Source organism: Embleya hyalina (assembly GCF_003967355.1).
GTDB classification, from domain to species: domain Bacteria; phylum Actinomycetota; class Actinomycetes; order Streptomycetales; family Streptomycetaceae; genus Embleya; species Embleya hyalina.
Genome location: NZ_BIFH01000014.1, coordinates 228,361 through 286,031 on the forward strand (window position 1 = coordinate 228,361; position 57,671 = coordinate 286,031).

The following is a 57,671-nucleotide window of genomic DNA, read 5'->3' on the forward strand; positions in this document are numbered from 1 at the left end:
TGCCCCTACTCGGGACCGAAGTTGTACTTCCCGGCGCTGCGCGAGACCGGCGACGCCTGGCCGATCAACCACGTCACCGACGCCGCGCACGGGCCGGACGATCAGGCCGAGTTGGTCCGGGCGCTGCGCGAAGGCCCGTACGGGCGCTGCGTCTACCACTGCGACAACGACGTGGTGGACCACCAGGTGGTGGCCATGCAGTTGTCCGGCGGGATCACCGCGACCTTCACGATGACCGCGTTCACCGAGCAGACGCACCGTCAGGTACGGATCTTCGGCAGCCACGGCTGGCTGCGCGGCGACGGCGAGAAGGTCACCGTGCACACCTTCGCCGACGACCGGGTGGTCACGCACGACGCGGGCGCGTCCGGGTCGAACGCGGCGGACGGACACGGCGGTGGGGACACCGCGCTGATCGACGCGTTCGTCACGGCGCTCGCCACCGGCGATCCCGCGCACATCCGCTCCAACGGCACCGACTCGCTCGGCAGCCACCTCGCCGCCTTCGCCGTCGAACGCTCCCGACTCGGCGGCAACACCGAGACCGTGCCGCGAAGTTGAGCGCCCGGTCGGGGCGACCGACCCCGCCGCCTCGGCCCCGCGGCCTCGGCTCCCCAGAACTGACACCCCGTCAAATCTCGCTGTCAGGAGACGCGATCCCCATGAGAAGAACCATCCGCCCGCGCACCGCCCGCCTGATCGCCCTCCCGGTGCTCGCCACCGCCCTCACCGTGAGCCTGGCCGCCTGCGGCGGCTCGTCCGGCCCGGGCTCGGGCGGCAAGACCGTCACCACCTGGATGTACCCGGTGATCGCCGACGAGGCGAAGAACAAGGAGTACTGGGCGGGTCTGAGCGACGCGTTCAGCAAGGCCAACCCGGGCTACAAGGTCAAGGTCGAGACCTACCCGTGGGCCAACCGGGACACCGCGCTCGCCACCGCCATCGCGGCCAACAAGGGCCCCGACGTGGTCTATCTGGTGCCGGACCAGCTGCCCAAGTACGCGCGCAGCCTGGTGCCCGCCGACGACTACATGCCGGCCGCCGACAAGGCCGACTTCCGCAAGGCCGCGCTCGACTCGGTGAGCGTGGACGGCAAGCCGATGGCCACCCCGCTGCTGATGAGCGCCAACCCGCTGATCTGCGACAAGCGGGTGTTCGCCGCGATCGGCGAGACGAACTACCCGAGCACGTGGGACGACCTGCTCAACCTGGCGCCGAAGCTGAAGGAGAAGGGCTACCAGGCGACCAGCTACAGCGGCGACACCCAGCAGACGCTGAACCTGACCTGGTACCCGATGCTCTGGCAGGCGGGCGGGGACGTGTTCGCCGCCGACGGCAAGTCGGTCGCGTTCAACTCCGAGGCCGGGGTCAAGGCGCTGACCTACCTCAAGACCCTGGTGGAGAAGGGCTACACGGACAAGGACCAGGTCACCACCACGCCCAAGCTGGAGCAGACCCCGGTGGCCAAGGGCAAGGTCGCCTGCACCTGGCAGAACACCCCGGCCGACGTGGAGAAGTTCTGGGGCAAGGACAACATCGTGGTCAAGCCCCCGCTCAAGGACGCCAAGTCGGCGGGCTACGGCACGGTCGGCTCGTTCGCGATGCTCAAGGGCGCCAACAAGGACGCCGCGGGCAAGTGGATCTCGTTCGTGTCCAAGCCGGAGAACAGCCTGGCCCTGGTCAAGTCCAACGGCTACTTCCCGGCCCGCACCTCGGCCGCCGACCCGTACCCGGGCGACGCGCTCCAGGCGGACGTGGCCAAGACGCTCGACGTGATGAGCTCCGGCCCGCTCAAGGAGAAGTCGCGCGACGTGATGGGCGTGCTCGCGCCGGAGATCCAGGCCGCGCTGATCGGCAACAAGAGCCCCAAGGACGCGCTGAACGACGCGGCCAAGGCGGCGAACGCGCTGCTCGCGCGCTGACCCCGACCGGGCGGCCCGACTCCCGTGCGGGCCGCCCACCCTTCGTTGTTCCATCCGCCTTCCCAGCCCCAGGAGGTCCCCGTGGCCGCAGTCGCGGAACAACCCCGCAGGCTCCGCCGACGCGGGCCGCACGCCCGCCGCGAGGCCCGGATCGGGCTGCTGTTCGTCCTGCCCGCCTTCGTGCTGTTCGTGCTGTTCCGCTTCGGACCCAGCATCGCCGGCGTGCTGCTCGGTTTCACCGACTACTCGCTGATGGACTCGCCGACGTTCACCGGCCTCGACAACTTCACCCGGCTGTGGGACGACCCGGTCTTCTGGTCCTCGCTCAAGGTCACCGTGCTCTACACGGTGATCACCGTGCCCGGCACGATCGTCGCCGCGATGGGTCTGGCCCTGCTGACCCGGCGCGCGTTCCGCGGATCCAAGCTGTTCCGCTCGATCTTCTTCCTGCCGGTGGTCACCAGCCTGGTGCTCGCCTCCACGGTGTTCATCTGGATCTTCTCCACCGACGGCCCGTGGTCGACGGTGATGGGCTGGGTCGGCGGACACACCGGATCCTGGCTGGCCGACGACGTGTTCGTGGTGCCGGCGCTGGCCATCGTGGGCATCTGGTCGCGGTTCGGCTACGGCATGCTGATCCTGCTGGCCAGCCTGCAGAACGTGCCGCGCGAGTTGGAGGAGGCCGCGCTCACCGACGGCGCGGGCCCCTGGCAGCGCTTCCGGTACATCATCCTGCCGAGCCTGAAGCCCGCGCTGTTCTTCCTGGCCGTGATCGAGACCACGGCCAGCTTCCAGGTGTTCGACGCGGTCTACGTGATGACCGGCGGCGGTCCGGCGAACGCCAGTTACACGCTGGTCTTCCAGCTCTACGACGCCGGCTTCAAGTACTTCGATCTCGGCTACGCCAGTGCGATCGGCCTGGCCCTGTTCGTGCTGACGCTCATCGTCGCGGTCATCCAGCGCCTGGTGATCGGGAAGGAGAAGTGACCATGTCCCTGGATACACACGGCACGCACGAGGCCCGCGAGGCCCGCGAGGTGACCGTGACCGAGTCGCCGTCGGTGGTGGCGGTGAAGGGCCGGCCTCCGCGCTCTCGGCTCCGGTCGCGTGGGCGCGACCGCTTCGGCGCGGGACGCGAACAGGACACCGTGCCGTACGCGCTGCGCGGCACCCGACGCGGCAAGGTGCTGCGCGGCGTGCTGCTCGGCGTGGTGGCGCTGGCCACGATCTTCCCGTTCTACGCGATGGTCGTGTTGTCGCTGAAGCCGTCCGGCGCGGTCGAGTTCCCGGGCAGCCTGCTGCCGTGGAACCTGACCACGAGCGCGTACAGCGACGTGCTCGGCTCGCAGGACGTGCCCCAGTGGTTGATCAACACGCTCATCTACTCGATCGTCGGCGTGCTCGGCACGCTGCTGCTCTCCGCGCTGGCCGGCTACGCGTTCGCCAAGAAGCGTTTCCCCGGCCGCGAGGCGATGTTCTGGTCGTTCCTGTCGATGGTCATGGTCCCGTACCACGTGACGATGATCCCGACATTCGTCCTGATCGCGAAGATGAACGGCGTCGACACCTACTGGGGTCTGATCCTGCCGTCCCTGGCCAACGCGCAGGCGGTGTTCCTGATGCGGCAGTTCATCCAGGGCCTGCCGGACGAGCTGTTCGAGGCGGCGAAGATCGACGGCGCCTCCGAGTTCCAGATCTTCGTCCGGATCGTGCTGCCGCTGATCAAGCCGATCATGGCCACGCTCGGCACGTTCGTCTTCCTGTGGCACTGGAACGACTTCCTGTGGCCGCTGATCGTCGGGCAGAGCACGGACATGCGCACGCTGACCGTCGGCATCGCCTCGCTGCAACAGCAGAACGTGCCGCTCAACGTGGTCCTCGCGGGCTCGGTGGTCGCGTTCGTCCCCATCTTCATGGCCTACCTGGTGGGCCAGCGCTACGTCACCGAGGGCGTGGCGGCAACCGGAATCAAGGGCTGAGAGCTGATCACGCGTCATGAATGTTGCAGGGGTAGCGGAATCGGCGCCGGTCGGACCGACCGGATCGGTGTTCCCGGACGGTGAGGCCGAGTTGGAGGAACTGCTCGCGACGCCGTCGGCCGGGCTGATCGCGGACCTGGCCGGGATCGAGGGCGACCTGGTCGTGCTCGGCGCCGGCGGCAAGATGGGTCCGAGCCTGTGCCGACTGGCCCGGCGGGCGCTGGACGCGGGCGGTCGCGGCGACGTGAGCGTGTACGCGGTCTCGCGCTGGTCGGACCCGGCGGCGGCCCGGTCGTTGGCGGCGGACGGGGTACGCACCGTCGCGTTCGACCTGATGGACGGCGACCCGGCCGAACTCCCGGACGCGGGCAACGTGGTGTTCATGGTCGGTGCCAAGTTCGGCTCGGCCGGCGCGCCGGAGCACGCGTGGGCGGTGAACGCGGCGCTGCCGGACCGGATCGCGCGCCGCTACCCGGCCGCGCGGATCGCCGCGTTCTCGACCGGCAATGTGTATCCGCTGGTCGCGGTCGGCTCCGGAGGCAGTGTGGAGACCGATCCGGTGGGGCCGGTCGGCGAGTACGCGATGTCGTGCCTGGGTCGGGAACGGGTGTTCGCACACGCGGCGAGTACGCGGGGCACCCGGGTGGCGCTGATCCGGCTGAACTACGCGGTGGATCTGCGGTACGGGGTGCTCGCCGACATCGCGGCGGCGGTGTACGCGGGCGAGCCGGTGGATGTCACGACGGGTCAGGCCAACGTGGTGTGGCAGGGATACGCGAACGAGGTGGCGCTGCGCTCCCTCGGGCACGCGGCGGCGGTACCGTTCACGATCAACCTCACCGGTCCGGAGACCGCGTCGGTGCGACGCCTCGCGGCCCTGTTCGGTGGGGAGTTCGGGCGGGAAGCGGTGATGGTGGGCGTCGAGTCGGGCAGTGCGCTGCTGTCCGACGCGAGCCGCTGCCACGAGCTGTTCGGCTATCCCGACGTTCCCCTGCGCACGCTCGTGGCCTGGCAGGCGGAATGGATCCGGCGCGGTCACCCGCTGTCCGGGAAGGCCACCAAGTTCCAGGTCCGCGACGGAAAGTTCTGAGGCACAACGTGATCAACTCCGATACGGGTTCGGTGGGTTCGGTGGGTTCGGGTGGTGCGGCGGGGGCCGCGGGGTCGATCGGGTCGGTGGGCCTGGTGGATCCCGTGGATCCGGCCGACCCGGCCGCGTCGGATGCTCCCGACTCGCCGATCGACCTGCTGCTCTCGGGCACGGTGATTCCCGCGCATCCGCTCGCCTTGGACGCCGAGCGGCGGTTCGACGAGCGGCGGCAGCGGGCGCTGACCCGCTACTACCTCGCGTCCGGCGCGGGCGGCATCGCGGTCGGCGTGCACACCACGCAGTTCGAGATCCGCAAACCCGAGGTCGGCCTGCTGCGGCCGGTGCTCGAACTGGCCGCCGAGACCGTCGCGCGCGAGGCGGGGCGGCCGGTGGTGCGGGTGGCCGGCGCGTGCGGCTATACCGCGCAGGCGGTGGCCGAGGCCGAACTCGCCGCGTCGCTCGGCTATGACGCGGTGCTGCTGAGCCCGGCGGTGCCGGGCGCCGACGAGCAGGGGCTGCTGGATCGGGCCCGTGCGGTCGGCGAGGTGTTGCCGGTGATCGGCTTCTACCTCCAGGACGCGGTGGGCGGGCGGTTCCTGACCCCGGAGTTCTGGCGCGCGTTCGCCGACATCCCGTCGGTGGCGGCGATCAAGATAGCGCCGTTCGACCGCTACCGGACCGCGGACGTGCTCGGCGCGATCGCCTCGGCGGACCGGGCGGGCGAGGTCGCGCTGTACACCGGCAACGACGACGCCATCATCACCGACCTGCTGACCCCGTATCGGGCCGGCGACCGGCCCCGCTGGTTCGCGGGCGGACTGCTCGGCCAGTGGGCGGTGTGGACGTCGACGGCGGTCACCCTGCTCGAACGGGTCCGCCGGGCACGGGCGGGCGATTACTCGACCATGGTCGAACTGCTCCGGCAGGCTCCGGAGTTGACCGACGCGAACTCGGCCGTCTTCGACGTGCGGGGCGGGTTCCGGGGCTGCATCGCCGGTGTGCACGAAGTGCTCCGGCGACAGGGGTTGTTGGCGGGGACCTGGTGCCTGGACCCGGCCGAGACGATGTCACCGGGGCAGGCCGAGGAGATCGACCGGGTGGCCTCGGCGTATCCGTGGCTGACCGACGACACGTTCGTCCGGGAGCACCTCGATGCCTGGCTCGGGTGAGGCGCGATTCGACCCGCCCGAGGCGGACGGGCGCCCGGCCGTGGTGGCGGTCGCCGTGCCGCCGGGACTGCGGGCGGAGTTCTTCGGCGAGCCGGCGGGCGCGGGCGCGGACGGGCCCGATGTCGGCGCGCTGAGCGAGCGGCTGCGAGGTGTCGGGCGGATCGTGGTCGTGGACGATCCTCGGGATCTCCCGGCCCTGCGGGCGGCGTTCGCGCGGGCGGACGTGGTGGTGTCCTCCTGGGGCATGCCGCGACTGACCGGCGAACTGCTCGCGGCGGCGCCCCGGGTGGGACTGCTCGCGCACACCGGGGCCGCGATCGCCCCGTACGTCGGCGCGGACGCCTTCGCGCGCGGCGTGCGGGTCACCCAGGCCGGCCAGGGGATGGCGCGATCGGTGGCCGAGGTCGCGCTGGCCTTCACGCTCGCGCTGCTGCACCGGACCCATCGCTACGACCACGCGCTGCGCGGCGGACACGAATGGGCCGCGGCCTCGGTGGCACCGCCGCGACACGAGGTGTTCGGCGCCCGGATCGGTGTGGTCGGCGCGTCCCGCACCGGTCGGGCGTACATCGAGGTGGTGCGCGCCCTCGGTGCTCGGGTGCAGGTCGCCGACCCCACCCTGAGCGCGCCGGAAGCGGCCCGCATGGGGGTCGAACTCGTCTCGCTGGACCAATTGTTGGCCACGAGCCGCATCGTCGCGCTGCACGCGCCGTCGCTGCCGGAGACGCGGCGTCTGATCGGCGCCCGGGAGTTGGCGCTGATGGCGGACGGCGCCGGCCTGGTGAACACGGCACGTTCGTGGCTGGTCGACGAGGACGCGTTGCTGGCCGCGTTGCGCACCGGGCGGATCGATGCCGCGCTGGATGTGTACGACGCCGAGCCGTTGCCCGTCGGGCATGGGTTTCGGGCCTTGCCCAACGTGCTGCTGACTCCGCATCAGGCCGCCGGTACGGTCGAGTGTCGCCGACGACAGGGCGACATCGTCGTCGACGAGGTGGAGCGCTATCTGACGGGTCGTTCACTCAACCACGAGGTCGGCCCGGAGGCGCTGATCCGCGTCGGCTGAAGCAGACCGTTCGTTGCCGGGCGCCATCCGCCGTGTGCGGGGTGCGGTCTGCTTCCGGTCATCATCCCCATACCCCCTGTACCCATACGTATCTGGAGAGTTCACTGTGCGCCTGATGCGCGTAGGCGAGCCCGGCAACGAACGCCCCGTGTTGTTCGCCGCCGACGGCCGCCACTTCGACCTGAGCCGGCTCACCGCCGACATCGACGGCGCGTTCCTCGCCTCCGACGGCGTCGAGCGGGTCCGCGAGGCCGCGACGGCGGGCACGCTGCCGGAGCTGGACGTCGCGGGCCTGCGCGTCGGCGCCCCGGTGGCCCGACCCGGCGCGGTCCTGTGCATCGGCCAGAACTACGCGGCGCACGCGGCCGAATCCGGCGCCGAACCGCCGACCACGCCGATCCTGTTCTACAAGACGCCGCACACCGTGGTCGGCCCGTACGACGACGTGTCGATCCCGCGCGGCGCGGTCAAGACCGACTGGGAAGTCGAACTCGCCGTCGTCATCGGCCGCCGGGCCCGCTACCTCGCCTCGCCGAAGGAGGCCCTGGCACACGTCGCGGGGTACACGATCAGCAACGACGTATCCGAGCGCGCCTTCCAGCTGGAGCAGTCGGGCGGACAGTGGTCCAAGGGCAAGAACTGCGAGACGTTCAACCCGCTCGGCCCGTGGCTGGTGACCGCCGACGAGATCCCCGATCCGCAGACGCTCGGGCTGCGTTCGTGGGTCGGCGGGGATGCCCGACAGGACTCGAACACGGCCGACATGATCTTCGGCGTGGCGTACCTGATCCACCACCTGTCGCAGTATCTGGTGCTGGAGCCGGGTGACATCGTCAACACCGGCACGCCGCAGGGTGTCGCGCTGTCCGGCCGGTTCCCGTATCTGGCCGAGGGCGACGTGATGGAACTGGAGATCGACCGACTGGGTCGGCAGCGGTCTCATCTGGTCCAGGCCTGACGAACGTCGCACGCCGCGTGGGCGCCGGTCGGGGGAGGCCCCGACCGGCGCCTCGTGCGTGGACGGGGTGGTCGCGGGGGCGGCCCGCGCCGCCCCTCAGGGGCGGACGGATCCCGCCCCGGCCTGGGCGGCGAGCGCCGCGCCGAGGGCGCCGGCGGCCTCGTCCGACAGGGGGCGGTGGGCCAGCAGGAAGCGGTACCAGAACAGTCCGTACAGCTGATCCACGATCAGGTCGAGGTCGGCATCGGGCGCGAGTTCGTCGGGATGCCCGGCCAACAGCGCGCGCAGCGCGTCCCGGCGGGACTCGGTGAAGGTGCGGACCAGGTCGGCGGCATGCGGATCGCGTGCCGCCTCGCGGACCAGCGAGCGCAGTACGGCGGCCGTCGACTCGGCCCGGGCGCCGCGGAACGTGGCGGTGACGAAGGACGTCAGATCGGCGCGCAGCGTCTCGCCCCGGGGTGGTGACACGACGTCACCCGCCAGGCCGGTCAGCGCCTCCAACAGGACCGCGCCCTTGGAGGGCCACCAGCGGTAGATGGTCTGCTTCCCGACGCCGGCCGCGCGCGCGATGGTGTCGATCGTGACGGGCGCGCCGCCCGACTCGGCGAGCAGGACGAGTACGGCGTCCAGGATCGCGCGGCGGGCGTCCTCGTTGCGGCGCCGACCGGTGTGCGCGCGGCGAGGGGTGTCGTCGTCGGGGTTCGTCATGGGATCAGCATAGCCGCTTGACGAGACCGTCGGTCTCGGTAATGCTTTGTCGAGACGGAAGGTCTCGGTAAAGCGGGGGCTCTCCCGTCACCTGCATCGGGTCGTACGAAAGGCAAGGCACCGTCATGGCTCTGTCCCGTTCCCTGCATGGCCGGCGCGTCGTCGTCATGGGCGGTACCTCCGGAATCGGCGAGGCCACCGCCGCCCTGCTGGCCGCCGACGGCGCGGAGGTCGTGGTCACCGGCCGCGACCGGGCGCGGCTCGACGCCGCCGTCGAGCGCATCGGCGAAAAGACCACCGGATACCGGCTCGACGGCGCGAATCAGGCCGAAGTGGCCGAGTTCTTCGCGGCGTCGGCCGAGCCGATCGACCACCTGGTCCTGGCGCTGAGCGGCGCCGCCGGCAGCGGCCCGATCGCCGGCCTGGACCTGGAACGGTTGGCGGCCGGCTTCGCGGGCAAGTTCTGGCCGTTCGTCCGGATCGTGCAGGCGGCGCTGCCCAGGCTCGCCGCGCACGCCTCGGTGACGTTCGTGACCGCGGCCTCCGCGCGGGCGGCCTTCCCCGGTACCGCCGGACTCGCCGCGATCAACGGCGCGTTGGAGGCGATGGTGCCGCCGCTGGCGGTCGAACTCGCGCCGATCCGGGTCAACGCGGTCTCACCGGGCGTGATCGACACGCCGTGGTGGGACGCGATCCCGAGCGAGGCCCGCACCGAACTCTTCACCGGGATCAGCGCCGCGACCCCGGTCGGCCGGGTCGGCCGCGCCGACGAAGTGGCCGATGTGATCCGCATGTTCGTGGGCAACGGCTTCGTGACGGGGACGGTGATCGACTGCACCGGGGGCGCGAACCTGGCCACCGGCCGGTGAGCAACCGGCATGCGGTGACCGGTCGCCGCACCGTCACCGCGGCCCACCGCCCGGGCCCACCGCCCGCCCCCGGCGCCGACCGGGCGGCGTGTCTACGATCACGACCGTGACTACCGCGCTGATTCTCATCGATCTCATGCCCCGCATCGTCGCGTTGCCGGTGGCGCCGCACTCCGGCGAGGACGTACTCGCCCGCTGTCGCCGGTTGGCCGACGTCTTCCGGGCCGACGGAAACCCGGTGGTCCTGGTGCGGGTGGACCGTCCCGGCGTCGCGGAGCAGCCACCCGGAAGCGACTTCGCGGAGGGGCTGGTCCGGCCCGGCGACGTGACGATCGTGAAGCACACCGTCGGCGCGTTCCACGGGACCGATCTGGACGCGCGGTTGCGGGCGCGGGGCGTGGAACGGCTGGTGCTGGCGGGCCTGGTCACCACCATGGGTGTGGAGTCCACGGCCCGGGCGGCCGACGACCACGGCTACGAGGTCGAGTTCGTCGCCGACGCGATGTCCGGATTCGCGGCGGACGAGCACGACTTCACCGTCGAGCGCATCTTTCCGCGCTTCGGAACGGTGCGAACCGCCGCCTCCTATGGCTGATTTCGAATGCTTCCGCGCGGCGCGATTCAGGAAATGAATCGTGCTGTCGACAAATAGGGATCGCATTCGAGGCGGTGCGGAAAAGGAGTTCGTACGACGACGAAGGCCCCGCCGGTACACCCGGCGGGGCCTTCGTCGTCGGAACGGGTCACTTCCTGGCGGGACCCGGTTCAACCGCCTTGCGTGGTGGTGCGATCACGTCGGTGGACGGTCACGCCTCGTGCCGGCCGCGGCGGCGGTTCAGGTAGATCGCGCCGCCACCGGCGAGCAGCAGGCCGGCGGCCACGCCGGTGATCAGGACGACGTTGGAGTCGTCACCACCGGTGTTGGCCAGGTCCTTGCGGCTGCCCGCCGGGGCGACCGGGAGCCAGGGCACCTCGATCGGCGGGTTGTCCGTGCCGGGCTCCACGATCGGCTTGGTGGGCGCCTGGCTGCCGCTCGGGCTCGCGCTGCCCGCCGGGGCGGAGGAGGAGGTCGCGGGCGCGCCCGTGGTGGCCGGCGCGCCCGTGGTGGCCGGTGCCGACGTGCTCGGCGGGATGGTCGGCGTGACCGGGGGAGCCGAAGTGGTCGCCGGGGCGGAAGTGGTCGCCGGAGCCGAGGTGTTCGACGTCGGCGGGGCCGTCGTGGTGGGCGGCTTCGAGGTGGCGGGCGGCGTGGTCACCACCGGCGGCGGCGTGCTCGCGGGAGCCGTCGGCGGCGTGGTGGTCGGCGGGACCGTCGGGGTCTCGACGCAGTCGAGCCAGCCCGTGTAGGTCTGCGAGTAGCCGCCCGGACCGGTCACGGTGATGGTGTAGTTCGTGTCCTCGGCGACCTTGACGAACTGCGTCCTGGTCGAGTTGGGCGGGACGGTCACCTTCTCGCCGTTGAGCTTGAAGTCGGCGGGGCCGTCGCCGGTGTTCTTCAGCGTGACGGTGACCCCGCCCTGGACGCAGTCCTCCTTGTACGCCGACGAGGGGACCGGAACCGGCTGGTGGCTCCACTTGACCTGGGCGGCGGCGCTGACCGAGAACGGCTGCGAACCGGCCGCGATCAGGGTCTGCGAGTGCTTGCGGTCCTTGGCCAGGAAGACCCGGCCGATGTTGACGCCGGCCTTGGTCGAGGCCGAGATCCGGGCCTCGCCCGGGTTCTGGCTCTTCGGCACCTTGACGTAGAGCTCGGTGCCGTTGGCGGCGGTGCCCAGCGGGTTGCCGTCCTTGCCGACCAGCGAGACGCCGGTCGGGACGGTGCCGTCGAGCTTGACCGCGACCGGCTCGGTCGAGGTGGTCTTGACGGTGACCGGACCCACGCCGGGCGTGTCGCCGTCCTTGCCGCTGGTCGTGGTCGGCGCGAGTTCGAGGGAGGCCCCGGGCTCGGCCGCCTCGCCCTTGTTGGCCTCGCCCGTCAGGTACTTGTACAGCGTCACGACGTCTTGGCCGTTGCCCGAATCGGACAGGTTCACGCCGTTGCTGTAGTGCCAGATCGCGGCCTGGGTCGCCTCGACGGCTTCCTGCGCGTCGAGCTTGCGGCCCTTCTTGTCCGGCAGGCCGGCGGTCTTGGCGAGCGCGTCGAGGTCGTTGATCTTGGGGTACGAGTGGTTCAGCACCCAGTTGATCTTCGCGACCTTGGCGGTGTCCTTGAGCCAGGAGTCGGCCCACGCCCCCTCGCGGTAGTCGACACCCTCTCGGACGGTCGTCTCCAGGTCGATGCAGTACACGAGGACCTGAGGAGCGTTGCGCCCCTCGGCGCTCAGCACCATCAACTCGGTCTGCTGCTTCCACCAGAAGCCGGACAGGGCGACCTCGCCCTCCGTGCGGTCGACGTGCCCACGGAATTGCAGCGCGGCCGTGTCCGCCCGCGCGACGGGCGCGAACCCGACGAGCGCGACGGCGGCCAGACCGGCAGCGGCACACGCCGACGCCGCGCGGGATATACCCCGCTGTGCCAGGAACATGAAAAGACGACTCCCTCACGAAAAAGCGGCCCCGCAGCCCGGGCCTGTTCACCGGGCTCCCCACCCCTGGGCCACCGCACGCAAGAATCGTGGCGACGGCATGTTTAGTCAATTCGGGAAGGGGGAAATTCGGCGCCGAATTACGGCCGGTTCGACGGGCGAACGAGACCGCACCGGCACGGTGTTGGGCTTTTTCCGGATATTTGCCCGAGTGGGTGTGCGGAGGGTGATCGTGGCGTCGCTCGAGTGCTTCGCGGAAGTCGCGAGGAGTGCGCATACCGACCGTGTGCGGTCCGTATACCATCCGTGAACCATCCGGATCGGACCGACCGTCGATCGATCCGGACCGGATGGCCGGTCGGTCCCGATCGAGGTCGGGGCCGGTCCACCCCAACACCCGGACGTCGGCTCGGAGTCGCGGTCCGGACTTTCTATGCTTGCCGCGTGACCGACCCCAATGACCTCGATGTCCCACCGGCTTTCTCGCCGTCCGCAGCCGCCTCCGCCCGGGGGGTGATGGCGCTAACCTGCGAGCGTGTGGCCGCGACATTGGCTTCGTACGAGCTGCGGGTGATGCCGTCGACCGTGGCCCAGTGGGAAGCCGGTACGGAACGCCCGAGCGAAGCCGAACTACTCGCCCTCGCCAAGTCCTTGGTCGTACCCGTGAGCCGACTGATGGGCGGCCGGCCGACCAACCTCCAGGACCACCGGATCGCGGCCGGCCTCACCCGAGCCGAACTCGCCAAACGGGTACGGATGCGGGAGGTGGGCTACACCCGGCTCGAACGGGCGAACAAGTGGCGGGCCGACGAGGAGCGCACCGGATTCCTCGTCCGCACGCTCGGCCTGTCCATGCAGGACCTGGCCGAAGTATCGGGCGTGGGCCCGGAGTTGGAGAACCTGCTGGCCGAGGCCGTGGTCGGCCGGTGGAAGACGCAACTGCCCGACATCACCCGGCTGACCGGGATGCGCCGCAAGCGCATCGGCGAGGTGCTCGAGGTGCTGAGTTCGGTGTTCCCCGAGGGCATGGACGTGGCCGACGTGCCGCGGGCCGCCGTGGTCGAGCGATTCTGGGGCCTGCTCGGCGACCCGGTCGCCGACCCGGGCGCGCCCGGGGTCTGGCTGCTCCAGGGCCGCTTCGCCTAGAACCCGTCCGGTGTGCCGGCGCTTCGGGACGTGTGTCCCGAGGCGCCGGCACCGGTACCGCTCGCCGCTATGCCGGCACGCTGACCAGCGTGCCCCCGTCCGACGTGCGTACATCGAAGCGGGCCAGATCGTCCTTCGCGGTCCAGGTGCCGGTCTGCAGCACCAGCGGGGCCTCCGAGCCCGGGACGCCGTAGCCCTTCGGCGGCACCATCCAGGAGGAGATCTGCTGCTCCTTCCCCGCCTTGTCGACCGCGACCAGCGAACACTTCAGCGGGCCGCGGACGTTGCGCAGTTCGAGCGCCAGGTTGGTGCCCCACGCCTTGCTCTCCAGGGCGATCCGCGCGGCGGCGCCGCCGTTGGGCCCGGTCGCGCCCACCACCCGCCCGTTCGCGGCGATCACCGCCATCGGGTCGCCCGGCACCGCCCGGGTCGACGTGGACGAGTCGTCCTCGAACCAGGTCCGCCCGGTCAGTACGCCGGCGCCCAGGCCGATCACCAGCGCCGCGCACGCGGCCACCAGCAACGAGCGCCGCGGCGCGCGGCGGGCCGCCCGGCGCGCCGCGAGTTCGTCCACGGGAGCCGAGGGAGCCGAGGGAGCCGAGGGAGCCGCCGGAGCCGAGCCGGTCGAGGGGGCCGGCGGAGTCGGCGGAGCGACCCGCAGCGCCGGCGGTTCCGGAGCCGCCGCCTGCGGGGGTACGGCCCGCCCGGCCGGCTCGGGTTCACCCCTCGCCTCCGGCAGCTCGTACACCCCCTCGTCGCGAAGCTCGGTCAGCAGCGTGGCCATGCCGGAGAAGTCCGCCAGCTCGTCCAGGCAGCGGTCACACGTGGTCAGGTGCTCCTCGAACGCCTCCCGGTCGGCGGGTTCCAGCAGTCCGAGGGCATACGCGCCGACATCCGCGTGTTCGGGTTGGACGCTCATGACGACACCCCCCTCTCCTCCAGGACGACCCGCAGGGCGCGCAGCGCGTAGTACACGCGCGACTTCGCCGTACCGGCGGGGATGCCGAGTACGTCGGCCGCCTGATTGACAGTACGGTCGCGGAAGAAGGTTTCGATCAAAATTTCCCGGTGCGATGTGGAAAGCGCGTCCAGCGCGTCGCCGACCACGACCGAACGCAGCAGGCGGTCGACCTCGTCGCCGGTGGGCAGCGTGGCCAGCGGCTCGTCGCCGACCTCCGGAGGGCGGGCCGATCGGGCCCGCTGTTCGTCGATGACCAGGCGGCGGGCGACGGTGACCAGCCACGGCAGCAGCGGGGCGGCGGGATCCAGCTTCTCCCGGTTGCGCCAGGCGCGGACGAGCACCTCCTGCACACTGTCCTCGGCCCGCTGGCGGTCGCCGCCGTTCAACCGCGAGACGACCGCCAGCAGCGGCCGGGAATACTCGCGGTAGAGCATCGCGACGAACCTGGTCTCCTCGTCGCCACCCGGCGGGTCGTCGGCACCCGGCGGGCCCGACCCCGGTGTGTCCACATCGGACATCCGCGACGGCCTCCTCACCCCGTAGTCGGGATCCGAGTCCCCGGAACCGCACACACCGTCCCCGGAACTGGCAATACCCTAGGGGAACCGGACCCGCGCCTCGGCCGGATCGGCCCGACGCCATCGATGGCGCCGGGGTGGCGCCGCGGTGTCGATGGCGGCTGCGACGGTGCCGGCGCGTGGCCGGAAGGCCGTCCCGTCGACGGGATCCGGGCATTTCGGGCGGCCCGGCCGGCACCGTTTCGACAACCGGTCGGTCAGCGACGCAGTTCCAGCGTGCAGCACTTGGTGTTGCCGCCGGCCTTCAGCAGTTCGGTCAGGTCGATTCCCTGGGGGATGTAGCCGCGCTCGCGCAACTGCGGGCCGAGAAGCGGGACGGCGCGTTCCGGGAGCAGTACGTGCCGACCGTCGGAGAGCGCGTTGAGCCCGAACATGGCGGCGGCGGCCTCGTCGGCCAGGATCGCGTCCGGGAAGCGCTCGGCCAGGACGCGGCGGCCGGCTTCGTCGAACGCCTCCGGGTAGTACATGATCTCGTCGGGGCCGAGCACGGACAGCGCGGTGTCCAGGTGGTAGAACCTCGGGTCGACCAGGGTCAGGCCGAGCACGGGCAGGCCGAAGAACTCGCGGGCCTCGTCGTGCGCCCGCGGATCGCTGCGGAAGCCGCTGCCGGCCAGCAGTTGCCCGCCGACGAGGAGGAAGTCGCCCTCGCCCTCGTTGATGTACTCGGCCTGGTGCACCTCGGCCCAGCCGTCGGCGCGGAACCAGTCGAGGTAGGCCGCGGACTCGTCGACGCGCTGTCGGTGACGGAAACGGGCCACCAGCACCCGGCCGTCCACGACGGTGGCGCCGTTCGCCGAGAACACCATGTCGGGCAGTCCGGGCACCGGTTCGATCAGCGCCACGTCGTGCCCGAGCGCGATATAGGCGTCGTGCAGGCGTTTCCACTGGGCCAGACCGGTGTCCGCCGACGTGGGCACACTCGGGTCCATCCACGGATTGATCGAATAGGTGACGTCGAAGTAGGTCGGCCGGCACATCAGATAGCGGCGCGGTCGAACCGTTCGGTTGTCGGGCGTGGTTCGTTCGGTATCTGTCTGGGGCACGTTGATTCCCTTGTTCTCCGTGATTGTGTCCGGGGGATGAAATCAATGCCGAATTCGGCGGTGTGCGACACCGGAGGAAAACACGGTGTGCGCCCGATGATGCGGGCATACCGGAAAAGAGCGGGATTGCCGCCGATCGAAACTAGCACGAGGTTCGACCGGATATCCGTCCCGTTGACAGGACAGTCGTCGATTCGGTCGACGCGGCGCCGTGAAAGCGCTCCGCGACGGGTCGCGCCGGAGATCGATAATCGCGCTTTCCGGCGGACCCGCGGCCGCATTTCCCACCGACGCGAGCGTCGCCGCCCAGAGGCGGCGGGGGCGGGGTCTCCGGGTCGGCGGGGCGCGCGCGGGGACGCACCCGGAGCGGAGGGGGCGCGGGCGGATCGGATCGCCCCGCCCGATCCCACCGCCGGTACCCGGGGTCGAGTCGACCCTCCCGGCCACGTCGGAACGCCCCCGGGACGACCGAGCCGAACGCCCGCGCGACCGAGCCGGCACTCACGCCCGTACTCACCCCCGCACCCAGGTCCGCACCCACATCGACACCCACATCGGCACCACCTTCGGCACCCGGATCCGCGCTCCCGACGACCCCCGACCACCCCCGCGCCAGCTCCCGCGTGCGACACGCGGTCCGCCGCGGCGACTCCCGGAGGCCGTTCCGGCACTTCTTCCCGTCTCGTCGCACCCCGCCGTGACCCCGACACGCCGCGTGTTCGCCGGCCGGATCGTGCCGCCGACGCGACGCCGATCGGAACTTCGAGCTGATGTTCGAAACAACCATCCGGATGGTGATCGGATGTCTCCCGCGAGCCTCGCCGTGAATATCCGAGGGCGGTGCGTTAGGAAGGCGTCAATACGCATGAGTAGCCGAGTGGGGGGCGGTTCAATTCGTCTATAGTGACCGCCCCGCGAGAGTGGTCGAAGTGATCGATCGAGTGCGCCGGGTCCGGACCTGCGGCCAACCGATTGCCTTTCCTGCGGGTTGGGCTGCGGGACGATCCGGTTGGTCGATTCATTTCCGCCGTCGGCGAAATGTCGATGAACACCAACCAAACAGTTGCGTAGGCAATCGGTCGCGAACTGTTAGTGGTTGGTTCCTTGATTTCCGGGACTTGCTGAGATCTACTCGGGTAGGCCCGATGAGCACCACTCTGAATGTGGATCTTCGGGAGTCGGCGGGGGTGTGCCGCCGACAGCCGCAACGCCAACGGGGATCTGTAAAGAGGCGAACGGGGCAAACCCTTGATGCACGCATTCGTACACATGTCGACCATGTCCGGCCCTGACGCCGCGCCCTGTGCGTGGTGTAGCCGCATGCTTCCGGAAGCCGTGTCGCCGATCACCCGGGTGGGGGTGATCCGTCGGCGACAGGTGACACCGGGGTCTGCGGCCGGGCCGGGGGTCCACTGAATGCAGATCGGATATCGGGCACACCCCGTGGCAGAACTCCCTGGGGCAACGCACTGCGCAAACAGCGGTTATGGCCTGCGCACTATTTGCTTGTTCGAGCATGCACGCACATGGAGGCATGGTGGCGAACCAGACGAGAGTTCACGAACGCGAGAGAGAGGCACAGTTGCACTCGGGGCCGGGAGTGGTCGCCCGTCCGCGAAGAGCTGTCAGGGAACATCCGCATTGCGGACGATTGCTCACCACAAAGGTGGGTCTGCAAATCCCAGCCGACATGACCTTCGAGGATTGGGAGCAAGCCGGGCGTAAGCTCTCGGGAATCTTGGATTCCTCGTCGTGGTGGCTCGGCGACTGGTTGGTATACGGAAAAGATCACTATACCGACCTGTATCAGCGAGGGATACGCGCAGCGGGGTTAAGCTACCAGACGCTCCGGAATTATGCGTGGGTCTCCAGGAGGTTCGACTTCGATCGTCGGCGGTCCGCGCTCAGTTTCCAGCATCATGCCGAGCTGGCCTCGTTGCCGATCGGTGAACAGGAACTGTGGCTGGACCGCGCGGAACAGATGAAATGGACCACCAAGCAGCTGCGCAACGCCATTCGCGACGCGCGAGCGGACGAGGGGCGCGACGGCCGGCAGATCGAGGCGACCCGTCGTCTCGCGGTGCCCGGTGATCGTATCCAGTGGTGGCACAAGGCCGCCGAACATTCCGGAATCGACTTCGAGCAATGGGTGCTCGCGACGCTCGACAACGCCGCCGAGCGGGTGCTCGAGGACGCGATCGAGGTCGCGTTGGAGGACGTCCAGGAGGGCGTGCCGCAGGAGGCCGGCGTCGGCGTCTGACCGATCCGGTCGCAGGTCGGCACGTGGGGACGGGCGGGGGCGGTCCGGAAATCCGGTACCCCCGCCCGACTCCCGTATCGGTGAACCGAGGGGCCCGTGCTCCGGGTCGGGCATGGGCCCCGTCGGCATGTCGGGCCGCGGTCAGGGCAGGCGGCTCATCAGCTCGGCCGTGGCGCGATGCCGCGTGCACCCACGCTCGCCGAACGAGCGCTGCACCCGGTCCCGCACCTCGCCGGGTTGTTCCTGGCTCAGCTTGAACATGCCGTCGGCCCGGGTCACCCGGATCCGGAAGGCGCCCACGCCGCCCACGATGCTGCGGAAGTACTCGACCGATTCGGTCATGTCCCAACCGGTGCCGACTTCGCTCTCGAAGGCCCGGACGGTGGACTTCACCACGCCCAGCGTCTCGTCCAGCGAATCGATCTTCTCCACCGTGCCTCGCAGGTGCACCGACGTGAAGTTCCAGGTCGGTGCGGCCGGCGTGATCTCGTACACGGTCGGCGAGACGTACGCGTGCGGTCCGGTGAAGGTGAGCAGCACGGTGCAGCCGTCGGTCAGCGCCCGCCAATGCGGGTTCGCCCGGTTCATGTGTCCGAGCAACGTGACACCGATCAGGTCGTCGCTCCATTCGGTGTGCCGCTCGGGGTCGAGGATCACCGGCAGGTGTGTGGCGAAAGGCCCGTCCTCGGGGCTGCCGTTCAGTGCCACGAGCGCCAACGGATTACTGCGGATCAGCTCGACCATCCACGAACCGTCCGGTTCGCGATACTGCCGGGGAACGAACATCCGGAACTCACCCTTTCGGTGACCTGGTGCAGGGCGCGGCTCCACGACGACGGAGCCGGAGTCCTTGGTATGGATACGAGCGGGGTGCCGCCGTGGCGGGGGTGTTGTCCCGTCGGCAGGACGGCGTACTCCGCTGCATTGCGACCGAGCCCTTGAAAGGTGTGCTCGGCCCCTCTAAGTTGAAGCTGCGGTGCTTCCCGGCGCAATACCGAATGCGTTTCTCCCGGATCTCCGGTCGAGAGATGCGGGAACAGCCGACAACGCTCGACGATGTTTTCCGCTGAATTCCAGGACGCCCGACCAGGGTCCCTTCCCGGTTTCCGTGACCGACCCGTCGAAGATACGGAAGTCCCTGTCGCCGCCACGCTAGCGAGAGAGTATTCTATGGGTACTTTTGCACATGAAATCTACGACGTGGCGGGCATTGGATTCGGGCCCTCCAATCTGTCCCTGGCCATCGCCCTGGAGGAGTACGGGGGCGCCGGTCGAAACGGATCCCCGGACCGACCCGGGGCGATATTCTTCGAGCGGCAGCGTGCGTTCGGCTGGCATCGCAATATGTTGCTGCCGACCGCCACCATGCAGATCTCGTTCATGAAGGACCTGGCCACGTTCCGGAATCCGGTGTCGCGGTTCAGCTTCGTGTCGTATCTGCACGAGGCGGGCCGGCTCGCGCAGTTCGTCAACAACCAGGACTTCTTCCCGACCCGCCAGGAGTTCCACCAGTACCTGGAGTGGGCGCAGGCGAGCTTCACCGACCGGGTGCACTACGGCTCGGAGGTCGCCGCGATCCGGCTGCCCGCGGGCGTCGACCCGGCCTCGGCCGAACATCTGCGCCTGGAGATCCGCGACGGCTCCGGGACCCGTACGGTCGACGCGCGCAACGTGGCCATCTCCACCGGCCTGGTGCCGCGCCTGCCCGACGGCATCCAGGCCGACGAACGGGTGTGGCACAGCTCGGAGTTCCTGGACAAGTACAGCCGGACCGACCCGACCGGACTGCGCACCGTGGCGGTGGTCGGCGCGGGCCAGAGCGCGGCCGAGATCACCCGGTTCCTCTACGACGAACTCCCGCACGCCCGGGTGTACTCGATCATCCCGTCGTACGGCTACTGCGTGGCCGACGACACCCCGTTCGCGAACCAGGTGTTCGACCCGAGCGCGGTCGACGCGTACTACTTCGGGACCGACCGCACCCGCGAGGCGTTCTGGCAGTACCACCGGAACACCAACTATTCGGTGGTCGACGACGAGGTGATCCGCGACCTGTACCGGCGCTCGTACGACGAAGAGGTGCGCGGGGTCGAGCGGTTGCACTTCCTCAACCTGACCCGGGTCGACGAGGTCAAGCGGGCGGGCGACGAGACCCGCGTGTCACTGCTGTCGCTGCTCGACGACGAATCGCCCGAACTGGACGTGGACGCGATCGTGTTCGCCACCGGCTACGAGGCGATGGAACCGAGCCGCCTGCTGGGCGAGTTGGACCGGTACTGCCTGCGCGACGAGGCCGGCCGGCACCGGGTGGGCCGCGACTACCGACTCGTCACCTCGCCCGAACTGCGCTGCGGCATCTATCTCCAGGGCGGTACGGAGCACACCCACGGGCTGACCTCCTCGCTCCTGTCCAATCTCGCCATCCGCAGCGGCGAGATCGCCGAGTCGATCCTCGGCCGCCGTCCGGCGGAGGCGCTACACGGCTGACGTCACCGACGCGAGCCGCTACTTCCCCGCGGGCAGGCGATCCACGACCTGGCCCGCGGGGGGTGCGACGGGCACGCACGAGCGTTCGCTGCGGGTGATCCTCGCGTTCTGCGGACGGGTGCCCTCGGAGCGGACGACGACGGGATACGGCTTGCCGTACGCCCGCACGTAGACCGTGCGCGACCGCCGCCGGCCCTGCGCGTCCCCCTCCCCGTCGACCCGGGTGAGGGGGATCAGCGTACGGCCGTCGATGGTGACCGGTTCGCCCTTGGTGTAGCCGTCGCCGCCGGGTCCGAAGACCACGCCGGCCGTGTCCAGGGGATCGCTCGGGTCGTACGCGAGCATCGCGTAACGATCGGCGTACGTGCGCCTGTTCGCGGCGGTGTCGGGCAGGCTCGTGCCGGCCCACTCCCAGAACGCGGCGCCGGCCTTGAGGTAGGACTTCCCACCGACCACGATCGCCTCGCCCGCGCGCCCGTCCATCTCGAACGTGCCCCGGTAGTCCCGGCCCTGGCGTACGCACAGGTCGAAGTCGACGCGTCTGCCCGCGGTGAGCACCTGGTCGCCGACGATGCGGATGTCGTCGGCGCCGCGCAGCAGGCTCGCCGACTCGCGGACCAGGTCCCGCGCGTCCCGGTCGACGTTGGACTCCAGCGCGTCACCGACACCTGCGCAGCCGGCGAGCGCGGCGCAGCAGAGGACCACCGCCGTGGCGGTCACGGCCATACGGGATGTGTACACGACGTTCCTTGCCTGCGAAGTTCCGTGCCTGCGAACCCGGAATCCGACGGGTGGGTATCTCGGGTCAGGGTTTGATGCCGACGGCGCCGTAGCCCCAGACGTTCTCGACCTCGTCCAGCGGGTGTCCGGGTTCGCCGTCCGGGTTCCAGTGGGTGCGCAGTCCGGGTTCGACCAGGTCGAATCCGGCGAACATGGTGCGGATCTCGTCGTGGGGACGCATGGTCATCTCGGCTGAGGCGTTCTTCCAGCCCTCGGCGCCCTTGCGGCCCTGGTTCGGGTTGGCGTCGAAGGAGGCGTGCGAGAGCAGCAACATGCTTCCGGAGGGCAGCGCGTCGCGAAGTCGGGCGACGATCTCGTGCGGTTTCTCGTCGTCCCGGATGAAGTGCAGGATCGCCACCAGCATCAGCGCCACCGGCCGGTCGAAGTCGATGACCTCCAGCACCTCCGGCGCGGACAGGATGTCCTCGGGCGTGCGCAGGTCGGCCCGGGTGAACGTGGTCCGGCCCGGATTCGCGTCGGTCATCAGCGCCCGGCCGTGCACGAGCACGATCGGGTCGTTGTCCACGTAGGCCACCCGGGCGTCCGGGGCGATCTCGTGGGCCACTTCGTGGGTGTTGCCCGAGGTGGGGATCCCGGTGCCGATGTCCAGGAACTGACGAATGCCCCGGCGGGCCGCGTAGCGCACGGCGCGGCGCAGGAAGAGCCGGTTGAGCCGGAGGGTGACCGCCAGGTCGGGGATCGTCGCGACGATGGCGTCGGCGGCGGCCCGATCGACCGCGAAATTGTTCTTGCCGCCGAGGAGATAGTCGTAGATCCGGGCGGTGTGCGGAACGGTCGTGTCGATCCGGATGGGCGGCCCGCCCTCGATCTCGTCGAGGCGCGGCAACCGCCAAGCGTTCTCGTCGCCTTCGCCCGTGTCCCCCGCCGGTATGGATGTCACGCCGCCTGCCTCCGCACCACAGATTCCGTACGTGCGCCGAGCGTACTGGGGACGTTCGCGGTTGGGGACGTCGGGCAACCGCCGCCGAGGAATCGGGACATGCCCCAGGTCGGTCGGCAACCGATCGGGGTGCCCCGCGGGCACGGTCGGCGCCGGCGGTCGGCCCCCGTGGCGCGGACCGCCGGCACCGGCGCGGGCTCTACGCGGGGGCGCCCTCGTCGACCCAGCGGGCGAAGACGTCCACCCGGTCGGCGGGCCAGGCGCCGTCGCAGGGCATGCTGCCCTGGCGCAGCCGGGCCAGGATCGCCTGCGCGTGCGCGCTGACGTCGTCGTGCGACCACAGGTCGAACATGAAGCTCATCGACTTGCGGTCCATCTCGCGGAACAGCGGCCTGATGTGCTCGGCGAAGCCGATCGGTCGGTCCGCGGCCGGCAGCGGCACCTCGGGCGTCCGCTCGTTCGCGACGGGGGCCAGTGCGGAGACCCGGGCGCCGGGGGTGGCGCCGCAGACCCACCACCAGCGGGGTACGGGCATGTGGGCCGGCGGCCTGGCGCCGGGCTGGGAGTTCTCCACCGCGATGCGCGATCCCCACTCGACGTAGGCGACGAACGCGGCGCGGAACTCGGCGTCGGTGGGCAGGCCCGCGTCGTTCGCGGCCCGGCCGATCAATCGGGTCCAGCGGGTGCGCCATTCCTCGGTCAGGGACTTGCCGGCGTGCTCGCTCACCATGTGGTCGTAGCCGCCGTACCGCTCGGAGTACAGCTTGGGGCCGCCGAAGGTCTCGACCAGCCAGGCCGCCACCCGCTCGGGGTGGTCCGGCGCCATCCGGGCGAACAGCGGGCCGAGCAACGGGTCCTGCGGTACGTACTTGTCGTAGAAGATGTGCGTCATGCGGGTCAGCGCGGGCAGTCCGCCGGCCCATTCGTAGAGCGTGGGCTCCTCGGAGCGCGGCGGGTCGGCGAAGTTCACGTACCAGTGCATGCCGCTGCAGAACGGCTTGTTCCGCGAATGGCCGCACCGGCACAGGCTGTAGTGCTCGGTCGGGGCGCCCGGACCGCGCGGCTCCGGTTCGCCGTCGGCGCCGACCAGCGGGATCGAGCCGGTCACCCGGTACGGTCCGTCCTGCGAGACCTCGATCGCGGGGTCGCGCGGTCGCGGCGGCGGGGACCGTCCGTCGATCAGGTAGTCGAGCGCACCGGACGGGCAGGCGCGCACGGTGCGGACGATCTCGTCCATGCGGTCGCCGGAGGGCGCCACGAACGGCTCCTCCTTGTGTCGGAAGACCGTGGCGAGCCGATCGGTGCACAGGCCCGAGTGCGCGCAGACGCCGCGGTTGTCGGTGATCGCGACGGGCGCGCCGGGGTAGGTCCGCCGCTCGTCGGGCACCCGGCCGGGGTCCTTGGCACCGGTGAACCCGTTCCGGGCGTGGCTGCCGTCGCACAGCGGCTTGGTGGTCGACTCGCCGCACCGGCACAGCGCGGTCTGCGGCGGCACCGGGATCGGCTCGCCGAGCCGGTCGGTCACGCGCGTGGCGTTGGTGACCAGGTACGGGCCGTTCGGCGCGACCAGGATCCGGGTCGGCAGACCGGCCTGGAGCGCGGCGAACTCCTCGACCAGCGCGGCCCGATCGGCCTCGTCGGCGAACAGCCAGGCGAGGTGTTGCAGCGCGGCGGCGGCCTCCTGGACGCCGAGCGGCGGCTCGGGGTCGGCCTCGGCGCGCAGCCGGGTGACGTCCGCGGCGAGGGCGCGCACGAGGCCGGCCGGATCGTCGTCGGTGGCCGTCGGGTCGACCGGCTCCGGCTCGGCGACGCTCCCGCCGACCTCGGCCAGCGCCTCGGCGAGCGGGCGGATCACCGTGTCCCGCAGCGGCTCGCCCGCGTCGGCGTCGGTCATCCGACGGGTGAGCCGGTGGTCCAGGGTGTGCGCCCGGGCCAGCAGCGACCGCAACCGGTCGGGGATCGGCGCGCCGGTCACGGGGTTCCGCCGGTGCGTCGGCCCGACGGGATGATGGGACGGTTGAACACGATGATCACGCTCGCTACCCCTGTTTCTCGGTGCGTTGCCGATCAATACAATACAGGAGTGTATTGAAATGGAAAGTGCCAACCGCGGTGCCGGTCGGGCGCGGGACGGCGCGATCGACGCCCGCATCCTGGCCGTCGCGGGACACCATCTGGCCCGGGACGGATACGCCGCGATGTCGCTCGCGGCGGTCGCCCAGGAGGCCGGCACGACCCGCCAGGCGCTGTATCGACGCTGGCCCGGCAAGGCCGAGTTGGCCGCGGCGGTGGTGACCGCGCTCGCCGAGGAGGAGCACGACGTCCGCGCCGCCGACCCGTTCGGCACGCTGGTGGCCGAACTCGCCGACTTCCAGCGCGGCGTCGGCAAACCCGGCCGGATGTCCCTGGTCGGCACGATGCTCCAGGACACCACCGACCCCGAACTGCGCGCCCGCTACCGCTCCCGGGTGATCGCCCCCCGCCGGGCGCGCCTGCTCGCCGCCCTGGAAGCGGCTCGCGGCCAGGGCCAACTCGCGCCCGACGCCGACCTGGAGGTCGCCCTCACGATGTGCACCGGTTCCTGGTACGGCCGCGAACTGGCCGGGGCGCCGGTCCCGACGAACTGGCCGTATCGCACCGCGGCGTTGCTCTGGCGCGCCCTCGGCGGCACGGTCCCGCCGGAGGGCGCCGACGCGACGTAACGGGCGGGCCCGGTCATGTCGACGGGTCGAACGGTCGGCAACCGGCGTGCGGTTCGGCGGCGAGCCACGCGGAACGGGGCCGGGCCAGGACCCGATCCCGCAGCCGGCCGGCGTCGGCGGCGAAGGCCCGGGCCGCGGCCGTGGGTGTGTCGTGCTCGAAGGACCACTCGGCGTCGGGGTGACCGCCGCAGTCCGCCGGCGGCGGGCACTCGCGGCCGATCTCGACCTCGCTCAACCAGGGCGGTCCCCAGCGCATGTCGAACGCGCAGCGCCGGGGGAAGTACAGCGCGGCCAGGAAGGTCCGGCCGTTGGGGAGTTCGAGCCGGCCCTGCACGCTCGCGCAGTGGATCCCGTCGAAGTGTTGGCCGACGTAGTGCACCGAGCCGGGGATGCCGAGGTGCGCGCCCGATTCGCGCAACCGGGCGTCGGCCTCGGCGAGCGCGGCCCGGACGGCGACCGCCTCGTGACCGGCGACGGAGGGGAAGACCCAGGTGGGGTCGCCGAGTTCGAGGGGCGTGGGGACGAAGCGCAGGCCGGACGCGGGGTCTTCGGGATCGGTGGTCATGCGCCGCCGAACCGGTGTCGGACCGGTGCGGCCGCGGGGAACTCGATCTCGGCGGTCGCGGTCACCGACCGAGCGTGCCGGGTGCGCGCACCTTCGGGCAAGCCGATTCGCGCGGTCGGGCCCGGGGCGGACCCGGGCCGGCGCGGTCAGGTGTGCGGGGCCTCCATCGCCGGGCGCAGCCGGCCCAGCAGGCCGTACAGCGCGGTGCGCTCGTCGAGGGTGAGCGCGTCGAGCGCGGCGCGCGTGGTGTGCATCTCGGCCCGGATCCGGCGGATCGTGTCGTGCCCCTCCTCGGTGGCCACCACGTTCTTGACGCGCCGGTCGGCGGGGTCGGGCTCGCGGCGGACCAGGCCGCGCGATTCGAGCCGATCCACGATGCCGGTGACGTTGGAGGCGTCGCACGCCAGCCGATCGGCCAGCCCGCGCATGGGCAGCGGGCGGCGCAGCAGGGAAAGCGTCTTGGCCTGCACGGAGGTGAGCCCGTGCCGGCTGACCACCGCGGCGAAGTCGTGGAAGTACGCGGTACCCACGGCGGCCATGGCGTCCATGATCTCGGCGGTGCTCGGCTCGGCGGGGGCGGTGCCGCCGGCGTCGGGCCCGCCCGGGTGCGCGGTGCCGCTCGTGCCACCGGGACCGCTCGTGTCGCCCGGGCCGCCCGTATCGCCCGCGCCGCCCCCGTCGCTGGTGTCGCCAAGCCTGTTCATGGCGCCAAGACTGCTCATGGCCCCAAGGTAATGCAAAAAGGTTGAGGACTTCAACCATTGAACTTGACGTAGCAATTTCCGGGTGTCTACGGTCGGTCTCGCCAATTGCTTGAAGACTTCAACCATCGAGGCCAACAAGCTTCTCGCTCGCAGAAAGAACACCCGTGACCCCCACCCCGCCCGACACGCGACGGTCCGGTGGACCGCTGATCCTCGCCCTCGGCCTGGCCGCCATGGTCGTCGCGATGGCGCAGACCCAGGTCATCCCGATCCTGGGGCTGCTCCAGCAGGAACTGGACACCACGCCCGCCGGAGTCGGCTGGGTGACCACCGCGACGCTGTTGTCGGCGGCGGTGTTCACGCCGCTGCTCGGCCGGTTCGGCGACCAGCACGGCAAGAGGCCGACCCTGATCGGCGTACTGATCGTGATGATCGCGGGCTCGGTGCTCGCGGCCGTGACGTCCTCGCTGCCGCTGCTGATCGTCGGCCGGGTGCTCCAGGGCGCGGCGACCGCGATCTTCCCGCTCGCGTTGTCGATCATCCGCGAGGAGGTGCCCGTCGAGAAGCTGCCCGGCGCGATGGCGCTGATCAGCGGCACGCTCGCGTTCGGCAGCGGCCTGTCGCTGGTGGCCACCGGGCTGCTCACGCGCGGTGACGATCCGAACTACCACCTGGTCTTCTGGTTCTCCGGGATCCTGTCCGTCGTGGCGCTGGTCGCGGTGCTGATCCGGGTGCCGGCGAGCCGGGTCAAGGCCGGCGGCCGGATCGACCTGCTCGGCGCGGCCACCCTCGGGCTGTTCCTGGTCCTGCTGCTCCTGGGCATCTCGCAGGGTCACGAATGGGGCTGGGCGTCCGGCCGGACCGTCGGCTCCTTCGTCGGCGCCGTGGTGATGGCCTTCGTGTGGGTCCTGGTCGAGCGCCGGGTCGCCGACCCGCTGGTGGACCTGCGGATGTTCGTGCACCGCCCGGTCCTGTTGACCAACCTGGCCGGTCTGTTCGTCGGCTTCGCCGCGTTCACCCAGTTCATCGGCATCTCCTACCTGGTCCAGATGCCCGAGCGGGTGGCCGGATACGGCTTCGGCGCCTCGGTGTTGCGGGCCTCGGTGGAGTACCTGCTCCCGGGCGCGCTGATCTCGCTGCTCGCGGCGCCGCTGGGCGGTCTGCTCGTGGGCCGGATCGGTGCCCGGGCCACGCTCGCGATCGGTTCGGCCGTCGGGGTGGCGGGCTTCGCCTGGCTCGCCTTCGGGCACGGCGCGTCCGCGTCGGTGATCCTCGCGGGCATGCTCACCGGTATCGCCATCTCGTTCGGCTACGCGGCGATGCCCGCGCTGATCGTGGCCGGCGTACCGCACCACCAGACCGGCATCGCGAACGGGATCAACTCCATCTCGCGCAGCGTCGGCAGCTCGATCGCCAGCGCGGTGATCACCTCGCTGCTCGCGTCCGAGTCGGTCGAGGGCCTGCCCCCCGGCCTCCCGCCGATCCCGACGGAGAGCCGATTCACGCTCGGCTTCGTGATCGCCGGCGTGATGCTGGTCCTGGTCGTCGGGGTGGCGTTGCTCGGCCTGCAGCGGGTACCCGCCAGGGCCGAATCCACCGCCGTGTCCCACCCGCGGATCCGGGAGTCCGCGGACGCCTGACCGACCGCCCGTCCCCTCCGCCGGTCCGTTCCGCCGGTCCGTTCCCCACCTCGTCCCGCACCTCGTTCCGCACGTCAGAGAGAGGCCACCCGAGATGACTCCCACCACCAGTCGCGAATGGCACATCCTCGCCCGCCCGAAGGGCTGGCCGAAGGAGGAGGACTTCGCGCTGCGCGAGGTCGAGATCCCGGAGCTCGCGGACGGACAGATCCTGGTCCGCAACCTGTTCCTGTCCGTCGACCCGGCGATGCGCGGGCGGATGAACGACGTCGCGTCGTACACCCCGCCCTTCGCGCTGAACCAGCCCATGCAGGGCGGCGCGGTGGGCCGGGTCGTCGCGTCCCGGTCGGACGCCTTCGCGGTCGGTGACGACGTGCAGCACTGGCTCGGGTGGCGCGAGTACTCGGTGGTCGAGGGCCGGGGGGCCGGGGCGGTCAAGGTGGACCCCGACCTCGCCCCGCTGTCCGCCTACCTCGGCGTGCTGGGAATGCCCGGCCTGACCGCCTGGGCGGGCCTGCTCGACATCGCGTCCTTCCGCGAGGGCGACGCGGTGTTCGTCTCCGGCGCGGCCGGCGCGGTGGGCAGTCAGGTCGGCCAGATCGCCCGGCTCAAGGGTGCCTCGCGGGTGATCGGCAGCGCGGGTTCGGCGGACAAGGTCACCCTGCTCGTGGACGAGTACGGCTTCGACGAGGCGTTCGACTACAAGGACGGGCCGGTCGCGGAGCAGTTGGCCCTGGCCGCGCCCGAGGGCATCGACGTCTACTTCGACAACGTCGGGGGCGAGCACCTCGAGGCCGCGATCGGCGCGCTGCGCACGCACGGCCGGGTCGCGATGTGCGGCGCGATCGCGCAGTACAACGCCACCGAGCCGACGCCCGCGCCGCGCAACCTCGCGTTGTCGATCGGCAAGCGGCTGCGGCTGCAGGGTTTCATCGTGACCGACTCCTTCGGCCGGCGCGACGAGTTCCTGACCGAGGTCGGCGGCTGGCTGCGGAACGGCGAACTCAAGTATCGCGAGACGGTGGTCGAGGGGATCGAGAACAACCTGTCCGCGCTGCTCGGCATGCTGCGCGGGGAGAACATCGGGAAGATGGTCGTCGCGCTGCCGGAGTGAGCGGGCGGGGTCGTCGGCCGGACCGAGCGGCCGGGGCGGGCGACCGCGGTAACCGGACGCGGTGACCGGACGCGGACGTGCCGAAGGGCCGCGCGTGGGGGTCGACGCGCGGCCCTTCGGGATGGTGCGGGCCGGTGACTCACCCTCGGGGGAGGGGAGTTCGACTCAGCCCAGGAACAGGTAGTCCGCCTGGTACGGCACCTCCGCCGTCGGCCGGGCGGCCGGGTCGCACGAACCCGTCGGTGCCACACCGCCCCGGGTGTTCAGGCGCAATACCTGCGTGGTCGCGGAGAGCAGCGCGTCCGGCCTGCCGGTCTGCGTCGCGTTCAGCACCAGCTCGGGGATGTTGCCGTCGCCGTTGGGCAGTTTGCTCGCCACCGCGCCGGTGACCGCGCTGCCGTCGGGCGCGACCCACTGCGGCGGGCCGGCCGTCGGGGTCACGAACGTGTGCTTGAGGTCGCCCTGGAGCTTGGCGGCGACGTCGAGCTGGGTGAACGCGGTGCCGCCGTCCTTGGCCGTGCACTGGTAGATCTGCTTGCCCGCGACCACCGACAGGTTCAGCGCCGGCGACTTCGGGGTGACCTTTCGGGAGAGCTGCCCGCGCACCGCGCCGCCCGGGAACTCGCCCGTGTGCAGGTTGGTGTAGTAGTTCGCCGGCGTCGCGTTGATCCGTTCCACCAGCGCCGGGTCGATGCCCTCGACGGTGCCGGCCAGTCCCGTCACCGACTGCGGCAGCCCGGCCTTCGCGTCGAACAGCGGCGCGACCACGTCGCCGTTGGCCCCGGCCGCCGCCCGATGCAGGTGGCCGAGCGTGGGCGGGGCGATGCCGGTCCAGCCGAACGACCAGTCGATGCAGTTGCCCCACGGGCGGATCGAGGTGTCGGCCCGACCGTCCGGGTCGGCGGTCTTCTTGCCCTCGGCGTTCGGCACCTCCTGCTTGCCGGTCGCCTCGGCGGGCAGCGTGCCGGTCTTGAGCACACTGTTCACGTCGGCCGGTCGGGCCAGCTTGACCAACTGCCCGCGTACCGCGCCGCCGGGGAACTCGCCGGTGTGCACGTTGAAGTACACGCTCGCCGGGTCGCTCTTGATCCGGTCGAGCAGCCCCGCGTCGGTGACCTTGACGGCGCCGGTGACCGCGGTCGCCGAGTCGGGCAGCGGCGACGCGAAGAAGGGCACCTTCACCTCGCCGTTCCGCCCCTTGTCGCCCAGGTGCAGGTGGGCCGCGGTGGGCGCGCCGATGCCCTCCCACCGGATGCCGAACGACACCTGGTCGCCCTTGATCCGGACCAGCGCCGTGCCCTTGCCGTCGGGGTCGCCGACCCGCGCGTTGCCGCCGGGAACCTCGTTGGCCCCGGTCAGGCCCGCGGCGAAGAACGTCTCCTCGCCGGCCGCGGGCTCGGCGGCGCCGGTCGTGGTCAGGTCGGAGGCGGGCACGGCGCCGGCGTGGTCGGCGCCGTGGCCGACCGTACCGGGATCGTTGGCGCCCTTGGCCGCGGCGGCCGGATCGGGGCGCGTGGCACCCGATCCGGTGTCCGAGGACGAGCAGCCGGCGACGGCGAACACGAGACCGGCGGCGAGGGCGAGTGCGGGCAGCGGATACCTGCGTGCGGACATGGCGAGTCTCCCCGAAGACTGGGTTTGGTCGGTTGGATGCGTGCGTAACGCGTGTGGCGCGTGCCTGATGAGCGGTGCGGGCGGACGTCGGTCCGCACCGCTCGGGTCGATCAGTAGCCGTAGCCGCCACCGCTCGTGGTCGGCGCCTTGCTCGTCTGCGGTGCGCCGGTCGCGGCCGCGCCCGCCTTCTTGCCGTCGGGGGTCACCGCGAACCAAGTCCCGTTCACGCCCTGGCCCTTGGTGTCGCCGGGCTTGGTGTCGGGCGCGAAGCGGTACACCGGCCAGCCGGCGATGGTGACCTGGGTGCTGCCGTCGCTGCGGGTGACGCTGCCGACCGCGGACTGGTCGACGCCGGTCACGGTGACACCGCCGGTGGCGGTGACCGGGGGCCACTGGGTGGCGCAGGCGCCGTCGCAGTTCGACTTGGACGGCTTGGCGGTGTCCTTGTCGAAGCGGTACAGGGTGAATCCGTTGCCGTCGGTCACGATCGGGCCGAGTTTGGCGTCGGTGCCGGCCTTCAGGACGGCCTTGCCACCGTTCGCGGTCCCGGGCGTACCGGCGGTGCCGGGCGCGCTCGGTGCGGACTGCGCCGGCTGCGTGGCGGCCGGCGGGGTGGTGCCGGTGGACGTGTCGCTCTTCGAGTCGCTGCCACAGGCGGACAGACCGAGCCCGAGCGCACCGGCGATGGCGACCGCGGCGAGGCCGCGCGTGCTGAAGACAGACATGGTGAACCCCCGGAAAAGATCGATGAATGAGTCGAACTGCCATACGGGGAACGGAAGAAGTCGGATCCGTTCCCGGGCGGTCGACCGGTGCGCTGCCGGTCGGTGGTGCGTCGACATCCAGCAGTACGGGGGAGGGGTCGAAGAGGGTTCAACGGTCGGGAAAGTTTTTTTCGACGGATCCCGACCGGACCCGGAACGGCCCCGGCGAGAATCCTCGCCGGGGCCGAAAAGCGCAGGTCGGCGGCCTACCAGGCGGCCGGCGCGTAGTCCTTGAGGAAGCAGCCGTACAGGTCCTCGCCGGCCTCGCCGCGCACGATCGGGTCGTAGACCCGGGCCGCGCCGTCGACCAGGTCGAGCGGCGCGTGGAAGCCCTCGTCGGCCAGACGCATCTTCTGCGGGTGCGGGCGCTCGTCGGTGATCCAGCCGGTGTCCACGGCGGTCATCAGGATGCCGTCGGACAACATCTCCTCGGCGCTGGTGCGGGTCAGCATGTTCAACGCTGCCTTGGCCATGTTGGTGTGCGGGTGGCCGGGGCCCTTGTAGCCGCGGCTGAACTGGCCCTCCATCGCGGACACGTTGACCACGTACTTCCGGCGCGCCTTCGCCGCCGCCATCGCCGGACGCAGCCGGCTGACCAGGACGAACGGCGCGGTCACGTTGCAGAGTTGCACTTCGAGCAGCTCGACCGGGTCCACCTCGTGCACGCGCTGCACCCAGCTGTTGACCGGGTCCAGGTCGGGGACCAGGCCGCCGGCGTCGATCGCCGTGCCGGTCTCGATCCGGGCGGGCGAGGCCGAGCCGCTGGTCAGCGCGAGCGCGGTGAGCGCCTGCGGGGTCAGCGCCTGGTCGTCGCCGCGGGACTGGCCGGGCAGCAGTACATGGCCGCTGCCGCCGACGTGGCCGAACGACACCATCTCCGGCAACTCGCCGGCGGGCAGCGGCGCGGCCTCGGCGGCGGCCAGGGCCGCGTACGCCTGCGGGGTCCGGCGTACCGTCTGCGCGGCGTTGTTGATCAGGATGTCCAGCGGCCCCGCCTCGGCCACCGAATCGGCCAGCGCGACCACCTGGGCCGGGTCGCGCAGGTCTATCCCGGCGATCTTGAGCCGGTGCAGCCAGTCGGCGCTGTCCGGCATCGCGGCGAAGCGGCGGATCGCGTCGTTGGGGAAGCGGGTGGTGATCGTGGTGTGCGCGCCGTCGCGCAGCAGGCGCAGCGCGATGTACATGCCGATCTTGGCCCGGCCGCCGGTGAGCAGCGCCCGGCGGCCGGTCAGGTCGGTGCGCTGGTCGCGGCGGGCCCGGTTGAACGCGGCGCACTCCGGACACAGCTGGTGGTAGAACGCGTCCACCTCGCGGTAGCGCTTCTTGCAGATGTAGCAGGCCCGCGCGCGCTCCAGGACACCGGCGATCTCGGTGGTGGTGACCGTGGTCAGCGCGATCCCCAGCGTCTCGTCGTCGATTCGCCCCGGCGCGCCGGTCGCGGTCGCGGCGGTGACCGCCTCGTCGTTGGCGAGCACCCGGTCCCGACGCTCCTTGCGGCGGCGCTCCTTGACGCTCTTGTAGATCGCGGCCGTGGCCCGACGGATCCGCACCGCGTCCGGGTGCTCGACGTCGAGGTCCTCCACCTCGGCGAGCACGCTCAGGCACAACTCCATACGCGCGGGGTCGATCCCCTCCGCCACGCCCGTATCCGCCTGAATCTCGCTACTCGCTGTCATCGCCGTTGCCGTTTCCTGTGCTCGCCGGTGCCACAAAACCCCGGCGGAACTCTACGTCGTGCCGACACGTGGGCCAATTTTCACAAGGTCGGGTGGTCCGGCGGTCGCACGGCGGTTGGGGCGTGGCGGGTGGGCGGTCGGTGCGGTCGGGCTCGGCTCGTGTGCCTCGCGGGCCCGCCCCGGCGTCAGGCGCCCTGCGCGTAGCCCTGGGCGACGTGCTCCAGCCACCACTGCGGTGCGGCGTTCATGAGCGTGCCGAAGTCCCAGTAGTCGTGCCAGCGCACGATCAGTCCGTCGCGGAACTCGTGCACGGACACGAACGGCAGCACCACCCGCTCGCCGGTCTTCCAGTGCCACTCCTCGGCGTGCTCGGTCACCACGAGGTTGCCCTCGGCGACGGTGCTCTTGTGGTGGTGGATGTAGCCGGTGAGCATGTCCAGGCCGAGTCGCAGTCGGGCCTCGATCGCCACCGGGCCGGTCGCGCCGGGCCCGGGCGCGGCGACGTCCGTGTAGTGGCCGTCGGCGGCGAAGCAGGCCGCGACCTTGGCGAAATCCCGGGCGTACAGGTCCTGCCAGAACTGTTCGATCAGCCGCTTGTTCGCGGTCGCGTCACTCATGGCGCGAACACTATGTACGCGCGCCGAAACTGAACAGAGGCAAGGTTTCTTTCCGGCCGGGGCCGGCCCGGCCGTGCGGCACAGGCCTCCACCGCCGCGACGTCGGTCGCGGTGACCCGGGTGCGAAACGCCGCCCGGTGGCCGCTCAGGGGCGATCGAGCAGGAGCACGGTCAGCAGCGGCGCGTTCGGCCAGGCCGGGCGCAGGTCGCAGAGCACGTGGTAGCCCCAGCGTTCGTACAGGGCCAACACCCTGGGGTGGCTCGGGTCGACCAACAGCGTCACCCGCTGCTCGGTGCGGGCGGACAGCAGCCGGTCGTGGATCGCCCGCGCCGCGCCCGAGCCCCGCCACGGTTCGCGCACCATCAACTCGTTGAGCGCGAAGGTACGCCGTCCGTCCTCCTCGATGTCCACCGCCGGCACCGGCTCGGTCAGCCCGATCCACCAGCGCGCGCCGGGCTGGAGGGTGTAGCCGAACGCGTAGCCGACCGGGATGTCCCGACTCCACCCGACCACACACTCGAACCCCGGCGAGGCGGCGTACGCGGCCAGCCGTTCGGCGAAGGTGTCCACCGACTGGAACGGCTGCGCCAACTCGGCCGCGTACACCTCGGCGTAGACGTCGAGCAGCACCTTCCGGATCTCGTCGAGGTCACCGCCGCGGTGGTGGGTCAGCTCGATCTCGGTCGCCACGCTTCCTCCCGGTGGGGGTGATCCGTTCCCGAGAGGGGACTTTCCCCGGGCCGCGCCGCACCACGCCCGTGCCGTGATCCTGATGGACCGTCAAAAGCCGTTCCGGGGCGAGAAATACTCGACGCGGGCGGGCCGGTCGTGATCCCCTGCTCGGATGGCTGACCCCCTCCACGAACGTGACCTCGCCCGACCCGCCCTCGACCTGGTGGCCGGGGCCGCCGGACGCTACCTGGAGGCGCTGCCCGACTTGCCGGTCCGTGATCCGGCCGCCGACGTGGTGTTCGACCGGCTGGGCGGGCCGCTGCCCGAGCGCGGCGACGGCACCCTGGCCAGTATCGAGGAACTGCTCGACATCGGTACGCGCGGTGCGATCCAGTCCTCGGGACCCCGGTTCTTCCACCTCGTCGTGGGCGGGGCCACCCCCGCCGCGCAGGCCGGCGACTGGGTGACCGGGCTGCTCGACCAGCCGGCGGGCCTGTGGATCGGGTCGCCGCTGGCGACCGAGGCCGAGACGGTGGTGCTCGGTTGGCTCAAGGACCTGTTCGGGTTGCCCGACACGTACGGCGGAGTACTCACGCCCAGCGCCACCTTCGCCAACCTCACCGCGCTCGCCTGCGCGCGCCACTGGTGGGCCGCGCGGCACGGCGTGGACGTCGCCGCCGACGGGCTGGCCGGGTTGCCGACCATGCCGGTCCTCGCGAGCGGCTACGTACATCCCAGCAATCGCAAGGCACTGCAGATCCTGGGCTGTGGGCGGGACACGATCCGGATCTGCGCGCGCGACGACGCCGGTCGGGTGGACATCGACGCGATGGAGCGGGCGCTGATCGAGATCGACGGGCCCGCGGTGCTGATCGCCTCGGCGGGCGAGGTGAACACCGGCGACTTCGACCCGATCGACGCGCTCGCCGACCTGGCCCGACGCTACGGCGCCTGGCTGCATGTGGACGGCGCCTTCGGGCTGTTCGCCGGCGTCTCGCCCCGACTGGCCCACCTGGTGCACGGCGTCGAGCGGGCGCACTCGGTGGCCGCGGACGGGCACAAGTGGCTGAACGTGCCGTACGAGAGCGGCTTCGTGTTCGTGCGCGACGCCGAGATGCTCGGCCGGGCGTTCGGGTCCTGGAACGCCCCCTACCTGCCGGAGGCCGGGGACACGCATCTCGACTACAACCGGCTCGGGCCCGAATCCTCGCGCCGCGCCCGGGCGTTGCCGATCTGGGCCACGCTGCGCGCCTACGGCCGGTCCGGCTACCGGGAGATGATCGAACGCCACCACGACCTCGCCCGCCGACTCGGCGAGTTGGTCGAGGAGGCACCCGAGTTGGAACTGCTCGCACCGGTGAGGCTGTGCGTGGTGTGCTTCCGGTACCGACCGGCCGAGTCGGGCCCGGACGCGCGCACCGAGGCCGAACTGGACGCGTTGAACCGGCGCCTCGGGGCCGAGTTGAACGCGGACGGCCGGGTGTACGTGGGCACCACCGTGTACCGGGGGCGGGTGGCGCTGCGCCCGGCGATCGTGAATTGGCGGACGTCGGCGGCCGATATCGATCTGCTCGCGGCCGTGGTGCGGGAGATCGGCGCCCGGGTGGCGGCCGAGCCGCGCGACGGGGCACCCGCGGCCGGCGACTCGTAGCGCCGCGCGGGTCGGTCGCGGCGATCCGGATCCGATGTCGAAACGATTCCGCGTAGGGGTCCGGGTGGGCGAACGGGGGGAGTACTTTGAGGAGACCGAGGGCACCTCGTATGCCGTTTGTCCGTGATGGCGCCGTCCGCGGCGGTTCGGGCATTCGAGCACCAGGCCGACCGGAGGATTCGAACGCATGTACTCACAGCACTCGATCGCGGGACACCGCCGAAGCCCCCGCCCCACGGTCGAGATGACCTACGGCCTGGCCTGCACGATGTGCGGCCACGATCTGCGCGCCCCCGCCGACAAGCCGGCGCCCGACGCGGTACCGGTCGGCCACGTCGAGGAGCGGCAGACCTTCGCCTGTCGAGGGGTGTGCGCGCGTCTGGCGAGCGGTTCGGCCGACGGCATCGCCGAGGAGCCGGTGTCCCTGGCGGAGCGGATCGCGGCGTTCCCCACGGCCTGAGCGCACCCGCCGGCGTCGCGGCTCGCCGGGTGCCGGGTGTCGGGTGCCGGGTTCCGTGGTGTGGGGTGTCCCGGGCGGGCGCCGGTCAGGCGCTGGTGCGTTTGCGGGTGGTCTTCTTGGCGGCGGCCTTCTTCGCGGTCGACGCCGACTTGCCCTTCCCGGACGAGCCCCCCGCCGACGTCTTCTTCGCGGCCGACTTGCGGGCCGTGCCCTTCTTCGCGGGGGCCCGGCCGTGGCTCCGGTTGGCCGCCTCGACGCTCGCGGTGAGCGCCGCCATCAGGTCGACGACGTTGTCCGGTGTCGCGGCGCCCTCCTCGCCCGCCTCGACCGGTTCGGTGCCCTCCAGGCGGGCGACCACCAGCGAGTCGAGGGCCTCCTTGTAGTCGTCGTGCAGGGACTGGATGTCGAAGTCCTCGCTCAGTGTGTCCATCAGCGAGGTGGCCATCTTCAACTCCTGCGGCCGGATGTCGAAGGTGCCCTCGGGGGCCAGTCCGTCCGCCGCGCGCACCTCGTCCGGCCACAACATGGTCTGCAGGATCAGGATGTCGTCGTGCACCCGCAGCAGGGCCAGGCTCTCCCGGGTGCGCAGGGTGATCTTGGTGACGGCGGACTTGCCGGCCTTGGTCAGCGCCTCGCGCAGCAGGACGTACGGCTTGGCCGCGGCCGGGGTCGCGGTCTGGAGGTAGTACGCCTTCGAGAGCATCAGCGGATCGATCTCGTCGTCGGCCACGAACGCGAGCACGTCGATGACCTTCTTGCTGGGCAGCGGCAATTCCGCCATGTCGGCGTCGGTGAGCACCGCCTGCCGGCCGTCGGGCGCCTGGTACGCCTTGGCGATCTCCTTGTACGGGACCTCGCGCTCCTCCAACTCGCAGTAGCGCTTGAGCCGGATCCGGCCGCCGTCCGTCTCGTGCACCTGGTGCAGGGACACGTTGTGTTCCTCGGTGGCGGGGAAGAGTTGGACCGGGATGCTCACCAGTCCGAACGTGATCGCGCCTTTCCAACTGCTGCGCATCGGCTCTCCAGAATCGCGGGGCGGGCATGGCCGCCGCTGTGCGTTTTGCTTCGATGTGCCACAAAATGCATCGAAAACGGGCATGAGGGGACCTTTACCGTATGCCGGACCGCATCGCCACGACAGTCGACGGACGCACCCTGACCCTCACCCACCTGGACAAGGTCTGGTGGCCCGAGACCGGGTACACCAAGGGCCAGGCGCTGGAGTACTACGCGAAGGTGGCCCCGGTGCTGCTTCCGCACGTCGCCGGACGCGCCGCCTCGTTCATCCGCCTCCCCGACGGTGTCGAGGGCGGGACCCGGTTCTACGCCAAGCACGTGCCACCCGGTGCGCCCGAGTGGGTGAGCACGATCGAGGTGGTCGGGCACGAGGAGACCAGGCGGCAGGTCGACGTCGACTCCCTGGCCACGCTGATGTGGGCGGCCAACCTGGCGGCGATCGAGATCCACGTGCCGCAGTGGGGTACCGACCCGGACGCGCACGACCGGCTGGTCCTCGATCTGGACCCGGGTCCCGGCGCGGGGATGGCCGAGTGCCGCGAGGTCGCGCTGCTGGCCCGGGACGTGCTCGCCGAGGACGGGCTGACCTGCGTGGTCAAGACGTCCGGGAGCAAGGGCCTGCACCTGTACGCGGCGCTGGAGCCGACCCCGGAGGCGGCGACGAGCGCCTACGCGAAGGCGCTCGCACAACGTCTGGAACGGGAGCGGCCCGAGCTGGTCGTGCACCGGATGGCCAAGAACCTGCGGGCCGGGCGGGTCTTCGTGGACTGGAGCCAGAACGCCTCCGCCAAGACCACCGCCGCGCCGTACACCCTGCGAGCCGGCCCGGAGCCGACCGTGTCCGCCCCGGTGACCTGGGCCGAGATCGACTCGGCCGCGGAACTGGGCTTCGGCCCCGCCGAGGTGCTGGAACGAGTGGCCCGGGACGGCGACGGCTTCGCGCCGCTGTTGGCGGCGCGGACCACGGGGCGGCTGCCGTAACGGTGCCGGGGCCGCGTCGCGCGCTCAGTCCTCGGCCAGGTCCGGGCGTAGGCGGTGCCAGACCGGGTGGCGGAGCAGGCCCGCGCGGGTGCGGGTGGCGTAGCGGACCTCGCCGACCAGGCGGGGCAGTACCCAGCGGGCGTCGACCAGGGTCGGCTCCGGGGTGAACGGGCACTCGTCGATCGCGGACACCCGCAACAGCTCGCCGAGCACGGTCCGCTCCCGATCGGCGAAGCCGGACCCGACCGCGCCGACGAAGCGCAGCAGGCCGGCCTCGCGTACCCCCACGAGCAGCGCGCCGGGCAGGTCGGACAGCCGGCCGCGCCCGGGCACCCAGCCGCCCACGACCACGTCCAGGGTCTGTGCGTGCCGGATCTTCACCCAGTCCGGCGAGCGCGCCCCGGGGGTGTACACCGACTCCAGCCGCTTGCACACCAGCCCCTCCAGGCCCGCCTCCCGGGTCGCCGCGAGGGCGGTCTCGCCGTGTCCGATCAGCGCGGTCGGCGTCGACCAGTGCGATCCGTGCAGGTCGAGCCCCTCCAGCAGGCGGCGCCGCTCCAGATACGGGCGGTCCACCGTGGTGCGCCGATCCAGGAACAGCACGTCGAAGAGCAGCAGCCGGACGGGCACCACGTCGCGCATCCGGGCCGCCTCGGCAGGGTGGTCGACCAGGCCCATCCGGGACTGCAACCGCTCGAAGTCGCTGTGCCCGTGCCGATCCGGCGCGACCACCTCGCCGTCCAGGATCGCCGGCCGGGCCCCCAGAACGTCCCGCAACCCCCGCAACTCCGGATAGGCCCCGGTGATGTCCGCACCCGAACGGGCCCGGAACGACACCGTCCCGTCGCCCGGGAGGTAGGTGAGGCAGCGTTGACCGTCGAGTTTGGTCTCATAGGCCCAGCGCTCGTCCTCGGCCGCGGGCGGCAGCGTGCCCGGAGTGGCCAGCATGGGCGGGTAGACGGGCAACTCGGGCGGCTCGGACATGGGGTGAGCGTGGTCGTACCGCCGCGGATGTACACCCGGCGTCGCCCGGACGGCGCAGCGTTCGAGGACCGGGCCCGGTCCGGCGGATACGGGCAGGGTCCGGACGGACGCGGGCAGGGCTCAGACGAGCAGGCCGCGGCGGTAGGCCTCGGCCACCGCGGCGGCGCGGTCGCGGACGCCGAGCTTGCCGTACAGGTGCAGCAGGTGGGTCTTGACCGTGGCCTCGCTGACGAACAGGGCCGCCGCGGCCTCCCGGTTGGTGGCGCCGCCGGCGACCAGGCGCAGCACCTCCGACTCGCGCGGACTGAGCACCGCCGGGGTCGGCTCGGGAGCGCGGACCCGGCCCATCACCAGGCCGGCCACCGACGGCGAGAGCACCGCCTGCCCCGCGTGCGCGGCCCGCACCCCGCGTACCAGGTCGTCGCGCGGTGCATCCTTGAGCAGGTAGCCGGTAGCCCCCGCCTCCACCGCCGGCAGTACGTCGCGGTCGGTGTCGTACGTCGTCAGCACCAACACGCGCACGTCCGGGGCTACCTCGCGCAGGGTCCGGATCGCCTCGACGCCGCCCATCCGGGGCATCCGCAGGTCCATCAGCACCACGTCCACCCCGCCCACCCGGACCCGGTCGACCGCCGCCGCGCCGTCGCCCGCCTCGCCGACCACGTCGAAGCCGGGGTCGCCGGCGAAGATGCCGCGCAGGCCGTCCCGGACCACCGGGTGGTCGTCGACGATCAACAGGCGGATCGGGGCCTCGCCGGGGGCGGGGTGGGCGGCGGCGGTCATGCGGGCGTCTCCTTCGGGGTGGTGCCGGGGGCGGTGCCGGGCGGACCGGTCGGCACGGACACGTTGACCGTGGTGCCCTCGCCGGGGGCGCCTTCGATGGTGACGGTGCCGCCGACCCCGGCCACCCGGTGGCGCATCGCGTGCAGGCCGTAGCCGCCGTCTTGGTCGAGCCGGGCGTCGCCGGTGGCGGTCGGGCCGACGCCGTCGTCGCGGACGTCGAGCAGGACCACGTCGTCCAGGTAGGTCAACGAGACGCCGACGCGGGTGGCGTGGGCGTGCTTCGCGACGTTGGCCAGCGCCTCCTGCGCGGCCCGGAACAGGGCCACCTCGCAGTCCACCGGAAGCGCCCGCGCGACGCCGTCGGTCCCGGCGGCGGCCGGCGTGCCGGTGCTCTCGGACCAGCGCGCGACCAACTCGGCGATCGCCTCCGGCAGATGTACCCGCTCCGCGAGCAGCGCGGGCCGCAACGCCTCGACCGAGCGGCGCGCCTCGTGCAGGCCGTCGCGGGCCAGGTCGCGGGCCTGGTCGAGGTGCCGCTGCCAGTCGGCCGGTACGCCGCCGTGCCGGCGGGCCTGCTCGTGCGCGGCGCCGAGTTGGGTGACGATGCCCGCGAGGCCCTGCGCGATCGTGTCGTGGATTTCGCCGGCCAACCGCTGCCGCTCGGCCAGGACACCCGCCTCCCGGGCCTGGTGGAGCAGTTGCGCGTGCAGGCCGGTGTTCTCCCGCAGCGCGGTCTCCAGGCGCGCGTTGGCGTCGGCGAGCGCGTTGATGACCTGCTTGCGCTCCTCGTTCTGCACCTGCACGGCGTTGCCGACCAGGACGATCGCGGACGCGATGATCGCGTTGATCGCGGTGAGCGAGACGTAGAGCGGGAGGTTGCCGACGGTGAACTCGGCACGTCCGCCCATCTGGGCCGGAGTGATCACCGCGGCGGTGGCGACGGTGGCCACCGTGCCGAGCCGGCCGAAGCCGAAGCGGCGGGCGTCCACGTAGCCGAGGAATGCGAACACCGCGTACCAGGGGTTGAGCGCGACCAGGACTGCGCTCAGTCCCCACCTGACCCAGAAGTAGAGGTGGAACAGGCGCGGCCGCTCCGGGCCGATCGGCCGGCGGCTGTCCATCCACCACGACCAGGCGCCGGCCACGACGGTCAGGAGCAGGGCGGCCCGGTACTCGCCGGCGGAGCCGTAGCCGTGCGCGACGCTGAGGGTGGCGAGAACGACCGAGGCGGCGAGGAGGAAGATCGGGGCGAACCTGCGATAGCGGGCGATCCGCGCGTCGTCGCACTCGGTGCGGTCCCGGAGAGCGGAGTGCCCGGGGCCGACCCGGCCGGGGGTGCCGTCCGCCGTCGCCACGTCGATCGTTCCTTCCTCGCTGGGGCCTCGGAGGTTTTGGGGTTCTGGTGGGGTATGCACCACCGGGATCCTCACGGGATCCTCTCATCGGCCCCGAACGGGGTTCGCCGGGGCCGGGTCACTCCCAGCGGAACCAGCGGGCCGAGGCGATGCCGAAGACCAAGGCGTAGCCGGCCAGGACCGGGAACGCGGAACCGTGCGGCCAGTGACCGGCGGTCGCATCGCCCAGGGCCCGGACGCCGGCGCCGAGCGGGGTGCAGTCGCCGATCGTGCGCAGGGTGTCCGGCATCTTGGCGCGGGGCAGCCACAGGCCGGCGAAGAACATCGACACGAAGAACAGCACCGCCCCCGCGCCGTTGGCGACCTTGGTGTCGGCGGCGACGGCGGAGACGAACAGCCCGATCGCGAACAGCGCGAGGGCGGTCAGGACGACGGTGACCACGAACGCGAACGGCGCTCGCGGCAGATGCACGCCGAACGCGAAGCGGGCCACCAGGGTGATCACGGCGGTGGCCAGCGTGGCGACCGCGCCGTGGATCAGGATCTGCGCGCCCAGTACCCGGCTCGGCGGCAGCGGCGTGGTGGACAACCGACGCAGCACACCCTTCTCCCGGTAGCCGGCCAGCGCCGGCGGCATCGCGTTCAGCGCGAGCATCGCGAAGGTGAAGGCGGTCAGGATCGGGACGTACGCCTCGACGACGCTCTGCCCGTCGAGGTCGTCGCCGTGTTTGCGGGTGCCCGGGATCGAGCCGAGCACGACGAGCAGCACCACGGGAAAGAGCAGGCCCCACAACAGGCCGACGGGTTCGCGCAGGAACAGGCGCAGTTCGGTGCGGGTGACTTGGGACAGGAGACCGCGCGCGGGGCGGCGGGGGGTGAGGGTGATGGGGGCAGGGGTGGTCGCGGTGGACATGCGGGCTCCCGGGTTGAAGTGGGGGGCGGGACGGTGGTCAGCGCCGGCCGACGCGGCGGACGTCGGTGTCGGTGGCTGCGTCCGTGCCGGTCTCGCTGTTGCTGTCGGTGTCGGTGTCGGTCAGCGCCAGGTAGGCGTCGTCCAGGTCGGGGCTGTCCACGCGCAGGTTCTCGGCGATCACGCCGGCGCGGGCGAGCACCGCGGTGACGCCGGTGAGCACGTCCGGGGCACCGGTGATCACGATCCGGTCGTCGATCTCGGTCAGTTCCCGGACCTGCGGGAGCGCGGCCAGGTCGGCGCGCATCTCCGGGGTGAGCGGGGTTCGGGGGCGGAAGCGCACGATCTGGTGGCGGATGACGCGTTCGATCAACGCTTGCGGGGTGTCGAGGGCGACGATCCGGCCGCCGTCGAGCACCGCGACGCGGTCGCAGAGCCGTTCGGCCTCCTCCATGAAGTGGGTGACCAGGAGCACCGTCACCCCCGCGTCGCGGATCTCCTCCACCAGCGACCAGGTGTTCCGGCGGGCCTGCGGGTCGAGTCCGGTGGTGAGTTCGTCGAGGATCACCACGCGCGGCGCGCCGATCAGCGCGAGGGCGATGGACAACCGCTGCCGGAGGCCGCCGGAGAGTTTGGCGTACGGGGTGCGCAGGTGCGCGTCGAGGCCGAGCCGGGTGAGCAGCGGGCCCGGCTCGACCGGGGCGCGGTGGCAGGCGGAGTACAGCTCGATCGCCTCGGCCACCCGCAACTTGTCCGGCAGCGCGCTCTGTTGCAGCTGCACGCCGAGCACGCGCCGCACCTCGTCGCGCTGCGTCCGCGGGTCGAGCCCGAGCACGCGTGCGCTGCCACCGTCGGGCCGGCGCAACCCGCTCACGCACTCGACGGTCGTGGTCTTGCCGGCTCCGTTGGGACCGACCAGACCGAAGATCTCGCCGACGTCGACACCGAAGGAGACGTCCCGCAGGACGGACCTGCCGGGGTAGGACTTGCTCAACCCCTCGACGCGTACCGCTTCGACATTCGCCATGGTGGCCGACCACTCCCCGCACTCCGGGCCGACCTCGTGCCGACCCCTACGAGGATGCGATCGGGGCGACCACCCCCGAATCCACCGACAAGCCGCACCCACCGCGCACACCGGTGGACCCCCATCCACCGATCGGTGGATGGCCCAACGGCGGCAGAAGGCAGGCGCTTCGCGTCATGGGGGAGGCGGGCGACACCGACGGCGGCCTGCATCCGGGCGGCCCGGCGGCGGACAGATTCGGCGAGTGGCCGGCCCGATGCGGTGCAGCCCGCGCGGTGACGAGCGGTCGGGTGCGGTGCGCCGGGGGCCTTGCTGGGTGCGTTGGGATGCTTCCGGCACGCGTTGCGCTTTGGGTTGGGGGTGGCCGGTGCGGGGCCCGCCTCCGACTCTGGCCCGCCCCGCACCGGCAACCCAAGGCACAACGCGCGCCGGAAATTAGCCGACCCACCCAGGAGGGCTCCTCGGCAGACTTGACCTGACCTCCCGCCCTTCCCGCCGCTGCCGGCCGGTTTTCGGTGAGCAACACGCGCGTCTCGTCGGGAGTCCCACGTCTCGGAGCCCCGCACGCCGGCGGCGGCCCGCCTCCGACTCCGGCCTGCCCCGCACCGGCTACCCCAACCCAAAGCGCAACGTGCGCCGGAAGCATCCCAACCCACCCGGGAACGCCCCCGGCGCACCGCACCCGACTGCCCTCCCGCCCCGTCCCGGCCCCGTCTCCCGGTCCCCGCCCGCCTCGTGTCGTTCGCTACGCCGTGCGGGTCAGCAGGTTGTGGATGGTTGAGCCCGGGGACTCCGCCTGCCATGTGGGGTCTTGGGCTGTCAATGCTGCGTAGACGTGGGGCCATTGGGGCTTGCCGGTCGTCAGGATGGATGCGATTTCGGCCTGGGCCTCGTGGCCGGCCGTTCGGATCCGGGTGGGGGCTTCGAGGCGGTGGGTGGACTCGGCTATCCAGCGGAGGATGGTGGCGGCGCCTCTGGCCCTGTGGACCAGGTCCCTTCCGGTGAGGTGTCCCCGCGTGACCAGGTCGTCCAGGTGGGTGTACCACGTGGCGTCGCCGAGGGCGGATTGGCCGTAGGCGATCGAGGCGAGTGCGTGTGCGCGGTCGAGGACGGCGGAGCGGCGGGCGGAGTGGAAGTCGACCGGGCCGAGTTCGAGGAGCCTCGCGGGGGAGTCCCGGTGGCGGACCAGGCGGCTCAGGACCTCCCGGGGGAAGGGCTCTCGTTCGTGTTCGGCCAGGATCAGGTCCCAGTCCTGGATGTACGGCAGGTCCATCGCCTCGTCGGTGTCGGCCGCACCGGCGCAGCGGCGCAGCTTCGCGACCAACCTGTCGCCGCCCCGCTCGCGGTCGATGCGGGCGGTGAGCGTGGCGTCGGGGTCGGCCTCGGTGAGCGCCTTGGCCACCAACCGCCCGGCCGTGGCGCCGAGTACGCCCTCCTCGACCAATGCCCCGATCCGGTCCGCGCCGCCGTGCCGCAGCAGGCCGCGGACGCCGATGAGCCGGTCCGACAGCGAGACCTTCCGGCCGAGTTGGCGCAGCGCGTGCTCGACCACCTCCGGGTCGGCCGCCTCCACCTTCAGGCGCAGCGCGGACAGGAGCGAGGCGGTGGGCCGGTGGTCCATCAGCAACTGTGCGCGCAGGTCCGGGTCGAGCGCGAGCAGGTCGTCGGGGCCGGTCGCGGGCCGACCCTGCGGCACCCGGGAGAGCACCACGCGTCGGATCGAGGCGCCCTCGTCCTCCAGCGGTGAGCCGTACAGGTCGTGGTTGAGTTCGGGGTCGTCGAGCTGCAACAACCGCTTCAGAACCACCGGGTTCTCGGTGTGGGTCGCGACGATCCGCAGCGCGACGTGGTCGTTCGCGAGGAACGGGTACTCGTCCAGCGCGCGGGACGAGTGCTCGACGTGCCACGAGTACGCCCACAGCGAGGGGTAGGCGTGCGGGCCGAGTCGCGGCAGGATCGCCACCAGCGCCTCGGCCGAGGCGTGCAGCAGGAGGTCGGCGGCCGGCCATCGCCAGGCGCGCCGGACCCGCCACCCGGGCTCGCGCACCGTCGCGGCCTCGATCGTGTGCGGGGATTCGAGGCGCTGCCAGGCGGCCTCCCGATCCGCCTCCGCGACGGGCCCGGACCCGTCCGCCATCTCCAGGAGTTCCGTGATCGGCCGATCCGCCGCCGTCCCCATCGCCGTCAGCGCCCGCAGCCACCGGTCCGGGTCCACGCCCAGGCGGTCGGCCACCAGCGTGCCGACCGCCCGCTTGATCGGGTCCGCCACGACTCGGTGCCGCCACTTTCGGGGCAGCGGGGTCAGTGCCCGCGTCGGGAGGATGCCGAGGATGTCGGTCGGCCCGACGATGCCGTGCCGGTAGGCGCCCTCGGCGAGATATTCGCCGCCACCGCCGCGCCCCTGTTCGAAGTACTCACGGATCCAGCGCAAGAACGCGCTCGGCGCGGCCGCGCTCGGCCAGGTGTCCCCGGACGGGTATTGCGCGGGTCGCTCGGTCGGCGTGCCGGCCAGGATCGCGGCGACCCGGTCCGTCGTCGGCTTCTCCAGGCCCTTGTTCTCGCCGAGCGCGGCCAGCACCTCCGGCTCGCCCAGGTCGATCAGGTCGTTGGCGATCGATTCGTCGAACACCCGGCGTCCCAGGGCCACCCGCGGCTCGACCGACGTGCTCGCGAAGCACGCCCCGTAGAGCCAGCCCGGGTACTCGTAGCCGGGCGCGTCGAACGTCGACAGCGAGGCCAGCGCGGCGAGCACGGCCGGATCGTCGGGCACCGGCGCGGCCTCGGGATCGCCGCCGGCCGCGCCGGCCAGCGTGCGCAGCAGGTCCACCGCGACCAGGCGCGAGGTGCGGTCCGGCTCGGTCGCGCGCTCCCGACCCCGACGCTCGTTGGCCGCCGGCGTCGCCGGTTCCGCGGTCGTCGGCACCGATGCGGTCAGCGCGGTCTCGGCCGCTTCGAGCCGGGCCCGTGCGAGCGCGGCGGCGTCGGCCCGGGCCACCTCCTCGGCGTCCGGCCGGGGGCCCGCCGCCTGCCCGGCCAGCGTGACCAGTTCGGCGAGCGAGCCGTTGAACTCATCGACCAGGCCCACCGCGATCGCCAACGCCTCGGTGTGGCCCGCGAGGTGATCCCGAGTCAGTTCGGTGAGCCGATCCCGCATGGGGTCCACGACCCGGGTCGGGCTCATCCGTTCGATGCTCGCGACCACCGCGTGCGCGGGATAGGCGACGTCCACCAGGTGGACCGGGTCGAGCAGACCGTGCTCGACCGCCGCGTCGGCCCAGTCCTCGTCCCGGTTGAACGCCTTGGTGCGCAACCACTCCTGCGGCGAGAGGTCGACCGCCCGACGCCCGTACTCGCGCATGAAGTTGACCAACTCCAGTTGCAGCGAGGCCCGATCCGCGTCGGTGGCGTCCTCGTGTCGGATCAGGTCGTCGAGCGCCTCGTACGCGAACGGCTCCGCACGGTTGGCCGCCATCAGCAGCGGGAAGTCGTGCGCGTACGGCTCGTGGACCAGGTCGCGCACGGTGGTTCGACTGGTTCGGGTCTGGAAGCGGTTCGGCAGCGTGGCCGGATCGTCGTACGGCTCTCCGCTCGCGCGCAGGTCGGCCAGGCCGTCCTCGGCCTTGAGCGCGGCCTCCACCCGCTTGCGGATCTGCGCGGCGGTGCTCTTGGCTGTGGTGGTCAGCAACTCTCGGACGCCTTCCGGGCCGTGCCGCTCCCAGACCCTGATGTACGCGTACTGCTGGGCGATCTTGCGGCAGCCGAACTCCACGGCCCGCGCGGCCAGCTCGGGTTCGCCGCAGGCCACGAGCGGAAGCAGGGTACGGCGGTCGCCGCCGGCGAGAAGTTCCTTGCGCAGGCCCGGATCCAGCGGCGTGCGGCGGACGATGGTGCGGCGCAGCGACGGGGTCGAGCGCATGCTCATATACGCGGCGGCGTCCACCGCCGGGACCTGCTTGTCGACCAGGCGGGCCAGTTCGCGAACGTCCAGGCCGATGTTGCGCGCCAACGCCTCCCACGCTCGCGGGTCGGTGGAGGTGATCGCCGCCTCGTGCACGCGTCGCGGCAGCGAGCCGCTGGAGAGCAGGTCACGGACCAGCGCGTCGGGCAGCGCGGGCAACACCTCGCGCAGGTCGTCGGGGTCGGCCGAGGTGAGGAGGTGGCGGTAGGGCTTGGTCAGGGTCGGCGGCGGGCCGCCGACCGGTTCGGCCGGCGCGGTGACCGTGCCCGCCGCGATCTCGGCCAACAACGCGGGCAGCGTCGCGCGGTACCGGGGCAGCACGGCACGCAGCGTGTGCCAGCGGTCGCCGTGCGCGCCCAGGTGACGGTGCAGCAGATCGCGCAGCTCGGCGTGCTCCGGGAGTTCGAGGAGGGTGGCCACGGCGGTACGGGCGGGGGTCACCTCGTGGATGATCCGCGCCACGTCGGCGGGCTCGGCCGAGTCGCGGGTGAGCACGGCGATTCGGGCCAGCGCCGGGTGTTTGGGCAGATCGATGGCCGCGCGCAGTACGGCCGGCGCCGGCCGGGCCACCGGGCCGACCGCCGTCGGATACGCCGTGTAGAGCGCGACGAGCAACTCCTCCGGACACTCGGCGTCGGCGGCCAGCACCACGGCGATCGCCTCCGGCAGCGGCTCGTCCCGATGCGCCTCGGTCACCGCGGCCCAATCGACCGCGCGCCGCCAGGTCGTCGGCCGGATTCCGGCCCGCAACTCGGCGATCAGCCCCACGGCCCCCTCGGCCTCCTCGACGGCGGCCGCCGCCGGATCCGCGCCGCCCGACCCCGCATCGCCCGACCCCTCCGCAGCACCCGACCCCTCCGCACCCGATCCCGCGAGCGCGGCGACCTCGGGCCGTACGTATCGCACCGCCTCCCCCAACAGCCCACCCCCGCCGTAGCGTTGCAGCGAGAGCAGCCCCCTCAGCTCCTCCGCGACCGTCAACGTCCCGGCGCACACCCGCAACGCGTGCACGACCAACTCCGGCCGATCGGCCACCACCGCCGCGCCCAACCGGCGCGGCAGCGCGGTTTCGGCGGGCAGCGCGAGCAGTTCCGCGTGCAACGCGGCCAACGGGTGCGGCTCGTCGGGATACCGGCCCGGCGTGAGCACCACCCGGCGCATCCACGCGGTCGCCTCGGGGTGCGCGTACACGATGCGATCGACGACGGGGTCGGGCTGCTCCAACAGCGCGCCCAGATCGGCCGGGGTCAGCCCCGACGAGTTGGCCGCGACGGTCCGCCGGACCCACGGATCGGGGTCGAGCACGGCCAACGAGCGCAGGCGCGAGGTGAGTCGTTTGTCGCCGAGCAGCGTGGCGATCACGTCGTCGCCGAGCCGATGGCGGACGCGGCCGAGGTCGCCCACCGCGGCCCCTTCGAACAAAAGTCCGACCAGCAAGGCCTTGTTCGCGACCTGAACCCCAGACACCACACGCCCCCACACTCACCTGTTCGGCTACCGGGATCCACCCCATCACAACGGCCGGACATCGGGCGCCCCGACCCCGCCACACTCGGCCCGGAATCGGCCCCCGGCGGCGCACCGGAGCACCACCGAGCCCCGCCCGCCCCGGTCCCGACCCCGCCCGGACGTGTCGACCTGTGGTGGTTACGGGTACAACCGATCGAGTCCTCCCAAGTAATACGACCTGTCCGGATCTTGGTCGAGCACGTCGTGGGTCGCGATGCCGCACCGTGTGGGGTTCGGGGACATTCCCGAGGGCTACGGGGTACCGGGGCACGGGTCGTGGCGCGTACCGGCCGCCGGTGGGTCAAGTCCTGGTGGAGGCCCTGCCCGGCGGGTTCTCGCCCGCTCGAAAGGACGGTTCGGTGATGACCACCCTGGGTGTCGAGGAGGAGTACCTGCTCGTGGACCCGGTCAGCGGCCTACCGGCGCCGGCGGCGGAGCGGGTCCGCGCCGAGGCGTGCCTGCGGCCCGGTCTCGGTGTCGGCGACGTGCAGCCCGAATTGCTCAAGGCGCAGTTGGAGGTGGCGACCCCCGTCTGCAACTCGCTCGACGAGATCGGCGGACACCTGCATCGCATGCGCGGCGAGTTGTCGGCGGCGGCCGAACGCAGCGGCTGCCGGATGATCGCCTGCGGGACCGCGCCCGTGGGCAACGGCAAGATGATGGAGATCAGCGAACATCCGCGCTATCTGGCGATCCGGGCGAACGCCCGACGGCTGGCCGACGTGCAACTGATCCACGGGATGCACGTACACGTCGCCGTGCCGGATCGGGAGACCGGCGTGCAAGTGGTCAACCGGATCCGGCCCTGGTTGCCCGTGTTGGTCGCGATGGGCGCCAACTCGCCGATCTGGCAGGGCATGGACACCGGCTTCGCCAGCTGGCGGACGATCCATTACGCGCGCTGGCCGGTGGAGGGGCAACCTCCGGTGTTCGTGGACCTGGAGGAGTACGAGCGGCGGGTGGACGCGCTGCTCGCGGTGGGGGTGATGCTGGATCGGGGGCAGGTGTACTGGCAGGTGCGGCTGTCCGAGCGGTTCCCGACCATCGAGATCCGCTGCCCCGACGTGCAACTGCGGGCGGACGACGCGGTGATGCTGGCGGGGCTGGTGCGGGCCCTGGTGGTGACCGCGCTCCAACAGCACGACGAGAAGGCGCCGTACGCCGCGCCCGACCAGGAACTGCTGCGCGCCGCCTGCTGGATGGCCGCGCGCGACGGATTGGAGGCGGAACTGTTCGGGCCGGTGGGGCCGGCGGGGATCGCGCGGCGGATCGACGCCGGGGACCTGGTCGGCGAGCTGCTGCGGCACGTGGCCCCGGTGCTGGACGAATTCGGCGACACCGCCCAGGTGTTCGCGCTGGTGGACCGGATGATCCTGGAGGGGACCGGGGCCGATCGCCAGCGGGCGGCGTTCGCCGCCGGGGGGCTTCAGAGCGTCATGGACCTGCTGATCTCGGACACTTCGCCGAGGTAGGAGCAGCGCCGGCGCCGGCGGTAGGGGGCTCGGTCGGGGGCTCGGTGGGGTACGGCCGGGAAGAAAGGGGCTGACGGGGGGACGGCCCGGCGGGCAGGGTGGGGGTGTGTCGACTCCTGCGCACCACCCGACTCCCGCGCCTCGGACCGGACACCTGGTGGTGTGCGGCGACGACGCGCTCGCACAGCGACTCTCCTACGAACTGGCGCGCGTCTACGGGGAGCACGTGACCGTACTGCTGCCCTCGGTGCACCGCAATCACGGCCCCCAGATCGACGATCTCGCCCGGGCCGGCGGTGTGGCGGTGGTCGAGGCCGCCGAACCGGACGACGACGCGCTGCGCTCCGCGGGCGTCCCGGGCGCGGCGGCACTGGCGCTGGTGTATCGCGACGACCGGGCCAACATCCACGCGGCGTTGCGGGCGCGCCGACTCGATCCCCGGATCCGCCTGGTGGTGCGGCTGTACAACCGCAAACTGGGCCGGCATCTGGAGGACCTGCTGGATCGGGCGGTCGCGGCCCGGGCCGACGACGGGTCGGCCCGGGACGTGACCACCACCGTGCTCTCCGACGCGGACACCGCCACCCCCGCGCTGGTCGCGGCGGCGATCTCCGGCGCGGACAAGGTGGTCCAGGCCGACGGACTGCTGCTGCGGGTGGCCGAGCGGGCGGCCGCCGAACCCGATCCGGCGCCCCACCGGCACACCCTCGCACTGGCCGGCGACGGCTCCGGCGGCAGTCCCGACCTGCTGCCGGACGAGGCCGACGTGGTCGCCGCCGGGACCACCCGGGGGCGGACCGTACTGCAGACCATCGGCCTCGCGGAGGGCGCCGCGACGCCCGTCAACCGACCCCGGATGCCCCAGGCGCTGCCGGTGGCCACCCTCTTCCCGCGCCGGCTGCGCTATGCCGTGGTCGGCCTGGTGGTGCTGCTGTTCGTGTTCGCGGGGCTGACGTGGTGGGTCACCCGGGATCCGCCGATGCGCGCCGCGTACCGCTCGATCCTGGACGTGTTCGGGATGGGCGATCCCGCGATCGGCGAGAACGCCGGGCGGCAGATCCTCCAGGTCCTGTCCGGAATGGCCGGGATGGCGCTGCTGCCGCTGCTGTTCGCGGTGGTGCTGGAGAGCCTGGGCACGTTCCGTACCGCGACCATCCAGCGGCTGCCACCGCGCGCCATCGCCGATCACGTGGTGCTGCTCGGACTGGGCAAGATCGGTACGCGGGTGCTGGATCGGCTGTGCGACCTGGGCGTCCCGGTGGTGTGCGTGGAACGCGATCCGCAGGCGCTCGGCATCGCGACCGCACACGCACGGCGGGTACCGCTGGTGATCGGCGACGTCACCCGCGAAGGAGTCCTGGAGGCCGCGCACATCGGGACGAGTCGGGCCCTGCTCGCGCTCACCAGCGACGACGCGATCAACCTGGAGGCGGTCCTGTACGCCCGCGAGGTGGACCCCGAACTGCGGGTGGTGTTACGGCTCTTCGACGACGACTTCGCCAAGTCCGTGAACGGCACGCTGCGCCAGTCCTATCCGCTCGCGCGCACCCGCAGCCGCAGCGTGTCGTCGTTGTCCGCACCGGCGTTCGCGGGCGCGCTGATGGGGCGGCAGATCCTCGGCGCGATCTCGGTGGAGCGCGAGGTGCTGCTGTTCGCGTCGGTCGACGTCGCGGGGCACCCGGAACTCCAGGGCCACACCGTCGCGGAGTCGTTTCGGGCGGGCCGATGGCGGGTCCTGGCCCTGGACACGACCGAGCGGCCCGCGCCCGGCGACGCGGCGACTCCGGGCGCGGGCCGCTCGGTCGTCGTACCTGCCTCGGACCGGCGGCTGCTCCCGACGGATCGGGTCGTGCTGGCCGCCACCCGCCAGGGGCTGGCGGAACTCCTGCGTGAGGACGTGAGCCGGGCCGATCGGGAGCCGAGCGAACCGGGCGGCGGGCCCGGAGCCTGAGCGACGCCGGGGCCGTGTCGGTGCGCGGGGGAATTCGAAGGATGGCCGGATTCGACCTTTATTGTCACGGTCCGTAACGGTCAGACTGCATGGCGATGTTGTGATCGTGTCGGCGGGTCGGTGACCGGTGGGTCGGTGGCCGGCGAGTCAGTGAAGGATCGGGTGAGCTGTGTGGTGACCGAGGAATCCCCGCCGACCGGGTCGGGTGCGGCCGATGCGATCTTCCACGGCGGTGAGATCGAGACGGTCGCCGGTCCGGCGACCGGTCCGAGGTCGCCGGACCCGCGGCCCGAGGCGGTCGCGGTCAAGGACGGGCGGATCGTCTTCGTCGGCGACCTGGACCAGGCCCGCGCGCGGTGGCAGGACGACGGGACCCGCATGCGCGATCTGGCCGGGCGCGCGCTCCTGCCCGGTTTCATCGACCCGCACGGGCACGTGGTCGGCACCGGACTCCAGGAGAGCATCGCCGACCTGCTCGGCGAACCCGACGGGGACGTCGAGGACATCGCCGGAATCCAGCGCAAACTGGGCGAGTTCGCGGTGAGCGAGATCGGCTCGCGCTCCACCTGGATCATCGGCTTCGGCTATGACGATTCCCGGCTCGCCGAGGAGCGCCACCCCACCCGGGCGGACCTGGACAAGGTCTCGCTCGATCGGCCGGTGCTGGCCATCCACCAGTCGTTCCATCTGGGCGCGGTGAACAGCAAGGGCCTGGAACTGCTGAACTACACGGCGCAGACGCCGGATCCGCAGGGTGGGGTGATCCGTCGCGGGGACAAGTCGATTCCCGAGTACGGTGAACCCGACGGTGTCCTCGAGGAGACCGCGTTCAACCCCGCCGCCGGGCACGCGATCTTCGGCATGGCCGAGCGGGACAAAGCAAGCTTCCTGGCCAAGGGCTTGGCCGCGGCGGCGAGTTACGGCTTCACCACGGTCCAGGAGGGCGCCGCCGAACTGGACGTACTGGGCCAACTGCGGGACGTCGCCGACGCCACACCCGGCGGTCTGCCGCTGGACGTGGTGGTCTACGTCAAGGCGGCCGAGGCGATCGAGCGGCCCGAACTGGTGCGGGCGAGCCGGGAGTACGACAACGGCCTGCGCGCCGCCGGCATCAAGCTCGTCCTGGACGGCTCCCCGCAGGGCCGCACCGCGTGGTTGCGCAAGCCCTACACCACCCCGCCGGACGACATGGACGAGGACTATCGCGGCTATGCCGCGCTCGGCGAGAAGGCCGCGCTCGACCAGGTCCGCGCCGGCTATCGGCACGGCTGGCAGGTGATCGCGCACGTGAACGGCGACGCCGCGATCGCGCAGCTGATCCGCTGCGTACGCACCGCCGGCGGGGAGGCGGGACCGGGCGATCGGCGCACCACCGGGATCCACTGCCAGACGGCCGGCGAGGATCAGATCGAGCAGTTCCGCCTGCTCGGCATCATCCCGTCGTTCTTCTCCATGCATACGTTCTACTGGGGTGACTGGTACTTCGAAACCGTACTCGGCCCGGTACGCGCGGTCGACATCTCGCCGGCCCGGTGGGCGCTGAAGCGCGGCATGATCTACACCTCCCACCACGACGCGCCGGTCGCCCGGCCCAGCTCCATCGCGATCCTGTCCAGCCAGGTCACCAGGCTCACCCGCAGCGGCGAGACGCTGGGCGCGCACCAGTGCGTGTCGGGCCTGGACGCGGTGCGGTCGATCACCGTCAACGCCGCCTACCAGTACGGCGAGGAGGCGGAGAAGGGCACCATCGAGGTCGGCAAGCTGGCCGATCTGGTGATCCTGAGCGCGAATCCGGTGACCGTGCCGGGGGCGGAGATCGGTGGCATCACCATCGAGGAGACGATCAAGGCGGGCCGGACGGTCCACCCGCAGCCGGGGGACGCGCCGTCGGTCCCGATTCCGGACGGCGTGGGGTTGAACCTCTTCGCGCCGCACTGCTGACGTTCGGGTCGCGGTACGCGGGCCGCCCTGCCCGGGCGGAACGACCGGCGAGTCGTCGTCGTGGTCGTTCGTGGTCGGGCAGGGCGCGCGGGCACAGGGTGTCGGCGTGGGCTCGGGGGTCGGTCAGGCGATCGGGACGCCGAGGTCCGGTACGACCTCCGCGCCCGGGAGTTCGGCCAGCAGCCGACCCGGGACCCACAACTTCGAGCCGCGGATCCCGGAGCCGACCACGACTCCCGGATGCGCGGCGACGGCGGCGTCGATCAGGACGGGCCAGTCGGCGGGCAGGCCGATCGGGGTGATGCCGCCGTACTCCATGCCGGTCGCGGCCAGCACCATGTCCACCGGCGCGAACGAGGCCTTGCGCGCGTCGAGGCGGCGGCGGACCAGGCCGTTGACGTCCGCGCGGGTGGTGGCGGCGATCACGCAGGCCGCGTAGCCGACGGTGCCGCCGCGCTTGGCCGCGATCACCACACAGTTCGCGCTGTCGGCCGGGGCCACGTCGTATCGGTCGCAGAACGCGGCGGTGTCCGCCAGTTCCGGATCGATCGCGGCCACCTTCACCGGCTCGGCGGACGCGGGCGGCCAACCGGCCAGTGCGCGGGCCACGGGCTCCGCGAGCAACTCGGGTCGGGTCAGGGCGGGATGCAGGTCGAGTGCGGTGGTCATGGCCCCATCCAAACGCACCCGACGCGGGGATGCGCGCACCCGGCCCGGCGGCGGCCCACGGTCCCCGGTCCCGGTGGGCGTCGCGCACCGGGTCAGCCGCGGACCCGGCGAACCATGCGGGCGTACATCGGCCGCCCCACCGTGTACCAGATCAGCCGGGCCGGGAGCGGGAGCCCGCCCAGCATCTGCGCCCGCTCGTGGTCCGTCGCATCCTCCAGGACGATGCCGAGCAGCAGCAGGATCTGCGGCTTGGGCGTGGACTCGACGAAGTGTTCGCCCATGGCGTGCCACTCCGCCGCGGTGAGCAGGCGCTGGGCCAGCGGCAGCAGTTCGCTCTCCTCGTCGTCCAGGTGTTCGATCAGCGCCGCGCGGTGTTCGACGAGTGCCGCGACCAGCGCGTCGCGTTCGGTGACCCCGGCGCCCGCCGCCCACGTGGTGGCCAGCCGCTCGGCGACGGCCAGCGAATCGGCGACCCGCTCGTGTTGCGCCTCCATCCGCAACACCGACTCGGCCTCCAGGTCGACCCGGGCCAGCAGCGGCGGCCACAGCAGCTCGTCCTCGCCGGTGTGGTGGCCGTGCAGGCCGAGGCGGTACAGGGCGAAGTGCTCGGCGAGCACCTTGGCACGGGCGGTGTCGCCCGGCTCGACCGCGCCGACCAGCTCGATCAGCAGCCGCGATTCACGCCGCAGCCCGCGGTGGACGACGACCATCTCGCGGGTGTCGAAGCCGGCCTGCGCGGGGGTGATGGGGGTGGTGGTCATGGCGATGATCCCTTTCGGCGGCCCCCGACCCGTCGTCGTGGGGAGTGGTGCAAGCCTCGTCCCGCCGTCTTGGAACAATCCTGGAAGGCGCCTGGAAGGAACATGGAGCGGCCCGGTCGGGTTGTCCGAGGACCGGTACGGGTGGTCACCGGTGCGCACGTCGACGGATTCGGGTTGGGGTTGGAAAGATGGTGTACCTGCGCGTGCTCGGCCCGTTCGAGGCCGAGGTGGCGGACGTGACCGTGCCCCTGGGCGGTCCGCGGCAGCGTGCGGTACTCGCGCTCCTGGCGGTGGCGCGCGGTCGGGTCGTGTCGATCGACCGCATGGTCGAGGACCTGTGGCGCGGCGAGCCTCCCACGCAGGCGGTCACCTCGCTCCAGGCGTACGTGTCCAACCTGCGCCGGTTGCTCGAACCCGGTCGGCCGCGCCGGGCGCCGGCCACGATCCTGGTCAGCGCGGCGCCCGGCTACGCACTGCGACTGCCGGACGACGCGGTGGACGCGTGGCGCTTCGAACGCCTGCTCCACACCGCGCGCGAGCGGGTCGAGGCCGATCCGGCCGAGGCCCGCGAGCTGATCGAAACGGCGCTGGCGCTGTGGCGCGGACCGGCCTTCGCCGCCGCCTCGGACGAGCCGTGGGCCGTCGCCGAGGCCGCGCGCCTGGACGAACTGCACCTGAGCGCGCGCGAATTGCACATCACCGCCGGCCTCCGCTCCGGCGACCCGGCGGACGCGGCGGTCGACGCCGAACGCCTCACCCGCGAGGCCCCGCTGCGCGAGGAGGGCTGGCGGCTGCACGCGCTGGCCCTGTGGGCGAGCCACCGCCAGGCCGACGCCCTGGCCACCCTCCGGCGAGCCCGCGCGGTGCTGGCGGACGATGTCGGCCTGGACCCGGGACCGGCGTTGACGGAGGTCGAGGAGGCGATCCTGGGGCAGCGCATGGAGGTGCTGCGGGCGGCGGTGGGGTGGGGCGGTGAGGGCGTCGGCGTCGCCGAACGGGCCGAGGCCGGTTCGGCGACCGGGTCCGGAACCGCGGCCACTCCTCAAGCCGGTCCCGGCTCCGGGGGCGATGTCGGTGCCGGCTCGGAGGCCCATTCCGGTTTCGGCGCCGGCTCCGGTCCCGGCGAGCCCTTCGTCGGGCGCGACGAGGAATTGGCCGCGTTGCTCCGGGCGGCTCGGGAGGCCGCGGCCGGCGGGATTCGGGCCGCGCTGGTCACCGGTGAGGCCGGACTGGGGAAGTCCGCGCTGTTGGGCCGCCTCGGCGCGGAACTGGAGCGCGACGGCGGGCTCGTGGCCACCGGGCGCTGCCCCGAGGTCGACGGTGCGCCGCCCGCGTGGGCCTGGGTCGAGGCCCTGCGCGCGGTCGCCGCGATCGAGCCGCCGCCGAACGAACTCCTCGACGCGCTCGCGCCGTTGTTGGCCGACGACGCGGCCGGCGGGCCCGGTCCCGATACCTCGGCGGGGCGATTCCGGTTGCACCGCGCGGTCTGGGCCTGGCTCACCGACGTCGCCCGGCGCCGACCGCTGACCGTCGTGCTCGACGACCTGCACCGGGCCGACGCCGAGACCCTGGCCCTGCTCGCCGCCGGTGTCCGCGCGGACGCCGGACCGGCGGGCTCGGCCGCCGACGCGAGGCAGGCGCCGGTACGGCTGTTCGTCGTCGCCGCCTATCGGCCCGACGAGGTCGACGGCAGGCTGACCGAGACGTTGGCGGATCTCGCCCGCCGGTCGC

48 protein-coding genes (2 of these 48 only partly in view) are annotated in these 57,671 nt (G+C 71.9%); 23 read left to right on the plus strand and 25 right to left on the minus strand.

Annotated features, from left to right (window positions below; all coding sequences use genetic code 11):
- The 8 genes from EMA17_RS05385 to EMA17_RS05420 all read left to right on the plus strand — a co-directional run.
- On the plus strand, nt 1-561 hold the 3' end of the coding sequence (locus EMA17_RS05385) for a Gfo/Idh/MocA family protein (protein WP_126635750.1). 750 nt of this gene lie to the left of the window's left edge; 561 of the gene's 1,311 nt are visible here — the last part of the coding sequence; its start codon lies off the left edge, out of view; its stop codon occupies nt 559-561.
- 101 nt (nt 562-662) lie between these two features.
- Nucleotides 663-1,922: an ABC transporter substrate-binding protein gene (locus EMA17_RS05390; RefSeq protein WP_126635751.1), complete on the plus strand. Its 1,260-nt coding sequence runs from the start codon at nt 663-665 to the stop codon at nt 1,920-1,922.
- 81 nt (nt 1,923-2,003) lie between these two features.
- Nucleotides 2,004-2,909, plus strand: a complete 906-nt coding sequence (locus EMA17_RS05395) for a carbohydrate ABC transporter permease (RefSeq protein WP_126635752.1) — start codon at nt 2,004-2,006, stop codon at nt 2,907-2,909.
- A 2-nt stretch (nt 2,910-2,911) separates the two neighbouring features.
- Nucleotides 2,912-3,901: a carbohydrate ABC transporter permease gene (locus EMA17_RS05400; protein WP_246126462.1), complete on the plus strand. Its 990-nt coding sequence runs from the start codon at nt 2,912-2,914 to the stop codon at nt 3,899-3,901.
- A gap of 67 nt (nt 3,902-3,968) precedes the next feature.
- Nucleotides 3,969-4,991 carry an NAD-dependent epimerase/dehydratase family protein gene (locus EMA17_RS05405; RefSeq protein WP_126635753.1) on the plus strand — a complete coding sequence of 341 codons (1,023 nt, stop codon included), beginning with the start codon at nt 3,969-3,971 and terminating at the stop codon, nt 4,989-4,991.
- 95 nt (nt 4,992-5,086) lie between these two features.
- The gene (locus EMA17_RS05410) at nt 5,087-6,160 is read left to right on the plus strand and encodes a dihydrodipicolinate synthase family protein (protein WP_126636100.1); all 1,074 of its coding nucleotides are present in this window, start codon (nt 5,087-5,089) and stop codon (nt 6,158-6,160) included.
- Entirely contained in the window at nt 6,144-7,226 is a 1,083-nt protein-coding gene (locus tag EMA17_RS05415) for a hydroxyacid dehydrogenase (RefSeq protein WP_126635754.1), read from the plus strand. The genes EMA17_RS05410 and EMA17_RS05415 overlap by 17 nt, the downstream gene beginning before the upstream one ends.
- 106 nt (nt 7,227-7,332) lie before the next feature.
- The gene (locus EMA17_RS05420) at nt 7,333-8,184 is read left to right on the plus strand and encodes a fumarylacetoacetate hydrolase family protein (protein WP_126635755.1); all 852 of its coding nucleotides are present in this window, start codon (nt 7,333-7,335) and stop codon (nt 8,182-8,184) included.
- Between the two features lie 96 nt (nt 8,185-8,280).
- Here EMA17_RS05420 and EMA17_RS05425 read toward each other — a convergent pair whose 3' ends face one another.
- Nucleotides 8,281-8,892, minus strand: coding sequence for a TetR/AcrR family transcriptional regulator (locus EMA17_RS05425; RefSeq protein ID WP_126635756.1), 612 nt, complete (start codon nt 8,890-8,892; stop codon nt 8,281-8,283).
- A 125-nt stretch (nt 8,893-9,017) separates the two neighbouring features.
- Between EMA17_RS05425 and EMA17_RS05430 the strand changes: the two genes are divergently transcribed.
- Both EMA17_RS05430 and EMA17_RS05435 read left to right on the plus strand, forming a co-directional pair.
- Nucleotides 9,018-9,761, plus strand: coding sequence for an SDR family oxidoreductase (locus EMA17_RS05430; RefSeq protein ID WP_126635757.1), 744 nt, complete (start codon nt 9,018-9,020; stop codon nt 9,759-9,761).
- A 106-nt stretch (nt 9,762-9,867) separates the two neighbouring features.
- A complete protein-coding gene (locus EMA17_RS05435; protein WP_126635758.1) occupies nt 9,868-10,356 on the plus strand; it encodes an isochorismatase family protein in 489 nt (162 codons plus the stop codon).
- 211 nt (nt 10,357-10,567) lie between these two features.
- Here EMA17_RS05435 and EMA17_RS05440 read toward each other — a convergent pair whose 3' ends face one another.
- On the minus strand, nt 10,568-12,286 hold the full coding sequence (locus EMA17_RS05440; protein WP_126635759.1) for a Cys-Gln thioester bond-forming surface protein: 1,719 nt from the start codon (nt 12,284-12,286) through the stop codon (nt 10,568-10,570).
- A 444-nt stretch (nt 12,287-12,730) separates the two neighbouring features.
- Between EMA17_RS05440 and EMA17_RS05445 the strand changes: the two genes are divergently transcribed.
- Nucleotides 12,731-13,432, plus strand: coding sequence for a helix-turn-helix domain-containing protein (locus EMA17_RS05445; protein ID WP_126635760.1), 702 nt, complete (start codon nt 12,731-12,733; stop codon nt 13,430-13,432).
- A 67-nt stretch (nt 13,433-13,499) separates the two neighbouring features.
- On the opposite strand, the gene EMA17_RS05450 is transcribed toward EMA17_RS05445, so the two are convergent.
- The 3 genes from EMA17_RS05450 to ddaH all read right to left on the minus strand — a co-directional run bounded on the left by EMA17_RS05450 (nt 13,500) and on the right by ddaH (nt 16,014).
- The gene (locus tag EMA17_RS05450) at nt 13,500-14,351 is read right to left on the minus strand and encodes an anti-sigma factor family protein (protein WP_126635761.1); all 852 of its coding nucleotides are present in this window, start codon (nt 14,349-14,351) and stop codon (nt 13,500-13,502) included.
- Nucleotides 14,348-14,911 (minus strand): sigma-70 family RNA polymerase sigma factor, encoded by a 564-nt coding sequence (locus EMA17_RS05455; RefSeq protein ID WP_126635762.1) that lies wholly within the window; start codon nt 14,909-14,911, stop codon nt 14,348-14,350. Before EMA17_RS05455 ends, EMA17_RS05450 begins: the two co-directional genes overlap by 4 nt.
- Nucleotides 14,912-15,168: 257 nt before the next feature.
- A complete protein-coding gene (ddaH, locus tag EMA17_RS05460; protein ID WP_371862962.1) occupies nt 15,169-16,014 on the minus strand; it encodes a dimethylargininase in 846 nt (281 codons plus the stop codon).
- Between the two features lie 1,690 nt (nt 16,015-17,704).
- Here ddaH and EMA17_RS05465 point away from each other — a divergent pair.
- Nucleotides 17,705-18,274, plus strand: coding sequence for an LmbU family transcriptional regulator (locus EMA17_RS05465; RefSeq protein WP_246126463.1), 570 nt, complete (start codon nt 17,705-17,707; stop codon nt 18,272-18,274).
- Between the two features lie 141 nt (nt 18,275-18,415).
- Here the strand turns inward: EMA17_RS05465 and EMA17_RS05470 are convergent, their stop codons facing one another.
- Entirely contained in the window at nt 18,416-19,060 is a 645-nt protein-coding gene (locus EMA17_RS05470) for an FMN-binding negative transcriptional regulator (RefSeq protein WP_126635763.1), read from the minus strand.
- Between the two features lie 414 nt (nt 19,061-19,474).
- Between EMA17_RS05470 and EMA17_RS05475 the strand changes: the two genes are divergently transcribed.
- Nucleotides 19,475-20,761 carry a lysine N(6)-hydroxylase/L-ornithine N(5)-oxygenase family protein gene (locus EMA17_RS05475; protein ID WP_307721525.1) on the plus strand — a complete coding sequence of 429 codons (1,287 nt, stop codon included), beginning with the start codon at nt 19,475-19,477 and terminating at the stop codon, nt 20,759-20,761.
- Nucleotides 20,762-20,779: 18 nt separating this feature from the next.
- On the opposite strand, the gene EMA17_RS05480 is transcribed toward EMA17_RS05475, so the two are convergent.
- The 3 genes from EMA17_RS05480 to EMA17_RS05490 form a co-directional block, all read right to left on the minus strand.
- Nucleotides 20,780-21,502 (minus strand): hypothetical protein, encoded by a 723-nt coding sequence (locus EMA17_RS05480; protein WP_126635765.1) that lies wholly within the window; start codon nt 21,500-21,502, stop codon nt 20,780-20,782.
- 64 nt (nt 21,503-21,566) lie between these two features.
- The gene (locus tag EMA17_RS05485) at nt 21,567-22,442 is read right to left on the minus strand and encodes an SAM-dependent methyltransferase (RefSeq protein WP_126635766.1); all 876 of its coding nucleotides are present in this window, start codon (nt 22,440-22,442) and stop codon (nt 21,567-21,569) included.
- Nucleotides 22,443-22,641: 199 nt separating this feature from the next.
- A complete protein-coding gene (locus EMA17_RS05490; protein WP_126635767.1) occupies nt 22,642-24,417 on the minus strand; it encodes a CDGSH iron-sulfur domain-containing protein in 1,776 nt (591 codons plus the stop codon).
- A 118-nt stretch (nt 24,418-24,535) separates the two neighbouring features.
- Between EMA17_RS05490 and EMA17_RS05495 the strand changes: the two genes are divergently transcribed.
- Entirely contained in the window at nt 24,536-25,144 is a 609-nt protein-coding gene (locus EMA17_RS05495) for a TetR/AcrR family transcriptional regulator (protein WP_126635768.1), read from the plus strand.
- Between the two features lie 13 nt (nt 25,145-25,157).
- Here the strand turns inward: EMA17_RS05495 and EMA17_RS05500 are convergent, their stop codons facing one another.
- Entirely contained in the window at nt 25,158-25,709 is a 552-nt protein-coding gene (locus EMA17_RS05500; protein ID WP_126635769.1) for a hypothetical protein, read from the minus strand.
- A gap of 146 nt (nt 25,710-25,855) precedes the next feature.
- Nucleotides 25,856-26,257, minus strand: coding sequence for a MarR family winged helix-turn-helix transcriptional regulator (locus EMA17_RS05505; RefSeq protein ID WP_126636102.1), 402 nt, complete (start codon nt 26,255-26,257; stop codon nt 25,856-25,858).
- A 320-nt stretch (nt 26,258-26,577) separates the two neighbouring features.
- Here EMA17_RS05505 and EMA17_RS05510 point away from each other — a divergent pair, with 320 nt between their 5' ends.
- Complete coding sequence (locus EMA17_RS05510; protein ID WP_126635770.1) at nt 26,578-28,053, plus strand: MFS transporter; 1,476 nt, start codon at nt 26,578-26,580, stop codon at nt 28,051-28,053.
- 94 nt (nt 28,054-28,147) lie between these two features.
- Nucleotides 28,148-29,167: an NADP-dependent oxidoreductase gene (locus tag EMA17_RS05515; protein WP_126635771.1), complete on the plus strand. Its 1,020-nt coding sequence runs from the start codon at nt 28,148-28,150 to the stop codon at nt 29,165-29,167.
- A gap of 165 nt (nt 29,168-29,332) precedes the next feature.
- On the opposite strand, the gene EMA17_RS05520 is transcribed toward EMA17_RS05515, so the two are convergent.
- The 5 genes from EMA17_RS05520 to EMA17_RS05540 all read right to left on the minus strand — a co-directional run bounded on the left by EMA17_RS05520 (nt 29,333) and on the right by EMA17_RS05540 (nt 34,529).
- Nucleotides 29,333-30,781: a CHRD domain-containing protein gene (locus tag EMA17_RS05520; RefSeq protein ID WP_126635772.1), complete on the minus strand. Its 1,449-nt coding sequence runs from the start codon at nt 30,779-30,781 to the stop codon at nt 29,333-29,335.
- A gap of 110 nt (nt 30,782-30,891) precedes the next feature.
- Nucleotides 30,892-31,506, minus strand: coding sequence for a hypothetical protein (locus tag EMA17_RS05525; RefSeq protein WP_126635773.1), 615 nt, complete (start codon nt 31,504-31,506; stop codon nt 30,892-30,894).
- 245 nt (nt 31,507-31,751) lie between these two features.
- The gene (locus EMA17_RS05530) at nt 31,752-33,221 is read right to left on the minus strand and encodes an SDR family NAD(P)-dependent oxidoreductase (RefSeq protein WP_126635774.1); all 1,470 of its coding nucleotides are present in this window, start codon (nt 33,219-33,221) and stop codon (nt 31,752-31,754) included.
- A gap of 185 nt (nt 33,222-33,406) precedes the next feature.
- Nucleotides 33,407-33,838 (minus strand): nuclear transport factor 2 family protein, encoded by a 432-nt coding sequence (locus tag EMA17_RS05535; protein WP_126635775.1) that lies wholly within the window; start codon nt 33,836-33,838, stop codon nt 33,407-33,409.
- 145 nt (nt 33,839-33,983) lie between these two features.
- The gene (locus EMA17_RS05540; RefSeq protein WP_246126464.1) at nt 33,984-34,529 is read right to left on the minus strand and encodes a GNAT family N-acetyltransferase; all 546 of its coding nucleotides are present in this window, start codon (nt 34,527-34,529) and stop codon (nt 33,984-33,986) included.
- A gap of 154 nt (nt 34,530-34,683) precedes the next feature.
- On the opposite strand from EMA17_RS05540, the gene EMA17_RS05545 reads away from it, so the two are divergent.
- On the plus strand, nt 34,684-36,162 hold the full coding sequence (locus EMA17_RS05545) for a pyridoxal phosphate-dependent decarboxylase family protein (protein ID WP_126635776.1): 1,479 nt from the start codon (nt 34,684-34,686) through the stop codon (nt 36,160-36,162).
- Between the two features lie 187 nt (nt 36,163-36,349).
- Nucleotides 36,350-36,622, plus strand: a complete 273-nt coding sequence (locus EMA17_RS05550) for a hypothetical protein (protein ID WP_126635777.1) — start codon at nt 36,350-36,352, stop codon at nt 36,620-36,622.
- An 85-nt stretch (nt 36,623-36,707) separates the two neighbouring features.
- Here EMA17_RS05550 and ku read toward each other — a convergent pair whose 3' ends face one another.
- Nucleotides 36,708-37,637 (minus strand): non-homologous end joining protein Ku, encoded by a 930-nt coding sequence (gene ku / locus EMA17_RS05555; RefSeq protein WP_126635778.1) that lies wholly within the window; start codon nt 37,635-37,637, stop codon nt 36,708-36,710.
- A gap of 101 nt (nt 37,638-37,738) precedes the next feature.
- On the opposite strand from ku, the gene ligD reads away from it, so the two are divergent.
- Nucleotides 37,739-38,620 carry a non-homologous end-joining DNA ligase gene (ligD, locus tag EMA17_RS05560; RefSeq protein WP_126635779.1) on the plus strand — a complete coding sequence of 294 codons (882 nt, stop codon included), beginning with the start codon at nt 37,739-37,741 and terminating at the stop codon, nt 38,618-38,620.
- 24 nt (nt 38,621-38,644) lie between these two features.
- Here the strand turns inward: ligD and EMA17_RS05565 are convergent, their stop codons facing one another.
- The 6 genes from EMA17_RS05565 to EMA17_RS05590 all read right to left on the minus strand — a co-directional run bounded on the left by EMA17_RS05565 (nt 38,645) and on the right by EMA17_RS05590 (nt 49,041).
- Nucleotides 38,645-39,604 carry an ATP-dependent DNA ligase gene (locus EMA17_RS05565; protein WP_126635780.1) on the minus strand — a complete coding sequence of 320 codons (960 nt, stop codon included), beginning with the start codon at nt 39,602-39,604 and terminating at the stop codon, nt 38,645-38,647.
- Between the two features lie 120 nt (nt 39,605-39,724).
- Nucleotides 39,725-40,387, minus strand: a complete 663-nt coding sequence (locus EMA17_RS05570) for a response regulator (RefSeq protein ID WP_126635781.1) — start codon at nt 40,385-40,387, stop codon at nt 39,725-39,727.
- Entirely contained in the window at nt 40,384-41,742 is a 1,359-nt protein-coding gene (locus EMA17_RS05575; protein WP_218042667.1) for a sensor histidine kinase, read from the minus strand. Before EMA17_RS05575 ends, EMA17_RS05570 begins: the two co-directional genes overlap by 4 nt.
- 118 nt (nt 41,743-41,860) lie before the next feature.
- Entirely contained in the window at nt 41,861-42,655 is a 795-nt protein-coding gene (locus tag EMA17_RS05580) for an ABC transporter permease (RefSeq protein ID WP_126635782.1), read from the minus strand.
- A 37-nt stretch (nt 42,656-42,692) separates the two neighbouring features.
- Complete coding sequence (locus EMA17_RS05585; RefSeq protein ID WP_126635783.1) at nt 42,693-43,679, minus strand: ABC transporter ATP-binding protein; 987 nt, start codon at nt 43,677-43,679, stop codon at nt 42,693-42,695.
- 745 nt (nt 43,680-44,424) lie between these two features.
- Nucleotides 44,425-49,041, minus strand: coding sequence for a hypothetical protein (locus EMA17_RS05590; RefSeq protein WP_126635784.1), 4,617 nt, complete (start codon nt 49,039-49,041; stop codon nt 44,425-44,427).
- Between the two features lie 467 nt (nt 49,042-49,508).
- Here EMA17_RS05590 and EMA17_RS05595 point away from each other — a divergent pair, with 467 nt between their 5' ends.
- From EMA17_RS05595 to EMA17_RS05605, 3 genes are all read left to right on the plus strand, one after another.
- Nucleotides 49,509-50,618, plus strand: a complete 1,110-nt coding sequence (locus EMA17_RS05595; protein WP_126635785.1) for a carboxylate-amine ligase — start codon at nt 49,509-49,511, stop codon at nt 50,616-50,618.
- Nucleotides 50,619-50,724: 106 nt separating this feature from the next.
- Nucleotides 50,725-52,569, plus strand: a complete 1,845-nt coding sequence (locus EMA17_RS05600; protein ID WP_246126466.1) for an NAD-binding protein — start codon at nt 50,725-50,727, stop codon at nt 52,567-52,569.
- A 162-nt stretch (nt 52,570-52,731) separates the two neighbouring features.
- The gene (locus EMA17_RS05605; protein ID WP_246126467.1) at nt 52,732-54,510 is read left to right on the plus strand and encodes an amidohydrolase; all 1,779 of its coding nucleotides are present in this window, start codon (nt 52,732-52,734) and stop codon (nt 54,508-54,510) included.
- A gap of 123 nt (nt 54,511-54,633) precedes the next feature.
- Here EMA17_RS05605 and EMA17_RS05610 read toward each other — a convergent pair whose 3' ends face one another.
- On the minus strand, nt 54,634-55,179 hold the full coding sequence (locus tag EMA17_RS05610) for a YbaK/EbsC family protein (RefSeq protein WP_126635786.1): 546 nt from the start codon (nt 55,177-55,179) through the stop codon (nt 54,634-54,636).
- 92 nt (nt 55,180-55,271) lie between these two features.
- On the minus strand, nt 55,272-55,940 hold the full coding sequence (locus EMA17_RS05615) for a hemerythrin domain-containing protein (RefSeq protein WP_246126468.1): 669 nt from the start codon (nt 55,938-55,940) through the stop codon (nt 55,272-55,274).
- 188 nt (nt 55,941-56,128) lie between these two features.
- Between EMA17_RS05615 and EMA17_RS05620 the strand changes: the two genes are divergently transcribed.
- On the plus strand, nt 56,129-57,671 hold the start of the coding sequence (locus tag EMA17_RS05620) for an ATP-binding protein (protein WP_126635787.1). The gene runs 1,952 nt beyond the window's last position; the window shows 1,543 of its 3,495 coding nt (coding positions 1-1,543); it begins with the start codon at nt 56,129-56,131; its stop codon lies off the right edge, out of view.

Coding starts and splice junctions, on each gene's coding strand:
- EMA17_RS05495 (WP_126635768.1), top strand. CDS start 24,536: ATGGAAAGTGCCAACCGCGGTGCCGGTCGGGCGCGGGACGGCGCGATC.
- ligD (WP_126635779.1), top strand. CDS start 37,739: ATGCCGGACCGCATCGCCACGACAGTCGACGGACGCACCCTGACCCTC.
- EMA17_RS05465 (WP_246126463.1), top strand. CDS start 17,705: ATGACCTTCGAGGATTGGGAGCAAGCCGGGCGTAAGCTCTCGGGAATC.
- EMA17_RS05455 (WP_126635762.1), bottom strand. CDS start 14,911: ATGTCCGATGTGGACACACCGGGGTCGGGCCCGCCGGGTGCCGACGAC.
- ku (WP_126635778.1), bottom strand. CDS start 37,637: ATGCGCAGCAGTTGGAAAGGCGCGATCACGTTCGGACTGGTGAGCATC.
- EMA17_RS05580 (WP_126635782.1), bottom strand. CDS start 42,655: ATGTCCACCGCGACCACCCCTGCCCCCATCACCCTCACCCCCCGCCGC.
- EMA17_RS05400 (WP_246126462.1), top strand. CDS start 2,912: ATGTCCCTGGATACACACGGCACGCACGAGGCCCGCGAGGCCCGCGAG.
- EMA17_RS05390 (WP_126635751.1), top strand. CDS start 663: ATGAGAAGAACCATCCGCCCGCGCACCGCCCGCCTGATCGCCCTCCCG.
- EMA17_RS05500 (WP_126635769.1), bottom strand. CDS start 25,709: ATGACCACCGATCCCGAAGACCCCGCGTCCGGCCTGCGCTTCGTCCCC.
- EMA17_RS05520 (WP_126635772.1), bottom strand. CDS start 30,781: ATGTCCGCACGCAGGTATCCGCTGCCCGCACTCGCCCTCGCCGCCGGT.
- EMA17_RS05415 (WP_126635754.1), top strand. CDS start 6,144: ATGCCTGGCTCGGGTGAGGCGCGATTCGACCCGCCCGAGGCGGACGGG.
- EMA17_RS05430 (WP_126635757.1), top strand. CDS start 9,018: ATGGCTCTGTCCCGTTCCCTGCATGGCCGGCGCGTCGTCGTCATGGGC.
- EMA17_RS05505 (WP_126636102.1), bottom strand. CDS start 26,257: ATGGACGCCATGGCCGCCGTGGGTACCGCGTACTTCCACGACTTCGCC.
- EMA17_RS05515 (WP_126635771.1), top strand. CDS start 28,148: ATGACTCCCACCACCAGTCGCGAATGGCACATCCTCGCCCGCCCGAAG.
- EMA17_RS05425 (WP_126635756.1), bottom strand. CDS start 8,892: ATGACGAACCCCGACGACGACACCCCTCGCCGCGCGCACACCGGTCGG.
- EMA17_RS05565 (WP_126635780.1), bottom strand. CDS start 39,604: ATGTCCGAGCCGCCCGAGTTGCCCGTCTACCCGCCCATGCTGGCCACT.
- EMA17_RS05570 (WP_126635781.1), bottom strand. CDS start 40,387: ATGACCGCCGCCGCCCACCCCGCCCCCGGCGAGGCCCCGATCCGCCTG.
- EMA17_RS05450 (WP_126635761.1), bottom strand. CDS start 14,351: ATGAGCGTCCAACCCGAACACGCGGATGTCGGCGCGTATGCCCTCGGA.
- EMA17_RS05610 (WP_126635786.1), bottom strand. CDS start 55,179: ATGACCACCGCACTCGACCTGCATCCCGCCCTGACCCGACCCGAGTTG.
- EMA17_RS05530 (WP_126635774.1), bottom strand. CDS start 33,221: ATGACAGCGAGTAGCGAGATTCAGGCGGATACGGGCGTGGCGGAGGGG.
- EMA17_RS05525 (WP_126635773.1), bottom strand. CDS start 31,506: ATGTCTGTCTTCAGCACGCGCGGCCTCGCCGCGGTCGCCATCGCCGGT.
- EMA17_RS05595 (WP_126635785.1), top strand. CDS start 49,509: ATGACCACCCTGGGTGTCGAGGAGGAGTACCTGCTCGTGGACCCGGTC.
- EMA17_RS05615 (WP_246126468.1), bottom strand. CDS start 55,940: ATGACCACCACCCCCATCACCCCCGCGCAGGCCGGCTTCGACACCCGC.
- EMA17_RS05545 (WP_126635776.1), top strand. CDS start 34,684: ATGGCTGACCCCCTCCACGAACGTGACCTCGCCCGACCCGCCCTCGAC.
- EMA17_RS05550 (WP_126635777.1), top strand. CDS start 36,350: ATGTACTCACAGCACTCGATCGCGGGACACCGCCGAAGCCCCCGCCCC.
- EMA17_RS05470 (WP_126635763.1), bottom strand. CDS start 19,060: ATGTTCGTTCCCCGGCAGTATCGCGAACCGGACGGTTCGTGGATGGTC.
- EMA17_RS05535 (WP_126635775.1), bottom strand. CDS start 33,838: ATGAGTGACGCGACCGCGAACAAGCGGCTGATCGAACAGTTCTGGCAG.
- EMA17_RS05440 (WP_126635759.1), bottom strand. CDS start 12,286: ATGTTCCTGGCACAGCGGGGTATATCCCGCGCGGCGTCGGCGTGTGCC.
- EMA17_RS05585 (WP_126635783.1), bottom strand. CDS start 43,679: ATGGCGAATGTCGAAGCGGTACGCGTCGAGGGGTTGAGCAAGTCCTAC.